Below are 57,467 nucleotides of genomic sequence, written 5' to 3' on the forward strand. Positions count from 1 at the left end.
CCGGAGGGCGGCGCGGGCGGGCCCGCGGGGGGCGTGGGTGCGCCGAACCCGCCCGGCGCCGGGGCGGCCGGGGGAGGATCCTGCGGCGCTCCGAAGCCGCCGGAGGGCGGCTGGCTGGGGGGCGGCGGGGTACTCATCGGTTGCTGTTGCCTCTCGGTGGACGGCTCGTCGGGCGGCCGGTGGGACGCGTTGTCGGCGTTGTCGGCGTTGTCACTTGCCGAAGACCATCAGGAGCTTCTCGTCGGTGTCCCGTGCGTTCAGGCGGGACGTGGAGATGAAGAAGCGCCCGTCCACGTAGTCGGCCTGCGGGGAGTAGAAGGAGCTCTCGATCGGCGCGGAGGCGCCCGACGGGTTGCGCAGCAGCGCCGTGGGGGTGCTGCCGTCGGCCGGGACGGACAGGATCTCGCCGCCCTGGGCGTTCTCCGCCTTGCGGTAGGCGATCAGCTGCCCATTGGCCGCCTTGAGCGGGGTGATGGTGCGCCCCTCGCCCGCCGGGACGCGCCATTTGGCCTTGCCGGTGCCGAGGTCGAAGGCGACGATCTCGTTGGCCTTGCCGATCTCCGCCTTGGTGGGCAGGTAGAGGGTGTTGCCGTCGGCGACGGCGGTGGCGCAGCCCTGGAGCGCGTCGTCGTAGCTGATGCCGCACTCGGTGGGGAAGCTGCCCTCGGCGGAGAGGGTGGCGCGCTGCTTGCCGTCGGGGCCGAGGACCACGATGGAGCGTTCCTTCGTGGTGGCGTTGCCGAGGTCGAGGACGACCGGGTCGACCGAGTAGACCCGGGTGACCTTCCAGCCCTTGGGGAGGCGGAAGGTCCAGGTCTTCTTGCCGGTGAGCGGGTCGGCGTCCTGCACCTCGACGGTGCTGTCCTGGTCGTAGCAGGTGGCGACGCCGATCATCTTGCCGTTGCCGGTGGCGTAGGCGCCGGGGACGCAGCCCTCGGAGGGGCTGGCGAAGAGCTTGTCGCCGGTGCTGATCCGGAAGGCGGTGGCGCGGGTGAGCCGGTTGACGGTGACGGTGTCACCGGTCATGGCCAGGCTCGGGTCGAGGAACATGTCGAAGGCGCTCTCCTTCGTCACCTCCTTCGACCAGCCCGCCGCGCCCGCCTTGAGGTCGATCATGCGGATCTGGTTGCAGCTGGCGGTGTCCGAGGGGCCGTCCTCGAAGAGGACCACGGTCTTGCCGTCCTCGGTGGTCCGGGGCGTGGTGCCGCAGACATCGGCGGGGAAGTCGATGGTCCACTTCTCCTTGCCGTCGGCGACCGCGTAGCCCTTGACGGTCTTTCCGACGACCTTGGCCACGGTGTCGCCCACGACCCACTGGCCCTTGGAGGCGATGCCCGCCCCGGGGCCGTCGAGCTTGGCGGTCTTGAGCCAGAGGACCTTGTCCTCGCCCTGCTTGCGGCCGGCGTTGAGGTCGGTGGCCTGCGCGCCGCCGTCGCCGTTGCCGTCGCCCTGGTCCACGGAGGGGGAGCCGGAGGGCTTGGCGTCGCCCGGCTCCTGGGCGACGGGCTCCTTGGTGTCCTCGCCGCCGGAGAGGGCCACGTAGCCGACACCGCCGAGGACGAGTACGGAGGCCACCGCGGCCGCGATGACCAGCGTGAGCTTCTTCTTCGGCGGCATGCCGGGGCCGCCGGGCCCGGGCGGCTGGAGGCCGTGCGGCGGGTACGCGGCGACGGTGGGCGGCTGCTGCGGGTACGGCGGCTGCTGGGCGTAGCCGGGGTGCGGGCCCTGGCCGGGGTGCGGGGCCGGGCCGGGCTGCTGCGCGTACGGGTTGTCGCCCTGCTGCGGATACCCGTAGCCCGGCTGCGGCGGGCCGGGGAGGTGTCCGTAACCGGAAGGAGTCGGCGGCTGGTTCGGCGGCTGGGGCGGCTCGGTCATCAGCGCACTTTCGGCTTCTGGGGGGCGGGGAGGATGACCTTTCTATCACTGACGGCGTTCATACAACGGACCGGTCCGTCCCCTGTTCCCAAGGGAGGACCGGCCCGTGACGCCCTCGTTATCCGGCCGGTCGCGCCCGGCGGCCCCGGCGGATCTACGCCTCCTCGGCCAGCTCCAGCCAGCGCATCTCCAATTCGTCGCGGTCCGCGAGAAGTTCGCGCAGCTCCGCGTCGAGCTTGGCCACCTTGTCGTAGTCGGTGGAGTGTTCGGCGATCTGGGCGTGCAGGGCGCTCTCGCGGTCGGAGAGCTTGTTCAGCTGCCGCTCGATCTTCTGGAGCTCCTTCTTCGCGGCCCGTGAGTCACCGGAGGGGCTGGACTTGGCGGCCGCGGCGGGCGCGGGCGCCGGGGCGGCGGCCTCGATCATCTTCTGGCGGCGCTCCAGGTACTCGTCCAGGCCGCGCGGCAGCATCCGCAGGCTGGCGTCACCGAGCAGCGCCATCACGGTGTCGGTGGTGCGCTCGATGAAGAAGCGGTCGTGGGAGATGACGATCATCGAGCCGGGCCAGCCGTCGAGCAGGTCCTCCAGCTGGGTCAGGGTCTCGATGTCGAGGTCGTTGGTGGGCTCGTCGAGGAAGAGGACGTTCGGCTCGTCCATCAGCAGGCGCAGGATCTGCAGCCGGCGCCGCTCACCACCGGAGAGGTCGCCGACGGGCGTCCACTGCTTCTCCTTGGTGAAGCCGAACTGCTCGCAGAGCTGGCCGGCCGTCATCTCGCGGCCCTTGCCGAGGTCGACGCGGTCGCGGACGCGCTGGACGGCCTCCAGCACGCGCAGCGAGGGGTCGAGCTCCCCGACCTCCTGGGAGAGGTAGGCCAGCTTGACGGTCTTGCCGACGATGACCTGGCCGGAGGCGGGCTGGGTCTCGCCCTGGCTGCGGGCGGCCTCCGCGAGGGCGCGCAGCAGGGAGGTCTTGCCGGCGCCGTTGACGCCGACGAGGCCGACGCGGTCGCCGGGGCCGAGGTGCCAGGTGAGGTGCTTGAGCAGGGTCTTGGGTCCGGCCTGCACGGTGACGTCTTCCAGGTCGAAGACGGTCTTGCCGAGGCGGGCGTTGGCGAAGCGCATCAGCTCGGACTTGTCGCGCGGCGGCGGGACGTCCGCGATGAGCTCGTTGGCCGCCTCGATGCGGTAGCGGGGCTTGGAGGTCCGGGCGGGGGCGCCGCGGCGCAGCCAGGCCAGCTCCTTGCGCATCAGGTTCTGCCGCTTGGTCTCCTCGGTGGCGGCGATGCGGTCGCGCTCGGCGCGGGCGAAGACGTAGTCGCTGTAGCCGCCCTCGTACTCGAAGACCTCGCCGCGCTGGACGTCCCACATGCGGGTGCAGACCTGGTCGAGGAACCAGCGGTCGTGGGTGACGCAGACGAGGGCGGAGCGGCGGGTCCGCAGGTGGCCGGCCAGCCAGGAGATGCCCTCGACGTCGAGGTGGTTGGTGGGCTCGTCGAGGATCAGGAGGTCCTGCTCCGCGATGAGCAGCTTGGCGAGCGCGATACGGCGCCGCTCGCCGCCGGAGAGCGGACCGATGACGGTGTCGAGGCCCTGGCCGAAGCCGGGCAGGTCCAGGCCGCCGAAGAGTCCGGTGAGGACGTCGCGGATCTTGGAGTTGCCGGCCCACTCGTGGTCGGCCATGTCCCCGATGATCTCGCGGCGGATGGTCGCGGAGGGGTCGAGGGAGTCGTGCTGGGTGAGGACGCCCATGCGCAGCCCGCCGGACTGGGTGACCCGGCCGGTGTCGGGCTCCTCCAGCTTGGCGAGCATGCGGATGAGGGTGGTCTTGCCGTCGCCGTTGCGGCCGACGACGCCGATCCGGTCTCCCTCGGACACGCCGAGGGAGATACCGTCCAGCAGGGTACGTGTGCCGTACACCTTGCTGACTGCCTCGACATTGACCAGATTGACGGCCATCAGACGCGCTCCAGGGAAGGGGTGTGGATCAGCCCCTCAGCCTAACCCTCCGGGCCGGGGCGGATCGTTCCACCAGCCAGGCGCCCGCCACGGCCATTCCGATGGCCGCCGGTGCGGTGACGGGGAAGGCGATCAGGGTGGCGCTGTGCCCGTCGAGCAGCCCGCCGAGGCCGGTCATGGACAGCCCGAGCACCCCGAGCAGGCAGAGCGTGATCCCGAGGGCGGCCCGGCCCCCGGCGCCGCCCCCGTCGGTGACGGCGGAGGCCGCCCCGGGTGCCTCGAACCGGCGGAACAGCGCCACGAACAGCGCGGTCACCCCCACCGCGGCCAGGACCCGTACGGGCACCTGCGCCCACCAGGCCGCGGTGGCGGGGGCCGGCAGCTCCAGGCCGAGGCCGAGCTGGGCCCCGTACACGGTGAGCATGGCGGTGAGGTGCCAGAGGAAGGCGGTCATGGCGACCCCGTTGGCGGCGACCACCGCGCGCCAGACGCGGGGGCGCTCCAGCCAGACGCCGGCGGGCCGGGCGGCGAGCTGCACGGCCCCGACGAGCCACAGGCCGTGGCAGAGCAGGGCGAGGGTGGGCGGGGCCATGTTGGAGACCTTCTCGCCGGGCATCCCGACCATCGACAGCGGGTACGGCCCCCAGGCCACCAGCAGCACGGCCCCGGCCAGCCCGCCCGCGGCGAGCAGGGCGGGCCGGCGGATACGCCCGTCGGCGCGCAGGAACCCCAGCTGATGGACCGCGAGCCAGACGAAGGCGAAGTTCAGGAACTCGACGTACGGCACCCCGCCCGCGAAGCGCAGTACGTCGACCAGCGCGGCCGCCCCGGCCAGCGCGGCGAAGGCGGCCCAGCCGTACCGCTCGTGCAGCCGCAGCAGGGGCGGGGTGAAGGCGACCATGGCGAGGTAGATCCCGATGAACCACAGCGGCTGCGTCACCAGCCGCAACGCGGCCCCGGCCAGCGCCCCCTCGCCCTTCCCGGCGAGCTGCACACCGAGCGCGACGACGCCCCACACGAGCACGAACACCAGGGTGGGCCGCAGCAGCCGCCGCAGCCGGGCCCGCAGGAAGAGGGCGTAGACGGGGCGGCCGTCGTGACGGCGGGCGAGGGAGCGGTAGGAGAGGGCGTGCGAGAACCCGCCGACGAAGAAGAAGACGGGCATGATCTGCAACACCCAGGTGAGCACCTGGAGCGGCGGCACGAGGGCGAGCAGATTCCCTATCCCGTCGCCGCTGACGGCGGCCATGAGCCAGTGCCCCCCGATGACGGCACCGAGCGACGCGACCCGCAACAGATCGACGTACCGGTCCCGCCCGGAGGGCGTGGCGGCGGCCATGTCCCGCACAGAAACACTCATCCCCCCACGCTGCCCGCACCCCCGAGGGGCCCGACAGGGCGCAGGTACTCAACTGGCGCCTGAGTACGCGAAGTCCGGGCGGGACCACATCCAGCCCCGCCGGCGTTCGAGGCGCGGGGTCCGGGGCGGCGCCCCGGGAACGCACCCGCGGGCTGCGACCGGCCGCGGCCCGCCCTCTCAGGCCGACAGCACCACGGCCCCCGGCACCGGCCCCACCGCCACCCGAGTGGCCCGGCACACCCCGGCCCCCTCCAGCGCGGCCACCACCTTCGCCGCGGCCACCTCGTCCGCCACCAGGAACGCGGTCGTCGGCCCGGACCCCGACACCAGCGCGGCCACCGCCCCACCGCCCAGCCCCGCGTCGAGCGTCGCCGCCAGCGAGGGCCGCAGCGAAACCGCCGCCGCCTGCAGGTCGTTCGTCAGGCTCGCGCCCAGCGCCCCCGCGTCCCCGGAGGCCAGCGCGGCCAGCAGCACCGGCGAAGCCACCGGCTCCGGCACGGCCCGCCCCTCGGCCTCCGCCAGCCGGTCGAACTCCCGGAAGACGGCCGGCGTGGACAGCCCCCCGTCCGCCACGGCGAACACCCAGTGGAAGGTCCCCGCCTCGACCGGCACGAGCAGTTCCCCGCGCCCCGTCCCGAGCGCGGCCCCGCCGACGAAGCTGAACGGCACGTCGCTGCCCAGCTCGGCGCAGATGTCCAGCAGCTCCTCCCGCGGGCTGTCCAGCCCCCAGAGCGTGTCGCAGGCGAGCAGCGCCGCCGCCCCGTCCGCGCTGCCGCCCGCCATGCCCCCGGCGACGGGGATGTTCTTCGCGATGTGCAGGTGAACGGCCGGTTCGATGCCGTGCCGCGCCGCCAGGAGCTCCGCGGCGCGCGCGGCGAGGTTGCTGCGGTCCAGGGGGACCTGGTCGGCGTCGGGCCCGGCGCAGCTCACGGTCAGCGCCTCGGCCGGGGTGGCGGTGACCTCGTCGAAGAGGGAGACGGCGAGGAACACGTTGGCCAGGTCGTGGAAGCCGTCGGGGCGCGCGGCGCCCACCGCCAGCTGCACGTTGACCTTCGCGGGCACCCGTACGGTCACGGCCCGCGTCGCGGGGGCGGTCACAGCGCGGCCCCCGCCTCGGGCCGGTGCTCGGCGATCGCGGCGAACTGCTCCACCGTCAGGGACTCCCCGCGGGCCTGCGGCGAGACCCCGGCGGCGACCAGCGCGGTCTCGGCGCCCGCCGCCGAACCGGCCCAGCCGGCCAGCGCGGCGCGCAGCGTCTTGCGGCGCTGCGCGAAGGCGGCGTCGACGACGGCGAAGACCTGCTCCTTGGTGGCGGTGGTCTTGATCGGCTCGGTGCGGCGCACGAGGGAGACGAGCCCGGAGTCGACGTTCGGCGCGGGCCAGAACACCTTGCGGCCGATGGCTCCGGCGCGCTTGACCTCGGCGTACCAGTTGGCCTTGACGGAGGGCACCCCGTACACCTTGTTGCCCGGTTCGGCGGCGAGCCGGTCGGCGACCTCCGCCTGCACCATGACCAGGGTGCGCTCGATGCTGGGGAAGCGGTCGAGCATGGTCAGCAGGACGGGCACGGCCACGTTGTACGGCAGGTTCGCGACGAGCGTGGTCGGCGCGGGCCCGGGCAGCTCGGTGACGAGCATCGCGTCGGAGTGGACCAGCGCGAAGCGGTCCTTCCTGGCGGGCATCCGGGCCTCGATGGTGGCGGGCAGGGCGGCGGCGAGGATGTCGTCGATCTCGACGGCGACGACCCGGTCGGCGGCCTCCAGCAGCGCGAGCGTCAGCGAGCCCAGCCCCGGCCCGACCTCGACGACGACATCGTCGGGCCGGACCCCGGCGGTGCGCACGATCCGGCGCACGGTGTTGGCGTCGATGACGAAGTTCTGCCCCTTCTGCTTCGTCGGCCGCACGCCGAGGGCGGCGGCCAGCTCCCGGACGTCGGCCGGTCCGAGAAGGGCGTCGGGGGTGTGGGGGGAGGTGCTGTCGGGCTGCTGCTCTGCGGTGCTCACCGGTAAAGCGTACGGCCGCAGTGCGGCCACGGGGTCGCGCCCCTTTGCACGTAGAGCTTCTTCGCCCGGTACGTCTGTTCCGCGCCCGGGGCGTCCTGGGGGCGGCCGGTGCCGCCGAGGCCCTGCCAGGTGCGGACGTCGAACTGGTACAGGCCGCCGTAGGTGCCGGAGGGGTCGGTGGCGGAGGGGCGGCCGCCGGATTCGCAGCGGGCGAGGGCGGCCCAGTCGAGGCCGTCGGCGCCGGAGACCGAGTCGGGCAGGCGCCGGGTGCCGATGCGGACCAGCTGGGTGACGGGCTCGCGGACCACCTCGTCGGCGACGGGGCGCGGCTTCTGGCGGACGCCGTTGACGGTGCGCAGGCTGTAGGTGACCCGGCGGGCGCCGGGGCGGCCCGCGCGTTCGACGACCTCGGTGCCGGTGAACAGGTCCGGGTCGCGGACCTCCTCGGTGGCGAAGGGGATGCGTTCCTCGCGGACCTCGTGGGTGCCGGTGATGCGCAGGACGGTGACGGTCTGGCCGTCGCGCGGGAAGTCGGCGGGCGGCACGGAGGTGGTGTCCTGGTCGCCGAGGGTGATGCCGGCCTGGTCGAGGGCTTCGAGGACGGTGGCGGCGTTGGTACGGATGGTGCGCTCGCGGCCGTCGGCCATGAAGGTGACGCTGCGCTCGGTGCGCACGCCGAGGGTCAGGCCGGAGCGCGGGACGGGTGCGGTGCGCGGGCTGGAGAGGTGGGCGCCTTCGGCGCGGATGCCGAGCTGGCGCAGGGCGCCGTCGACGGTGCGGGCGGTGGTCCACACCTGGCTCCGCCGGCCGTCGACGGTCAGGTTCAGGGGGCGGCCGTAGCGGACGACGACCTCCTCGCCGTCGTCGAGGACGTCGCCGGGGGCGGGGGCGACCAGGTCGTGGGGGCCGATGTCCAGGCCCTCGGCGGTGAGGAGGGCGTCGACGTCGCCCGCGAAGGTGTGCAGGGTCCGGGGGACGCCGTCCACGGTGAGCCGTACGGATTTGTCGGCGGCGACGAAGGCGGTGGTGCCGCCGGCGAGGAAGGCGACGACGAGCGCCTGCGGCACGATCCGCCGCCAGGTCCCGGCGCCCTGCCCGCCCGCCGCGCCCCCGGCCCGCCGCCGTCCGGGGCCGCCGGGTGCGGGCAGGACCGCGGTGGTGGCGGCGGCCGGCCGGCGGCGGCCGCGCCCCGCATCCTCGGGCGGAGTGGCCGGGTCCGGCGGGGCGGGCGCCCCGCGCCTGCGGCCGGGGCCCGGGACGGCCGGCGGGGGCGGACCGGGCGGGAGCCCGGCCCCCGGGCGGCCGCCGTGGCCCGGCCGGTCCGGGAGGGTCGCCGGGCCCGGGTGGGGGGCGCGACGGCGGCCGGGGCCGCGGGGGACGGGGACGGCCGGCATCGTGTCCTGGAGGGCCGGGTCGGGTTCCCCCCGGCTGCCCTGCGTTTCGCTCACGACGCTCGCTCCCCTGGTGGTCCGGCACCCGCTGGCCGGGGGCACGGCACCCTAGCGGAGCGGCCGTCACGCTTCAAAGTCGTACGACTACGCAGGGTGCGGGAGCGTTCAGTAGGCGAAGGCGCGCGCCGTGTTGGCCGCCAGGGCCGTGGCCATGGCGTCCTCGTCGATGCCGCGGACCGCCGCCATGGCCCGTACCGTCAGCGGAATGAGGTACGGGGCGTTGGGCCGTCCGCGGTACGGCGCCGGGGTGAGGTAGGGCGCGTCGGTCTCGACGAGGACCCGCTCCAGCGGGGCCACGGCCAGCGCCTCGCGCAGCGGCGCGGCGTTCTTGAAGGTGACGGTCCCGGCGAAGGAGAGGTAGTAGCCGGCGGCCGCGCATGTGCGGGCCATGTCGGCGTCGCCGGAGTAGCAGTGAAAGACGGTGCGCTCGGGCGCGCCCTCCTCGCGCAGGATGCGCAGGACGTCGGCGTGGGCGTCGCGGTCGTGGATGACGAGCGCCTTGCCCTGCCGCTTGGCGATCTCGATATGGGCCCGGAAGGACAGCTCCTGCGCGGCCACGCCCTCCGGTCCGGTACGGAAGTAGTCCAGCCCGGTCTCGCCGACCGCTTTGACGTGGGGCAGCGCGGCCAGGGCCTCGATCTCGGCGAGCGCGTCGTCGAGCGCGGCCCGCCCCCCGCCCGGCCGGGCCCCCTGCCTGGACCAGCCGTCGGGGTCCCCGTGCACGATGCGGGGCGCCTCGTTCGGGTGGAGGGCGACGGCCGCGTGCACGTTCTCGTACGCGGCCGCGGTCTCGGCGGCCCACCGGGAGCCCTTCACGTCGCAGCCCACCTGCACGACGGTGGTGACGCCCACCGAGGCGGCCTTGGCCAGGCCCTCCTCGACGGTGCCCGCCTGCATGTCCAGGTGGGTGTGCGAGTCCGCGACCGCCACCCGCAGGGGTTCGGGCAGCGGCGGCGGCGCGTCCTTGGAGGCGGCGGAGGAGGCGGGGGAAGGGCTCATGGAACCGATCTTATGACCGCCGGAAGAGCCCCTTCAGCCGGGCGCGGAGCCCCCGCCCCTCCTCGGCCCCGCCGGCGGCGGCCGCTCCGGGCGTCCCGCCGTGGCCGGGGTGGCGGCGCTGCTTCGGGGTGCGGGGGGTGTCGGCCCCGGCGGGGACGGGTCCGGCGATGCCGGGGGCGACGCGGTGGTGGTAGAGGTGGTCGATCATCCCGAGCACGGAGGAGACCTGGCCCGCGCGCATGATCCGTACGATGTGGCCGCCGCAGTTCAGGCAGGTGGGGTTGGACAGGGGTGAGGGCACCCGTTCGCCGTCGGCCTTGTACATGATGAACGGCTCGCCCTTGGCGTCGACGTGGTGCTCTATCTCGTACGCCTGCTCCCAGCCGTAGCCGCACTTCATGCAGGCGAAGGAGTACGCCTCGTGCACGGTGTGCAGGTCGGGGCCGGAGAACACGGCGGGGGCCGGGGCGGGGACGGGTAGCGGGGTGTCTGCGATCTCACTCATGCCAGCTCCTTTTGTTCCACTGGTGCCATTGCCAGTGGACGCCTCGGCGGGCGGGAGCGCATCAGGCCATGTCCAGTATTGGACGGTCTTTGGGCGGATCATTCCCAAAGTGCCCGGCGCCGGGTCCGGGCTTTGCCTTTCGGAGCAGCTCTTTACCGGTTTATGGCGCCTTTTGAGCCGCATTCTTTGCCGCCACCACCGCGTCGAACACCTCCCGCTTGGGTACGCCCGCCTCGGCCGCGACCGCCGCGATGGCTTCTTTGCGACGCTCCCCCGCCTCCTCGCGGACCTGCACCCGGCGCACCAGCTCCGCGTCGTCCACATCGCCGGGGCCGGCCGCCGGGGCGCCCTCCACCACGACGGTGATCTCCCCGCGCACCCCCTCGGCGGCCCAGGCGGCGAGCTCTCCGAGGCTGCCGCGCTTGACCTCCTCGTAGGTCTTGGTCAGCTCGCGGCAGACCGCGGCCCGCCGGCCCGCGCCGAAGACCTCGGCCATCGCGGCCAGGGTGTCGTCGAGCCGGTGCGGGGCCTCGAAGTAGACCAGGGTGCGCCGCTCGCCCTCGACCTCGCGCAGCCGGCCGAGGCGTTCCCCGGCCTTGCGCGGCAGGAAGCCCTCGAAGCAGAACCGGTCCACGGGCAGCCCGGACAGTGCCAGCGCGGTGAGCACGGCGGAGGGGCCGGGCACCGCGGTGACCTTGATGTCCCGCTCCACGGCGGCGGCGACCAGCCGGTAGCCCGGGTCGGACACCGAGGGCATGCCGGCGTCGGTGACCAGCAGCACGCGCGCGCCGCCGGCCAGCGCCTCGACCAGCTCCGGGGTGCGCGCGGACTCGTTGCCCTCGAAGTACGAGACCACGCGCCCGGTGGTGTGCACCCCGAGCCCCTGCGTAAGCCGGCGCAGCCGCCGGGTGTCCTCGGCGGCGACGACATCGGCCCGCTCCAGCTCGGCGGCCAGCCGCGGCGGGGCGTCGGCGAGGTCACCGATGGGGGTGCCGGCGAGCACGAGCGTGCCCGCCGGGCCGTCGGCCGGGGTGCCGGGGGAAGGGGTTCGGATACCGCGGGGCTGGTCAGTCGTCACCCGCCCATCCTCTCAGCCGCGCGGCCCGCCGCCCCCCCGCCACTGGGGCGCACACAGATCTCTTCCCTACGATGTGCCGGTGACCAGTACCGCGACGCCGCCGCCCAGCCCCGCGGGGGCCCCGCCCTCCGCGACGGCGGGCCGCGAAGAAGAGCCGCCCACCTGGCTGCGCCGCCTGCGCGGCTTCGGCTACGCGCCGGCCGCCGCGGCCTCGCCGCGCGCGGACGTCCGCGCCCGCCTGGTGCCCCCGTACACCAGGCCGTCCCGGCAGCTGTGGCTGACGCTGGGGCTGGGGCCCGAGGTGTGGGGGATGTGGCAGCGCGTCATGGCCTGGGCGGGGCCGGTGCTCGTGGCGCTGGTGGCCGGGGTGCTGCGGTTCGTGCACCTGGGCAGCCCGAAGGCGGTGATATTCGACGAGACGTACTACGCGAAGGACGCCTGGGCCACGATCAAGCAGGGCTACGAGGCGAACTGGCCGAAGGACATCGACAAGTCGATCCTTGCCAACCCGGACGGGGTCGCCCTCCCCGTGGACCCGGGCTATGTGGTGCACCCGCCCGTCGGGAAGTGGGTCATCGGGCTCGGCGAGTGGATGTTCGGCTTCACCCCCTTCGGCTGGCGGTTCATGACCGCCGTGCTCGGCACCCTGTCGGTGCTGATGCTGTGCCGGATCGGCCGCCGCTTGTTCCGCTCGACGTTCCTGGGCTGCCTGGCGGGCGCGCTGCTCGCGGTGGACGGGCTGCATCTGGTGATGAGCCGTACGGCGCTGCTGGACCTGGTGCTGATGTTCTTCGTCCTGGCCGCGTTCGGGGCGCTGCTCATCGACCGCGACCGGGCGCGGGCCCGGCTGGCGGACGCGCTGCCGGTGGACGAGGAGGGCCGGACCAGGCCCGACGCGAGGATCGCGGAGACGCTGCGGCTGGGCTGGCGCCCGTACCGGATCCTGGCCGGGGTATGCCTGGGGCTGGCGGCGGGGACGAAGTGGAACGGCTTCGTCGTACTGGCCTTCTTCGGGGTGCTCACCGTGCTGTGGGACGCGGCCGCGCGGCGCACGGCGGGCGCGGGTGCCCCGTACGCGGCGATGCTGCGGCGCGACGCGCTGCCGGCGTTCGTGTCGACGGTGCCGGTGGCGGTGCTGACGTACGTGGCCTCCTGGTCGGGCTGGATCTTCAGCCCGGACAACGGCAAGGGCGGCTACCTGCGCGACTGGGCGGCCAAGCACGACCAGGGAAGCTCGCTGTCGTTCCTGCCGGAGTGGGTGCGCAGCCTGTGGCACTACGAGACCGAGGTGTACAACTTCCACGTCGGGCTGACCTCGGGGCACACCTACGAGTCCAACCCGTGGAGCTGGCTGGTGCTGGGCCGGCCCGTCTCGTACTTCTACGAGTCCCCCGCGCCCGGCACCGACGGCTGCCCGGCGACGGAGGCGGGCAAGTGCGCCCGCGAGGTGCTGGCCCTGGGCACGCCGATGCTGTGGTGGGCGGGCTGCTTCGCGCTGCTGTACGTGCTGTGGCGCTGGCTGTTCCGCCGCGACTGGCGGGCGGGCGCGATCGCGTGCGCGCTGGGCGCGGGCCTGCTGCCCTGGTTCAACTACCAGGAGCGGACGATCTTCTACTTCTACGCGGTGGTCTTCGTCCCGTACCTGTGCCTGGCGGTGGCGATGATGATCGGCGCCCTGCTGGGCCCGGCGGGCTCGACGGAACGCCGCCGCGCCCTGGGCGCGATCGGCGCGGGCGTCCTGGTCCTGCTGATCGTGTGGAACTTCATCTACTTCTGGCCGATCTACACGGGCCAGACCTTGCCCATGGACTCCTGGCGCGGCCGCATGTGGCTGGACACCTGGGTCTAGCAAGCGCACGCGAGGGGCCCGGCACCGCTTGGCGCCGGGCCCTTTCGTGTGGGTGTCACGGGGCAGCCGCGTTGCAGGCCGAGGCGGCCACGTCCTTGCTGGCGCCGACCGCTGTGAGGCTGGCGGAGCAGCTGGGCTGGTTGCCGTTGTGGCCCTGGTAGCACGCCTCCGCGACGCCTTCCGTGGTCTTGGGGCTGTGCTGGGCGACGTACTGCTCGCACGCCTTCACGTCCGCCTGGGCGGACGGGGCGGCGAGGACGGTACCGCCGACGGCGAGGGCCAGGCCGGCGAGGATGCTCGGGATACGGGCCGACGGACGCATGCGGATGCACCTGCTCTCTCGGATCGGTGAGACGGGCCGCGCGCGGGTCGCCCTTCCGACGCTAGAACACGGCCCCGGCGCCTGCACGTTGGGGCGGGCGGGGCCCGGGGGGCGGGGCGGGAGAAGGTCCCGGTCCGGTAACAACAACACACCGTCCGACTCCGGCGAGTAAGGTCAGCCCCAGATATTCCTGAACGCGTTCAGGAATGCTGACTCATGGGGGATGACAGAAGTGAACGGAGCGGCAAGGGGCGCCCTGATCGGCGGGGTCTTCCTCGCGATGGTCGGGGGCGCCGGATACGGGGTGTACGCGCTGGTCGGTGACACCGGCAGCGGCGGGGAGGGGACCACCGCGCTCTCCGGGGGCAGCGGCCCCGTCAAGGAGAAGGAGGCCGCGGCGGCCGCGAAGGCGTTCCTCGACGCCTGGGCCTCCGGGGACGAGCGGGCCGCGGCCGATCTGACCAACAACCCGGCGGCCGCGCAGGGTGCCGTCGCGGACTTCCGGACCAAGGCGTACGTGTCCAGGGCCGTGATCACCCCCGGCCCGGTGAACGGCGCCCTCGTGCCCTTCACCGTCCAGGCGGAGATCACCTACGAGGGCGTGACCAAGCCCCTCGCCTACGACTCCCAGCTCACGGTGGTACGCGGCCTGACCAGCGGCAAGCCCCTCGTCGACTGGCAGCCCTCGGTGCTCCACCCGCAGCTGCAGAAGGACGAGAAGCTGCGGGCCGGCGCCCCGGCGAGCCCGCCCGTGAAGGCCGTCGACCGCAACGGCGAGGAGCTGACCCCGGAGAAGTACCCCTCGCTGCGCCCGGTGCTCGACCAGCTGCGCCAGACCTACGGGGGCCGGGCGGGCGGCAGCGCGGGCGCCGAGCTGTGGATCGAGCCGGCGGCCGCGGACGCGCCGAGGCGCAGCCTGCTGACCCTGGTCGCGGGCGAGCCGGCCACCCTGCGCACCTACCTCGACGCGAAGGTGCAGGCGGCCGCCGAGCAGGCGGTGACGAAGTTCCCGGAGGCTTCGGTGGTCGCGGTCATGCCGAGCACCGGGCATGTCCTGGCCGTCGCCAACCACCGCAAGGACGGCTTCAACGCGGCGATGACCGGCAACCGGGCCCCCGGCTCCACGATGAAGATCGTGACCGGCGAGATGCTGCTGGACCGCGGCCTGGTCGCCGCCGACAAGCAGGCCGAGTGCACCAAGGACGTGTCCTGGGGCGGCCGGACCTTCCACAACCTCAAGAACTTCGAGGACCCGGGCGCCACCTTCGCGACCAGCTTCGCCCGGTCCTGCAACACCGCCTTCATCAAGCCGATCAAGCACGTGAACGACGACGCGGCGCTGGCGGACGAGGCCCGGGAGGTCTTCGGCATCGGCCTGGACTGGAAGACGGGGGTCAAGTCCACCGACGGCAAGGTCCCGGTGGCGACGGGCGCCGAGGAGGCCGCCGGGTACATCGGGCAGGGGAGGATCACCATGAACCCGCTGAACGTCGCCTCCATCACCGCGACCGCCCGCACCGGCGTCTTCCGCCAGCCGCTGCTGGTGGCGCCGGATCTGGACGGCCGGCGGATCGCCACCGCCGAGCGGCGGATGAAGCCGGCGGTGCAGCAGCAGCTGGTCTCGATGATGCGGCTGACGGCGAAGAGCGGCACCGCGCGCGAGGCGATGGCCTCGGTGGGCGGCGACAAGGGCGCGAAGACCGGTTCCGCCGAGGTCGGCGGGGCGGGCGAGGCCCCCGACAGCTGGTTCACCGGGTTCAGCGACGACCTGGCCGCGGCGGCCATGGTCGAGGGCGGCGGGCACGGCGGCGAGGCCGCGGGCCCGATCGTCGCCCAGGTGCTGAACTCGCGCTGAACCTCTCGCTCCGGGCCCGGCCCGCCGGCGAACCCGTCAGAGGGCCGACTTGAGCGCCCGTACGAGCGCCTGCGCGCGCGGGTCCGCCGTCACCGACTTCGCCAGGGCGTTGGTGACGTAGCCGAAGGCGATCCCGGCCTCCGGGTCGGCGAAGCCCAGCGATCCGCCGCGCCCGGGGTGCCCGAAGGAGGCGGGCGAGAGCAGCGGCGAGGCCGGGCCGTGCAGCATGTAGCCGGCGCCGAAGCGGGTGTTCACCACCAGCACCCGGTCCGGGCCCGCCGCGTGCTCGCGGGCGGCGAGGGCGGTGCTGGCCGGGGTGAGGATCCGGGCGCCGTCCTCGACCACGCCGAGGGTGGCCGCGTAGAAGCGGGCCAGGCCGCGGGCGGTCCCGATGCCGTTGGAGGCGGGCAGCTCGGCGGCCCGGTAGGCGGGGTCGTTCTCGTCGGGCAGCGGGTCGATGGCGGCGAAGGCCCGGCGGGTGAGCGAAGCCGGGTCGGCGTACGCCTCGGAGACATTGCGGCGCGGCCGGGTCCGCAGCACCCCGGCGGTCTCCGGCGGGTCCACCGGGGCCACCCGGCCCACGCGGTGGGCCTCGGACTCCGGTATGCCGATCCAGAAGTCCAGGCCCAGCGGCTCGGCGATCTCCTCGGCCAGGACGGCGCCCAGCGTGCGGCCCGTCACCCGCAGCACCAGCTCGGACAGCAGCCAGCTGTAGGTCTGCGCGTGGTAGCCGTGCGCGCCGCCCGGCTCCCAGAAGGGGCGCTGGGCGGCGACCGCGGCGGCCCCCGACACCCCGTCCGCGGCTTCGGCGGCGCTCAGCCTGCGGTCCAGGGCCGGGACGCCGGCCCGGTGCGCGAGCAGGTCCCGTACGCGCACCCGCTCCTTGCCGCCCGCCTTGAACTCGGGCCAGTACGAGGCGACCGGCGCGTCCAGGTCGAGCAGTCCGCGCTGGTGCAGCAGCAGCGGCACGGCCGCGGCCACGCCCTTGGTGGCGGAGCGGACGATCTGCGCGGTGTCCTCGGTCCAGGGCGCGGTGCCGTCGGCGTCCTTGGTGCCGCCCCAGAGGTCGACGACCTTGCGGCCGTCGCGGTAGACGGAGACGGCCGCGCCCCGGTCCCCCAGCACCTCGAAGTTGCGTACGAACGCGTCCCTGACGGGCTCGAAGCCCTCCGCCACCACACCCTGGATGTCCACGTGCGGTGCAACACCGCCGGACCGGTGCTTATGCCACCGATACCGAGCGGGGGTCGAAGCCGAAGGGCAGCTCCAGCCGGTGGGCCCGCATCAGGTCCTCGTCGCACAGCAGGTCCTGGGTGCGGCCGTCCGCCGCGATGACCCCCTCGCTGAGGACCACCGCGCGCGGGCAGAGCTCCAGCGCGTAGGGCAGGTCGTGGGTGACCATCAGCACGGTCACGTCCAGGGAGCGCAGGATGTCCGCGAGCTCGCGGCGGGAGGCCGGGTCCAGGTTGGAGGAGGGCTCGTCCAGGACCAGGATCTCCGGCCGCATGGCGAGGACGGTGGCCACCGCGACCCGGCGGCGCTGCCCGAAGGACAGGTGGTGCGGCGGCCGGTCGGCGTAGGCGGCCATGCCGACCTGCTCCAGCGCGGCCCGGACCCGCTCCTCCAGCTCGGCGCCGCGCAGTCCGGAGGCGGCCGGGCCGAAGGCCACGTCCTCCCGTACGGTCGGCATGAACAGCTGGTCGTCGGGGTCCTGGAAGACGATGCCCACCCGGCGCCGGATCTCCGCGAAGTTCTTCTTCTCGACGGGCAGCCCGGCCACGGACACGGTGCCGACGCCGCCGCCGAGGATGCCGTTGAGGTGCAGGACGAGGGTGGTCTTGCCGGCGCCGTTGGGGCCGAGCAGGGCCACGCGCTCGCCGCGTCCGACGCTCAGGTCGACGCCGAAGAGGGCCTGGTGGCCGTCGGGGTAGGCGTAGGCGAGGCCGCTGACCTCCAGCGAGGGGACGCGGGGGGCGGGTGCGGCGGTCGGCTCAGGTGTCTCGGGGGTCACAGGGTCCATCCCATCAGACAGACGGCGAGCGCCGTCACGGGGAGCACGGCCGCGTACGCCCACTGGGCGCGGGTGGCCGCGACCTCGTCGATCACCGGCATGGAGCCGGTGTAGCCGCGGCTGACCATCGCGAGGTAGACCCGTTCGCCGCGCTCGTAGGAGCGGATGAACAGCGCCCCGGCCGTCTTGGCGAGCACCCCCCAGTGCCGGATCCCGCTCGCCTCGAAGCCGCGGGAGCGGCGGGCGACGGACATCCGCCGCAGCTCGTCCCCGATGACATCGCCGTACCGGATCATGAACGAGGCGATCTGTACGAGGAGGGGCGGCAGCCGGAGCCGTTGCAGGCCCAGCAGCAGCGCCCGCAGCTCGGTCGTGGAGGCGAGGACGACGGAGGCGGCGACGCCCAGGGTGCCCTTGGCCAGTACGTTCCAGGCGCCCCACAGGCCGGAGACGCTGAGGGACATGCCCAGCACCTCCACCCGCTCCCCCTCGGCGACGAAGGGCATGAGCACGGCGAAGGCGACGAAGGGGATCTCGATCAGCAGCCGCTTGAGCAGGTAGCGGGCCGGGATCCGGGCCGCGGCCGCGACCCCGGCGAGCAGGAGCGCGTACAGGCCGAAGGCCCACACCGCCTCCCGCGGTGTGGACACGACGACCAGCACGAAGGCGAAGGTCGCGGCGAGCTTGCAGTGCGGGGGCAGGGCGTGGACCGGCGACTGCCCCGGCCGGTAGAGCCTGTGGGCGTGGCCGGCACCCACGTCAGCCGACCGGGGTGGAGGCGGGCGTGGCGGCGGGCTCGTCGGCGCGGCGGCGGCGCACCACCCAGAAGATCCCGCTGCCGACGGCGACGGTGCCGGCGACGCCGATCACGCCCGCGAGGCCGGTGGAGAGGCTTTCGTTCTCGACGTCCTTGACGGCGTAGTCGGCGAGCGGGGAGCCGGCGGTGGCGTGCTCGTACTGGTCGGCCTTGGCGTCGATGCCCTTGTCGGCGGCGACCTTCTCCAGGCCGTCGGGGCTGGCGGAGGCGTAGGCGGAGACCAGGCCGGCGAGGACGAGGGCGGTGGCCAGGCCGGTGGCCCAGACCTTCTTCGTGGAGCGGGCGGCGGCCGGGGCGGGCGCGGCGGCCGGGGCGTCGACCAGCTCGCCGCCGACGCGCAGCTTGAGCGGGGAGGCGAGCCCGCGGGCCCCGTGCACCAGGTCGGGGCGGACGGCGATGACGGCGCCGACGGTCGCGGCGGTGATCACGGCCTCGCCGATCCCGATGAGGACGTGCACGCCGACCATGGCGGTGAGCACCTTGCCGATGGGGACGTCGGTGGTACCGCCGACGGCGTAGACGGCGGTGAAGGCGGCGGCCGCGGCGGGCACCGAGAGCAGGGCGCCGGCGAAGGCGGCCACGGTCACGGAGCGGCGGCTGCCCGGCAGGACCTTGAGCAGCCCGCGGAAGAGCAGGTGCGCGACGACGACGGTGACGACGCCCATGACGGTGATGTTCACGCCGAGCGCGGTGAGGCCGCCGTCGGCGAAGAGCACGCCCTGCATGAGGAGGACGACGGAGACGCACAGCACGCCGGTGTAGGGGCCGACGAGTATGGCGGCGAGCGCGCCGCCGAGGAGATGGCCGCTGGTGCCCGCGGCGACGGGGAAGTTCAGCATCTGGACGGCGAAGATGAAGGCGGCCACGAGGCCGGCGAGCGGCGCGGTGCGCTCGTCGAGCTCACGGCGGGCACCGCGCAGGCTCACCGCGACCGCGGCGGCGGCCACGACACCTGCGGCCACCGATACAGGTGCGTCGATGAATCCGTCGGGTACATGCATGGAAGTCACTCCGCTCTTCGCACCATCTTCAACCTTTCAAGAATGTGCTCAGTTGCGAACCGGTAGCAAGAGCGTCCGCATCACAAATAGGCGGTCGCGTTCTCGTGGGAATGTGCGAGGCTGGAGAACAAGCGGACCATATGTGCCGATTTGAGGAGTCTTGTCGATGTCTGCCACCGCCGAGAACCTCCCCCTGAACGCGACGACGGCCGGTCAGACGGCCGCAGCCCTCGTCGAGGAGCGGGTCCGCGCCCGTGTGATCACCGACGATCCCCTCTACCGGGCCATCCCGGTCGCCCTGCGCTTCACGCCGGACGAGCCGCTGGCCGTACGGATCGTCTTCCCGGCGGGGCTCTCCCCCGAGGGCACCGACAACGAGTGGGTCTTCCCCCGGGCCCTGCTCGAAGCGGGCCTCCAGGCGCCGACGGGCACCGGGGACGTCCGCGTATGGCCCTGCGGCCGGGTGCAGGCGGTGGTGGAGTTCCACTCCCCCGAGGGGGTCGCGGTGGTGCAGTTCGACATCGCGGCGCTGCGGCGTTTCCTGCGCCGCTGCTACGCCCCCGCCACCCGCCCGGCGTAAGCGGACGGCCCCGGCCCGCCCGACGGCCCGGCTCAGCGAGCGGCCCGGCCCCGTCCCCCACTGATCGGGGGGACGGGGCCGGGCCGTTGAGCAGGGCGGACCGGATCAGGCGTCGACCAGCTCGCGGTCCTTGTCCGGGCCCTCGGCGGACCGGGAGGACTCGGCGGCGAGGTGCTTGCGCAGGCTCTCGCCCTCCACGTCCACGTTCGGCAGCAGCCGGTCCAGCCACTTCGGCAGCCACCAGGCGCGGTGGCCGAGCAGGGCGAGTACCGCCGGGACGATCGCCATGCGGACCACGAAGGCGTCGAAGAAGACCGCGACGGCCAGACCGAAGCCGATCATCTTGACCATCTGGTCGCTGGCCCCGATGAAGCCCGCGAACACCGCGATCATGATGACGGCGGCGGCCACGACCACCCGCGCGCTGTACTGGAAGCCGGTGACGACGGCCTGGCCCGGGCGCTCGCCGTGCACGTACGCCTCACGCATCCGGGTGACGAGGAAGACTTCGTAGTCCATGGCGAGACCGAAGACCACGCCCACCATGAAGATCGGCATCATCGACATGATCGGACCGGTCTGCTCCACCCCGAAGACCGAGCCCAGCCAGCCCCACTGGAAGACCGCGACGACCGCGCCGAGGGCGGCGACCACGGAGAGCAGGAAGCCGAGGGCCGCCTTGAGCGGGACCAGGACGGACCGGAAGACGAGCATCAGCAGCAGGAAGGCCAGGCCGACCACGAGCGCCAGGTAGGGCAGCAGCGCGTCGTTCATCTTCTGCGAGAAGTCGATGTTCATCGCGGTGGCGCCGGTGACGAGGACCTCGCTGCCGCTGCTGTCGCGGATCTCGTGGACCAGTTCCTCGGTCTGCGTGGAGGAGGGGCGGTCCTTCGGGACCACCGTGATCACGGCGGCGTCGCCGGCCTCGTTGGGGGTGGGCGGGACGACCGCGGCCACGCCCTCCATGCCCTTGATCCGCTCGGCGGTGGAGTCGGCGAGCGCCTTGTCCCCGTCGACGACCACCATCAGCGGGCCGTTGAAGCCGGGGCCGAAGCCGTCGGAGAGCAGGTCGTACGCCTGGCGCTGGGTGGTGGAGACCGGCTGGGCGCCGTCGTCCGGCAGGCCCATCTCCAGCTTGCTCGCCGGTACGGCGATCACGCCGAGGCCGATCACACCGGCCAGCAGCACCATGACCGGGCGGCGCAGTACGAAGCGGGCCCAGCGGGTGCCGCCGTTGGCCTTGGGCTCGGCGCCGGCCGGCTTGGCCCGGCCGAGCAGGCGGCTCTTCTCGCCCGCGGGCAGCACCTTCCTGCCCGCGAAGCCGAGGATGGCCGGGACGAGGGTCAGCGCGACGAGCACGGCGATGACCACGGTGCCCGCGGCGGCGAAGCCCATCTTGGTGAGCATCGGGATGTTGACGACGGCCAGGCCCACGAGGGCGATGACCACGGTCAGGCCGGCGAAGACCACCGCGGATCCGGCGGTTCCGGCGGCGCGGCCCGCGGCCTCGTCGCGCGCCCGGCCCTCGGCGAGCTCCACGCGGTAGCGGGAGACGATGAAGAGGGCGTAGTCGATGCCGACCGCGAGGCCGATCATCGTCGCGAGGGTGGCGGTGGTGGAGCCGAGGTCGAGGACGTTGGCGAGGGCGGTGATGGAGGAGACGCCGATGCCCACGCCGATGATCGCCGTCAGCAGCGGCAGCCCGGCCGCGACCAGCGAGCCGAAGGTGATGACCAGGACGATCGCGGCGACCAGGATGCCGATGATCTCGCCGGAGCCCGTCTCGGGCGCCGCCATCAGCGCGTCGCCGCCGATCTGGACGTTCAGGCCGGTGGCCTTGGCGGCGTCACCGGACTCCTTGAGCGCGTCGCGGGTGGCGTCCTTCAGCTCCATCCCGCTGACCTTGTACTTCACGCTGGCATAGGCGGTGGAGCCGTCCTGGCTCACGGCCTGGGACTCGTAGGGGTCGGCGACGCTGGAGATCTCCGCCGCGCCCGGCCCGCTCCGCAGACCGGCGACGAGCTTCTGCACCTCGGCCTTGGGGCCGGGGTCGGTGACCTTGGCGCCCTCGGGGGCCTTGATGACGATCCGTGCGGTGGCGCCGTCGGCGGCCATGCCGGGGAAGCGCTCGTCCAGCAGGTCGAAGGCCCGCTGCGCCTCCGTACCGGGTATCGAGAAGGAGCCGGAGGTGGGGGCGGCGGCCGTGGCCGCGCCGAATCCGGCGGCGAACAGCAGCGCCACCCAGAGGAGGGCGACGAGCCCGCGGCGCCTGAAGGCGCCCCGGCCGAGTCGGTAGAGGAAGGTGGCCACGTCGGTGGTTCTCCCGTTCAGTCGTGGGATGGATCCGGAGGATCAGGGCATGGAGAGCCGGCCCGACGACGAGAGCGGCGTGTCAGGAGCAGCGGAGGGGACGGGGAGGCTCAGACGCCGAGGGCGGGGAAGACCACGGCGTCGATGAAGTCACCGAGGAACGACCGGTCCACCGGACGGTCCTCGATCAGCGGGAGCGCGATGAACGCCCCGATGAGCAGGTGCGGTACGAAATCCAGGGCCGGGCACCCCGGGTCGATCTCGCCCCGGTCCACCGCGCGCCGCAGCATCACCTGCAGCCCGGTGATCTCCGGGTCGACGAGCAGTTCCCGGAGGGCCTTGTGGAGCTCCGGGCTCTCGTGGACGGCATGGGCCAGACCGCGTATGAGCGCGCTGTCCTTGGCCATCTGCGCGTCGTCCGAGCACTCCACCATGCGCGCGAAGTCCCCGCGCAGGCTGCCCGTGTCGATCTCCCGCAGCGTGACGGGCTGCGTGCACCGCAGGGCCTTGGCGACCAGCTCCGGCTTGCTCCCCCACTGGCGGTAGAGGGTGGCCTTGCTGGACTTCGTACGGGCGGCGACCGCGTCCATGGTCAGCGCCTCGTAGCCGACGTCACGCAGGAGGTCGAGGACCGCCTCGTGCAGTTCGGCCTGCCGTTCGGGGGTGATCCGGCTGCGCCGGGCCGTGATCGCCTCGGTCATGTCCGCGCCTCCGTCCGAACGAAACTGTTCCGCACACCGGAGACGATACCCCCATCCCTCAGCGAAACGAAACCGTTCCGTTTCGCTTGTGGAGTGCTTTGGATCACCTGTACGGGTTGCCGCGCCCCCTCCCCGCGGAAAGCATTGGGGGGTGAGTCACGACGTCGCGTACCTCCGGTTCCCGCACCTGCACGACGATCTGCTGTGCTTCGTCACCGAGGACGACCTCTGGGTCGCCCCGCTCGTACCCGAGGGCCGGGACCCCGGACGGGCCTGGCGCATCACCGTCGACCGGACCCGGGTCGGGCACCCGCGGTTCTCCCCCGCCGGCCGGCACATCGCCTTCACCACCTGGCGCAGCCTCGATCCCGAGATCCACCTGGCCCCCGTCGACGGCGGACCCGCCCGGCAGCTCAGCCACTGGGGCGCCACCGACACCCGCGTCTGCGGCTGGGACCCGGACGGCAACGTCCTGGCCGTCTCCTCGCACGGGCAGCCCTTCTCCTACTACTCCTGGGCCTACAAGCTCCCCACCGACGGCAGCCCCGGCGGCCGCCTGCCCTGGGGCCCCGTCTCCGACATCCAGGTCACCGAGACCGGCGGCGAGCACCGCACCCTGCTGCTCACCGGCAAGCCCCCGCACGAACCGGCCTCGTGGAAGCGCTACCGCGGCGGCGCCACCGGCCGCCTCTGGCTGCACGGCACCCAGCTCCTGGAGGACCTGGAGGGCCACCTCGAAGCACCGATGTCCGTCGGCGGCCGGATCGCCTTCCTCTCCGACCACGAGGGCATCGGCAACCTCTACTCCTGCCTGCCCGACGGCACCGGCCTGCGCCGCCACACCGACCACGACGAGTTCTACGCCCGCCACGCCTCCAGCGACGGCTCCCGCGTGGTCTACCAGTGCGCCGGGGACCTGTGGATCGTCGACGCCCTGACCCCCGACTCCGTCCCGCGCAAGCTCCGGGTGCGGCTGGGCGGGCCGCGCGCGGGCCGGCGTACGTACCAGGTCTCGGCCGCCCACCACGTCGACTCGCTGTCCGTGGACACCACCGGGCGGGCCAGCGCGGTCGTCGTGCGCGGCAGCCTCTACTGGCTGACCCACCGCGACGGCCCGGCCCGGACCATCGCCGACACCCCCGGGGTCCGGGTCCGGCTGCCGGAGATGCTGGGCACCGGCGGGCAGGTCGCCTACGTCACCGACGCCGAGGGCGAGGACGCCATCGAGATCGCCTACCTCCCGCGGGCCTCCGGGGAACGGGCCCCGCGCCGGCTGGGCTCGGGCCGGCTGGGCCGCGTCACGGAACTGCTCGCGGACCCCGACGGGGAACGGCTCGCGGTGGCCTCCCACGACGGGCGGCTGCTGCTCGTCGACGCCACGGAGGACTCCGACGGCGAGGTCACCGAGCTGACCGCCTCCCTCAACGGGCCCGTCACCGACCTGGCCTTCTCCCCCGACGGCACCTGGCTGACCTGGTCCCACCCGGGCATCGGGCGCTCCCTGCGGCAGATCAAGATGGCCCGCATCGCCGGACCGGGCGCGCGCACCATCGTGGACGTCACCAACGGCCGCTTCGAGGACGAGAACCCGGTCTTCACCCGGGACGGGCGCTACCTGGCCTTCCTCTCCTGGCGCGGCTTCGACCCCGTCTACGACGTGCACACCGGCGACCTGTCCTTCCCGCTGGGCTGCCGCCCGTACCTGGTGCCGCTGTCCTCCGCCACGAACTCCCCCTTCGCCCTCTCCGCCGAGGGCCGCCCGGCCGCGGGCGGACTGGACCCGGAGGAGGGGGACTCGGGCGACGGCACCGTGACCGTCGAGGTGGAGGGGCTGGAGAGCCGGGTCACGCCCTTCCCCGTCTCCGCCTCCAAGTACTCGGCGCTCCACCCCGTCAGCGGCGGCGGGCTGGTCTGGCTGCGCTGGCCGATCTCGGGCGCGCTCGGCGAGACCTTCGCCAACCCCAACGACCTCAGCGGCAAGCCCACCCTGGAGCACTTCGACCTCACCAAGGCCCGCAAGACCGAACTGGCCTCGGGCCTGGACTGGTTCGCGGTCAGCGGCGACGGCAGCCGGCTCGTCGTCAACGACGACGGCGAGCTGCGCGCGGTCCCCGCGACCGAGTCCGGCGACGGGGACTCCACCGTCTACCTGGACCTGCGGCGCATCCTGCACGAGGTGGATCCGGCGGCCGAGTGGCGGCAGGCGTTCGAGGAGGCGGGCCGGATCATCCGCGCCTACTTCTGGGAGCCCCACCTCTGCGGCATCGACTGGGACGGCGTCCTCGCCCAGTACCGCCCGCTGGTCGAACGGGTCGCCTCCCCCGACGAGTTCGCCGACCTGATGCGCGAGGTCCTGGGCGAACTGGGCACCTCGCACGCCTACGTCTCCCCCGCCCGCCGCAACGAGGGCCCGCCGCACTACCAGCGCGCGATCGGCCTGCTCGGCGCCAACCTGGTCCCCCGCGAGGAGGGCTGGGTGGTCAAGCGGATCCTGCCCGGCGAGTCCTCCGACTCCAAGGCCCGCTCCCCGCTGGCCGGCACGGGCATCCGGGAGGGCGCGGTGCTCACCCACGTCGACGGCCGCCCCGTGGACCGGGTCGCGGGCCCCTACCCGCTGCTCGCCGGGGCCGGCGGGACCACCGTGGAGCTGACCTTCCGGCCCGCCGAGGGCGACGGCCCCTCCCGCCGGGTCGCCGTGGTCCCGCTGATCGACGAGCGGCCGCTGCGCTACCAGGACTGGGTCTCCAAGCGCCGCGCGGTCGTCCACGAGACCAGCGGCGGCCGGTGCGGCTACCTGCACATCCCCGACATGGGCGGCTCGGGCTGGGCGCAGTTCAACCGCGACCTGCGCATGGAGATGTCCCGGCCCGCGCTCATCGTGGACGTACGCGGCAACGCCGGCGGGCACATCAGCGAGCTGGTGGTGGAGAAGCTGACCCGCTCCATCCTCGGCTGGGACCTCACCCGCAACGCCCAGCCGGTCTCCTACGCCTCCAACGCGCCCCGCGGCCCCATCGTCGCGCTGGCCGATGAGGCCACCTCCTCCGACGGCGACATGATCACCGCGGCCTTCAAACTGCTGGGCCTGGGCCCGGTGGTGGGCCAGCGCACCTGGGGCGGCGTGGTCGGCATGACCGGCCGGCACACCCTCGGCGACGGCACGGTGATCACGGTCCCGATGAACGCCGCCTGGTTCCCGGAGTACGGCTGGTCGGTGGAGAACCACGGCGTGGAACCGGACCTGCCGATCCTGCGGACCCCGCTGGACTGGGCGGAGGGCCGGCACGCGCAGCTGGTCGACGCCGTGGAGCTGGCGCTGGAACTGCTCGAACAGGATCCGGCCGCGGTCCCGCCCGGCTACACCGACGTACCGGACCGGCGCCGTCCGAAGCTGCCGCCGCGGGAGTGAGCGGGGGCGGGGCGCGCTCCGTGCCGCCGGGAGCGCGCCCCGCCGTACGCCCTCGCCGCTCAGCGGCTGTGGCTGCGCTCCCGCTCGTCGGCAGCCCCGCCGGCGCCGACGAGCCCGGTGGAGACCTCGCCCAGCCTCGGCTCGAACCGCCTCATCTCGCGCCGGCCGCCCGTGGCGATGACGGCGGGCAGGTAGCCGCGGATGCCCTGCATGCCGCGCAGCCACCACTGCGCGTACACGTGCGCCGAGCGCCGCTCGATACCCGCCACGATCCGGTCGACGGCCGGGCCGAGCGGGTAGGTGCGGTTCGCGGGCCAGGGCAGGCGCCCGCGCAGCTCCCGCATGACGTCGTTCTCGTCGGCGCCGCGCACCATGTCCGTATCGGTCCAGGAGAGGTAGCCGACACCGACCTTGACGCCCTTGTACCCGACCTCCGCGCGCAGGCAGTGCGCGAACGCCTCGACCCCCGACTTGGAGGCGCAGTACGCCGTCATCATCGGCGCCGGGGTGATCGCGGCGAGCGAGGCGATCTGGAGGAAGTAGCCCCGGCTCTCGGTCAGTACGGGCAGGAAGGCGCGGGCGGTGACGGCCCCGCCGATGAGGTTGACCTCGATGACCCGCCGCCAGGCGTCCGGGTCCGAGAGCTCGAAGGGCCCGCCGGAGGCCACGCCCGCGTTGGCGACGACGATGTCCACCTTCCCGAAGCGTTCCTTGACCTCCCCCGCCACCCGGGCCATCGCCTCGTGGTCGGTGACGTCCGCGTACCAGTGGTCGCTGTCGGTGTGCAGGCGCTCGGACACCTCCTTGAGGGCGTCCGGCTCCAGCCCCACGAGCGCGATGCGCGCGCCGCGGGCCGACAGTTTGCGGGCGAGCAGTTCGCCGACCCCGCGCGCCGCCCCGGTGACGACGGCGACCTGGCCTTCCAGACTCCTGGCAGCGCTCACGGTGTCTTCTCCTTCTCGGTGGTGTGGAGAGGGGCGCCGGCCAGCTCGCGCAGGGCCCGGGTGACGGCCTCGGGGGCCTCGACGGGGGTCATGTGGCCCACGCCGGTGAGTTCGGTGAGGCCCACGCACTGCGGCAGCGCCGCGGCCAGCGCGCGGGCGTGCGCGATCGGCGTGAGCCGGTCGGCGGTGCCGCCGATCACGGCGGTGGGCAGGGCCAGCCGCGCCACATCGGCGTCGAGGTCCAGCCCGGCCAGTACGTGCGACCAGGCGCGCCGGGTCCCCGTGGGGCAGGCGTGCACGATCCGGGCGCACGCCTCGACCCGGTCGGGGGCGGAACCGGGCGCCATGGTGGCGTACTTGAGCACCGCGCGCGCGGCCGGCGTGACCGGCCCGAGCGGGGCGCGCGAGCCGAGGACCGCGCCGGTGATCCGGGTCCGCACGCGCCCGGCGCGGCCGGGTATCACCGTGGCCAGTTCGACCAGCCGGGAGCTGCCGGTGCTGCACAGCAGCGCGGCCGCGGCGTGCGCGGTGAACTCGGGGCGGGCGGCCGCCGCCATGATCGTCATCCCGCCCATGGAGTGCCCGGCGACCACGGCCCGCTCGCCCGGGGCGAGGGCCGCGCCGAGCACCGCGACGAGGTCGTCGGCGAGGGCGGTGGTGCTGTGGGTCCGGGCGGCCGGGCTGCGGCCGTGGCCGCGCTGGTCGTAGAGGATCACCCGGTGATCGGCGGACAGGGCCCGCACCTGCGCGGCCCAGAAGGCGGTGGAGCAGGTCCAGCCGTGCGCCAGCACCACGGCCGGGGCGCCCTCCTCGCCGTGCACCTCGACGTGCAGGCGGGCCCCGTCGGCGGAGACGGCGACGAGTTCGCGGCGGGCGGCGGGCGGGGCCCAGGGGCCGGTGGTGACGTGCGTCAGCCGGCTCACGCGGCGCCCTCGGCGGAGGCGGGGACATCCGCCGGGGCCTTCGCCTCGGCGACGGCCTTCGCCCGGGGCGCCGGGGCGGGCTCCGGGGCGGGAGCCGCCACGGCGGGGACGGGGGCCGCCACGGCCGGGGCCGCCACCGCCACCGCGGCCGCGCGCTCGCGGTCCCGGCCGCGTACCACCTCGTACTCCGCCAGGTCCACGCTGCGCGTCTCGCGGCGGAACTCGCCGGTCGTGCCGGGCCAGACGGTGGTGTTGCGGCCCTGGGCGTCCAGGTACCAGCTGGTGCAGCCGCCGGTGTTCCACACCGTCCGCTCCATCCGCGCCTGCACCTGCCGGTTCCACCGGTTCACGGCGGAGGGCCGGGCGGCGAGGGCGGTGCGGCCGCCGAGCGTGCCGAGCTGGCGCAGGTAGTCCGCCATGTAGTTGAGCTGCGACTCGATCATCAGGATCATCGAGCTGTTCCCGAGGCCGGTGTTCGGGCCGATGATCGTCATCCAGTTGGGGAAGCCGGCCGCGGTGGCCCCGCGCAGGGCCTGCATACCGTCCTTCCAGGCGTCCGCGAGGGTCAGGCCGTCCGCGCCCACCACCCGGTCGGCGATCGGCATGTCCGTGACGTGGAAGCCGGTGCCGAAGATGATCGCGTCGACCTCGGTCTCGGTCCCGTCGGCGGCGACCAGCACCGAGCCGCGGATCTCCTTGAGCCCGGAGGCGACGAGGTCCACATCGGGCCGGGCCAGCGCCGGGTAGTACTCGCTGGACAGCAGGATCCGCTTGCAGCCGATCCGGTACGACGGCGTCAGCCTGGCCCGCAGCGCCGGGTCCTTGATCGAGCGGGCCATGTTCGCCTTGGCCAGGGACTCGATCAGCCCGAGCTGGTTCGGCCGCTTGGTGAAGGCGCTGACCTGGAGCTCCCGGATCCCCCAGAGCAGCCCGCGGCGGGCCGCCCGGGTGAAGGGCAGCTGGCGGTGGAGCCAGCGCTCGACGGCGGTGATGGCCCGGTCGGTACGGGGCATCACCCACGGCGGGGTCCGCTGGAAGAGGGTCAGCCGCTCCACCTCGGGGGCGATGGCGGGCACGATCTGGATGGCGGAGGCGCCGGTGCCGATCATCGCGACCCGCTTGCCGCGCAGGTCGTAGTCGTGGTCCCAGCGCGCCGAGTGGAAGACCTTCCCGGGGAATCCGGCGAGCCCGGGGATCTCGGGCATTTTGGGGTCGGAGAGCGGCCCGGTGGCCGAGACCACCACGTCGGCGGTGAGGGTGCCGGCGGAGGTCTCGATCTCCCAGTGCAGCGCGTCGGCGTCCCAGCGCATCAGCAGCACCTCGGTGTCCAGCCGGATGTGGCGGCGCAGCCCGAAGGTGTCGGCGACGTGCTCCAGATAGGCGCGGATGGCGGGCTGGCCGGAGAAGGTGCGGGGCCAGTCCGGGTTCGGCGCGAAGGAGAAGGAGTACAGGTGGGAGGGCACGTCGCAGGCGCAGCCGGGGTAGCTGTTGTCCCGCCAGGTCCCGCCGACGGAACCGGCCCGCTCCAGTACGACGAAGTCGGTGATGCCCTCGCGGCGCAGCCGTACGGCGGCGCCCAGCCCGCCGAAGCCGGACCCGATCACCGCCACCCGTACGTGCTCATTCCGTAGATGCTCACGCTGTCCGTGCTCGCGCCCCGTGCCGTCCATGCTGCCCATGCCCGCCGCCTTCCGCTCTTCCGCAGTCCCAGCCACACAATCCGCACCGCACACGCCATCGAAACACTGCCAGTAATCACTGGCACAATCGGGAGGGTAGAGCAGTCGCGTACTCATGGGTAGGGGGCGGACCCGGAAAGTTACCTCGGGTACGCCATAGGCTGCGTCCGTGGCGGAGGAAGAAGAGATGCAGGCGAAGACAGGGCGCGAGTACCGCACCGGGGAACTGGCCGAGGCGGCCGGCATACCGGTCCGCACCCTGCGCTTCTACCGGGAGCGCAAACTCCTCCCGCCGCCGCGCCGTGAGGGCCGTATCGCCTGGTACGACGAGCACCACCTGGCCCGGCTGCGCACCATCGCCGCCCTGCTCGAACGCGGCCACACCCTCGGCGGCATCGCGGAGCTGACCGCCGCCTTCGAGCACGGCCGGGACGTGGGCCAGCTGGGCGAGCTGCTGGGCATCGGCTGGTCGGAGGAGACCCCGGTCCGGCTCACCCCGGAGGAACTGGCGGACTACTTCGAGGGCGAGGTCACCCCGGAGAACCTGGCGGCCTCCCTGGACCTCGGCTACCTCGCGGTGGACGGCGACACGATCGTGCACGTCAGCCGCCGCCTGCTGGACGTCTCCTCGGCCCTGGTCCGCGAGGGCGTCCCGCTGGCGGAGGTCCTGGAGACGGGCCGCCGGGTCCGCGCGCACGCGGACGCGATGGCCCGCCTCTTCACGGACCTGATCGCCTCCCACATCTCCCCGGAGGCCCTGCCCCGGCTGCGCCCGCTGGCGAAGAGCGTGGTCGAGGCGGAACTGACGATGGCGATGGACCGCCTGCTGGCCGCGGGCGGGGGGCCGGAAGCGGAACAGCCTCAGGGGCGGCGGGAACAGCCTCAGAGGCGGACGGGCTCGTAGACCACGGTCACGGGGGCGTGGTCGGACCACCGCTCGGGGTGCGTCCCGGCCCGCTCCACCACCGCCTTGACGGCCCGCGCCGCCAGCCCCGGGGTCGCCACCTGGAGGTCGATGCGCCACCCGGCGTCGTTGTCGAAGGCGCGGCCCCGGTAGGACCACCAGGAGTACGGCCCCTCGGTGTCCGGGTGCAGCGCGCGCACCACGTCCACGTACCCCGCCTCGTCGTAGACCCGGCCGAGCCATTCCCGCTCCTCGGGCAGGAAGCCGGCGTTCTTGCGGTTGGTCCGCCAGTTCTTGAGGTCGGCCTCGCGGTGGCAGATGTTCCAGTCCCCGCAGACCACGACCTCGCGCCCGTCGGCGGCCGCCTTCTCCTTGAGGGCGGCCAGGTAGGGCAGGAACTCGGCCATGAACCGGTACTTCTCGTCCTGCTTCACCGTGCCCGCCTCGCCGGAGGGCAGATACAGGCTGGCCACGGTCACACCCGGCAGATCCACTTCCAGGTACCGCCCGGACGTGTCGAACTCCTCACTCCCGAAGCCGACCCGCACCCCCTCCGGCGCCCGCCGTGAGTACACCGCGACCCCGGCCCGCCCCTTGGCGGCGGCGGGCGCGAACACGGTGTGCCAGCCCTCGGGAGCCCGCACCTCCTCCGGCACCTGCGCCTCCTCGGCCCGCACTTCCTGCAGGCAGACCACATCGGCCTCGGTCCCGGCCAGCCAGGCCCCGAACCCCTTCTTGGCAGCGGCCCGGATGCCGTTCACATTCACGGAGGTCACAATCAGCATCCCCGCACCATAGCCGGACGGTTCCGTACGATGTCCGGATGTCTCATGGGATCGACCTCCGCACCGTGCCGTACGACCACCCTGACGCGGTCCGGCTCAGCGCCGAGGTGCAGCTCGAATACCAGCAGCGCTACCAGGGCGAGGGCGACGCCACCCCCCTGGACCCGGCCATGTTCGCCCCGCCGCAGGGCCTGTACATCGTGGCGTACGACACGGACGGCCTCCCGGTCGCCACGGGCGGCTGGCGCAGCCAGGACCAGAACGACGAGGGCTACTCGAACGGCGACGCGGAACTGAAGCGCATGTACGTCATCCCCCGCGCCCGCGGCCTGGGCCTGGCCCGCCGCATCCTGAGCCACCTGGAACACGACGCCCGCACGGCGGGCCGCCTCCGCATGTGCCTGGAAACCGGCGACCAACAACCGGAAGCAATAGCCCTCTACCTCTCCTCGGGCTACGCAATGTCCCCCAAATTCGGCCACTACCGCCACTACAACTCAAGCCGCTGCATGTCCAAGCCCCTGTAACCGGCCCTGGCCCATCCAGCCCCGCCGGCGTTTGAGGCGCGGGGCCCGGGGCGGAGCCCCGATCTTTCCCCACCCGGGCTTCCAGCCCCCGACCCCCTCCAGCCCGGCCAGCACATGAGGCGGGCGCAGGATCACCGGCGCACCCCCAATCCAGCCCCGCCGGCGATTGAGGCGCGGGGGTCCGGGGGCAGCGCCCCCGAAACCGGAGCCGGCCCGCAGCCGGGCAACACCCCGGGCCCAGCCATACCCGCACCCCCGTAACGGGTAGACCGACCCAGAACCAGCCCTACCAACGGGGAAGGGGGGCGACGCCCCCCGAAGCCCGGCCAGGGACCCCGGACACCGCCACCCCACCCGCACGGCGAGAGGAAGGGGGCCTCCCGCCACACACCGGCCCACGGCGGCCACACCACGAACCCCCGCGCCCTCCCATGCTCAACCCCCCACCCCCCACAAGCCACCACCCCCACCCAGGAGGTTCGTGCAATGCGAGATCCAGCAGGATGGACACATGTGCACGGGAACAGAGAAAACGAGCCCCACCCCCACCGGCCCGCCCCGTGAGAACGAGATCTGCCCCGACGGCCTCGCCTACTACGCCGCCGCCCTCCGCGGCCACATCCCCAGCCCCGCCACCACCCCCTGCCCACCCTGCCTCCTGGACCTCGGCCTCATCCGCCGCCTCCCCGACGGCACCCTCACCCCCCTCCCGCCCCACCTCGCCGCCGGCACCCACATGGACGGCCTCGAACGCGCCATCGCCGAAAAGCGCCACGCCCTCGACACCCTCCGCACGTCGATCTCCCGCGCCCAGGAGGTGTACCTCGACAGCACCGGCCGCGAGGACACCCTCGCCATCCGCACCCTCCACGGCCCCGCCACCATCGCCACCACCGTCTCGGCGGCCGTCCGCGCCTGCCGCACGGAACTCCTCACCGCCCAGCCCGGCGGCGGCCGCCCCCAGGCGGTCCTGGACGCCGCCCTCCCCGTGGACCTCGCCGCCCTCAACCGCGGCGTCCACCAGCGCACCGTCTACGAACACACCGTCCGCACCCACCCCCCGACCCTGGACTACGCCGCCCAGATCACCCGCGCCGGCGGCGAAGTCCGCACCCTGGACGAGGTGTTCGACCGCCTGATCATCTGCGACCGCAGAATCGCCTTCGTCCCCGACCCGGCCGCGGAACGCAGCGAGATCGCCCTCGTCATCGAACACCCCGGCGTCGTCCGCTACCTCGCCGGCTTCTTCGACCACGCCTGGCAGCGCGCCACCCCACTGCGGGACGTCTCGGGCGGCCGCCTGCCGGCCCCCCTGACCGACGACATCCGCCGCACGATCCTGCGCCACATGGTCAACGGCCACACCGACGAAGCCATCGCCGCCCGCCTCGGCATGAGCACCCGCAGCGTCGCCAACCACATGCGCTGGGCAGCCGACCTCTTCGGCAGCCGCAGCCGAGCCCAACTGGCCTACCTCATAGCCCGCAACAACTTCCTGGATCCCTGAACCCGTGAACCCCCAAAAAGCCACCCCCAACACAGAGCCGCGCCGCCCGGTTCCCCGGACGGCGCGGCCTCGTACGCGATCGATGGCGACCTGGATCAGCCGGTGAAGTAGCCGTTCAGATCAGCGATCACGTCGACGTTCCCGGCATTGTTGAAGAAGGTCACCCGACCGTCCACCACCGGAACCACCACCAGGTTGGAGACGGTCTGCCCGGCCGTGAAGTTGAGGTTCGACACATTCGGCCGCCCCGTACCGTGCGGGTGCACGATGAGGTGGCTCGACTGGTCCGGGTTGGTGACGGTGACGTTCAGGACCACCGCGGTCACCCCGGTCAGCGGGACGCCCTCCACCCCGGCCACGTCCAGGCTGACGAGCCCGCCCGTGCCCACCCGCCCAGGTCGCGCGCCGACACCCTCGCGGGTGTCCAGCAGCCGCACCGGGGCGCCGGCGGAGAACGTGGAGCCGGTGGCCGAGTAGTAGCCCGTCACATCGGCGATCAGGTCGACCGAACCGGAGTTGTTGCGCAGGTCGACCTTGCCGTTGACCACCGGCACGGTGACCAGGTTCGGCACGATCTGCCCCGGCGTGAAGTTGAGGTTCGACACCCCGGGGGCCGCTTGGCCGTTCGGATAGACCGTCACGTGCCCCGCTTCCGTCGGAGCGACAGCCGTCACATTCATCACGACCGCGCTCACCCCAGTCGCCGGAACCCCCTTCACACCCGCCACCTGCAACGTCACCACACCACCGGCACCGACCCGCGCCTTCGGCGCACCCGTGCCGTCCCGCGTGTCCAGGAACCGCGAAGGCGTGACCGGCGTCAGCGCCGACCCGGTACCGGCCTTGTCGGTGTAGTAGCCGGTGACATCGGCGATCAGGTCCACGGACCCCGCGTTGTTGCGCAGGTCCACCTTGCCGTTGACCACCGGCACGGTGACCAGGTTCGGCACGATCTGCCCCGGCGTGAAATTGAGGTTCGACACCGCGGGCCTGGGCTGTCCGTTCGGGTACACCATCACGTGCCCCGCCTCGGTCGGAGCCACGGCCGTCACATTCATCACGACCGCGCTCACCCCAGTCGCCGGAACCCCCTTCACACCCGCCACCTGCAACGTCACCACACCACCGGCACCGACCCGCGCCTTCGGCGCACCCGTGCCGTCCCGCGTGTCCAGGAACCGCGAGGGCGTGACCGGCACGAACCGGCTCTTCGCGGGGGTCGCGGCAGCCGTCACCCGGTACGCGTTGGGGAGATAGCCCCGCGAGGGGACTCCCGTCTCGTAGCCGACTCCGTCGAGCACGACGTCGTAGGCGCCGGGCGTCAGCGCGTTCGTGTCGACGAGCACGGTCAGAGCCGTCCCGTCGGCGTTCACCGAGACCGGCCGCATGACCGGCTGCTGGCTGACGCCGCTGCGCGACAGCTTCACCTTTGTGCCCAGGTGGAGCCCAGTGCCGCTGATGACGGCCCGCGTCCGGGTCCCGGCGGCGCCGGTCGCGGGGCTGATCCCCGTCGGCACGTCTGACGACCGCTCGGCGCAGCCGTTCCGGCAGACGCCCTGGATGCTGTACTCGACGGGCGTGGCCGCCCGGCCCGCGCTCAGCATCAGAGCCGCCTGCCCGGCCTCCTCGCGGCCGCCGACACTGCAACGGGCCGCGAATCCGCCCCACTCACCGCCGCACTGGTAGCCCAGGTACGCGTTGTCCCAGTGGGTGCGGCTCAGCAGGCGCATGTCGGGCTTCCAGAATCCTGTCGCGCTGTTGGTGCCGTTGACGTCGAACGCCTGGCCCGGCTTCACGTCGATCACCGCGCAGTACGCGGTCGAGGACTCGGTGAGCACCCCGCTCCGCACCGGGAAGCCGTCGACGGAGATCTTGTTGGCGGCGCACTCGGGCGCCCATGCCGACGCCGTGGCGACCTTCCAGGTGTCCAGGCTGCCGGGAATGGGCTTGTCCTTGTACCCGGAGGCCATCACGACCACGACGTACGAGGCCGAGCCGGTCGCCTGGCATGCGGCGCCCGTCTGCCGGCAGGCGACTTCGCCGTCGGCACGGACGGCCATGAGCGACGCCGACGGCCCGTAGCGGGGGTCCTCGGCGCTGCGCGAGCCGAACCAGAATCGGTCCGTGGCAGCGCCGGTGACCCGGACGCACCGCGCGTCCAGAGCCGAGGTCAGCTCGAAGGCCAGGGACCGGCCGCCGACCGCCGTCGAGGCGGGCGCGGCGCACGTCGCGGTCGCCGAGATGTCACGCCGGGCCAGCTTGTACGTCTCCGTGCCGTATCCGGTGAAGACCACCATGGCGGTGTACGGCACGCCGGGGGCCAGACGGCAGGTCGTCGTCTGGTCGCCGGACGTCGAACACGCCGCGACGCCCTGCGGATCGACGAGGGTCACCGACCCGTTCAGCCGGGCCTGGAGCTGGCTGTGGCCGACCACCTCCGCGGTGGCGTGCTTGTCCGCGGGCAGGCTCAGGCACTGCTGCCTGTTCTCGCCGGAGAGGGTGACCTCCGCACCCCAGCTGCCGTCGAAGCCGGTCTGCGGCCACGCCGCACAGCCGGCCTGCTCGCCGGTGCGGTGGATCACCAGGCCATAGGGCTTGGACTCCGTGCTGCTCAGGACGGCGCGGAAGGGCGCGGTGCCGGTCAGCTTGCAGACGGCGTGGTGTGCGCCGTCGTACCCGCACTGCTTCACACCGGCCGCGTCGTAGACCGCCACGTCGGCGCGGACGCCGTCCGACGGCGGCCGGTTGAGCAGGTGGACGCCGTTGCCCTTGGCGGTCGGCAGCGTTAGGCACAGGCGCTGCCCGAGCCCGCCGAAGGTGCCCGTCACGGGCCCGGCCACCAGACCGTTGTCGTGGGTCGAGGTGCACCCGCGGGTCTCCTTGGCGGAGAGGAACATCATGCCGAACGCACCGGCGTCGGTGTACTCCGGCCGCACCGCCCAGATGTGGTCCCCGGGCGTCAGGTCGCAGCCGCCCTGCGAACATCCGGCGACGATCTCCTTGCCGTCGGGGGTGAACAGCCCGCCGTACACGGCCGTACCGGTCGTCACCGGCCCGAAGGTGTATCCGGCGGCTTCCCGGGCCCGCAGCGTGCGGCAGCGCGCCGTGGAACTCAGGCCGGGGGACGTGCCGAAGATCTGCGGCTCCACGACCTCACAGCCCTCGGGCCTGTTCAGCCGCGCCAGGGTGAGGTCGTAGCTCTCGGCCTGCCCGCTGTACCGCTGGACCATCACCCGGAAGGGCGCGGTCCCGGTGAGTGCGCAGTCGAGCCCGCCCAAGGAACTGTCCCTCGATGTACAGACCTCCTTGCCGGAGCCGTCGTAGACGGTCAGGAGCACCCGGGACGAGGGGCTGTGCATCCGCAGCACGTCGTTCGCCGCGAGGTCCAGGCCGTAGCAGTCGCCCGCGGACCCCAGCTCCAGGGAGCCGCGGAACACGGTCGGGGCGCCGAGCCGGCGATCGGCCGCGCCGACCGCCTTGCAGGCCGTGGAGGAGAGCAGCGGCACGTACGAGACCGAGATCCCGTTCTCCTGGCCGCTGCCGTCCGTGACGTCCAGCCGGTAGGTCCCGGCCCTGCTCGTGGGGCAGCGCAGCACCCCGTACGACAGACCGGAGCCGAGGATGTTCTCGCAGGCCACGTCCGTGCCGTCGGGCGCCACCAGCTTGGTGCGGGACTGACCCTGGGTCGACAGGGTCTGGACCTGGAGCAGATCCTTCTGCTGCGGCAGCGTGATCCCGAAGGAAACCGTCGCGTACGGACCGACCGCGCAGCTGACCACGGCGTACGGCTGCACATCAGCCGGGCACGCACCGGCGGGGCGGCTCTGCGCCAGCGCCCGCACGGCGTCGTCATGACCCCCCTTCGGATCCGCGGCCCCCGCGACGCGCGGCCCGGCCGTCGCCCCCGTACCGGCACTCGCCCGCACCTCACCCGCGCCGCTCCCGGGCGCCGCGACCGCGACCGGTCCCTGCCCCAGCGCCGAAGCCAGCACCGCGAACAGCACAGCCCCGGAGGCGAACACCCCGCGTCTCTTGCGCACTCGCACGCCGAACGCCATCAAACTCACGAACCCCCCATTTCAGACAGCCCGAACCCCACGACGATCAAACAAACTCCCGGTTCAGGAGCGCCCAGCGTGACGCACACCCCCACCACCCCCACAAGGACCCCACACCCATGCCCCAAATACACCGCAATGCCCCGCTTGGCGCCCCGGCTTGGTCACCGCCAGGAGGCGAGCAGTGCGGTGCCAACCCGACTCGCCCAGCGATCGACAACGCCCGGACGGAACAAGCCCAGCCCGACAACAAGAACACCCCACGACCGAGGACCCACCCATGACCAGCGGACCATAGGGCTGCGCCGCCGCCCCCATCACCGGAGCAGCCACACCGCCCTCGGAACCGCCCTCCTCGCAGCGGCCTTGCGCTCGTGCGACGCCGGCATCAACCCCCCAGCGAACGGCCTCGCCCTCACCCTGTACGGAGCCGTCCTGGCCGTCGCGGCCACGACATGGTGGGTCGCACTCCTCACCTACGCGGCCACCCTCCTGACCGCCACCACCGGCACCGCAGCCCTGCTGTGGACCTTCGTAGCCCTACTTGCACCACCAGCACCAGCCGAAGCCCCACCCAGGCTGCCCAGCCCGCCCGCTCAGTCGGCGGCGATGAGATAGACGCGACTCGTGCGGTCGTCGATCCGGGCCACCGCGACCTTCAGCCAGTCGAGTTCGTCCGCGCACGGCGCACACACCTGCCCCTCGCGCACCCCCGCCAGCAGATCAGGTTCCGGCAGCCCGAGGTGCGAGAACGGCGTCGACGGGTTCGTATGGTGCGCCAGCGGCTGCTCCCGCAGCCTGAGCGGCTGCTCCGGCTTGAGCCACGCCACGAACTGGTCCACCTCGGCCGTGGGCAGGGCGAACGCCATGATCAGGCCGTCGTCCTGCAACCCCTCCATGCGCGCCGCCTTCGCCTCGCTCGCCGCGGCAGGCACCTCCACGTGCAAGGTCTCGGCCACCGACTCGACGGTGACTCCCTCCGCCCAGTGCGACACCTGCCCCGATGACCGCTCCGCCGCCCGCGAGCCGTCCCCCGTCACCCCCGAGCACCCGGCCACCACCCCCACGAGAACAACCACCCCACCCACCACCACCGGACGCCACCCACTCACCGCGCATCCCCGTTCCGGCCGATGTCCGTCCGTGTTCCGTCCCGTCCCGGTTCCTTCGGATCGGGCCACGCGGCACCCGGACTCATGTCGTGCCGCAGCACCGAACTGCTCCCCCGCATGTCGAATTCCCTGGCTTGTCCCGTCGTGTGCATCCGGGCCATGTCGGCGTCGGTCACCGTGGTCGGGCCGATGGGCGTGGCCTTCCCCGGGTCCCAGTTGTACCGGTCCCACACATTGACCTGATAGTCGATGCTGACCTGCGGTTTGCCGTCCGGGCCCGGCACCGCCGTCACTACGCCTGTGGCGTTGGTCATGGCGCTGCCCACGGCCAAGTACCAATTCGCCGTGCCGTCCGGCCCCTTGTCGTGGGTGTAGCCCTGCCCCGCGGTCTCCACGGGGATGGCGACCGGCTTGCCGCCCGACTGTGTGAAGGCGTCCAGCGCCTGGCGGCGCCATTCCTCTTCCTGCCTGGCGCGCGTCGCCACCGACACGTCACGCAGGACCGTGTCGTCCTCGTCGCTCAGCATCCTGTCGACATCGAGGTCGAGAGCCTTGCCGGTCCCGTTCAGATAGTGGTCCATATGCCGGGCCGCATCCGTCTTGCCGATGAAGTCACCACTGTTCGAGATCCCGTTGGCCTGGAACTCCTTCCAGTAGTCCCCGAAGCCCGGTGAATCGACGTCGTACGGTCCGGCCCCGTCGTCAGCGGCCACCCGCTTGACCGATGGGGTCAACAGGCCCGCTGCCAAAAGCTCATCCTTCTGCTGGGTCCACAGCTGCGCCCGGGCCTCGGGGCTCAGGGACTGCCACAGCCGCCGCAGCTCGGCCCGCTGCTTGTCGTCGGCGTCTTCCCCCAGACGGGCGAGTTTCAGGGCGCGGGGCAGCATGTCCTGGTCGAGCGACGTGTACGAGGCATGACCGGCATCGGTCGGATCACCACCGTGGCTTGCGCGCAGCGCCCGTACTGTGGCTGCGTCCACCTCGGTGGCGTGGCTCACGATCCCGGTCAGCGTGTCGGCGTACCACTGCATCATGTCGCGTTTTCTCTGCCCGGGCCCGTCCACTTCGCACATGAGAGCGTCCGCGATCACGACGCTTCCGTCCTTGCCTCCGGAGACGGTGAAGCCGGCTTCCCTGGCGTCGGCGGTCACGCTCCTCGCCTGCTCCTGGATGCGCTTGAGCTCGCTGTGTGCGTCGTCAAGGACACTGAAAATGCCCGTTGCCTCCTTGTGGAGGTCCTCGAACTCCTTCACCGCCTTGCCGACGAAGTCCCGGGTCACACCCGCGTTGACGCCCTCCCAGCGGGCCTTGTCCGCCGTCGCCTTCATACCGTCGCGGGCCTCACCGCCGAGTCGCTGCGTCTCCTCGGCCACGCGCTTCCAGTCGGCTACCGCCGTCGCCAGTTTGCCGAGGTCGGCTTCGATGAGTTCGGTGTAGTTCATGACGTGCTTTCCCTACGTGAAGTACTCGGCGATGCGGGAGACGGGCACAGCCGAGCCATCCCGGTTGCGGAGGGACGCGGCGATCGCGGCGTCGTCCGCGGCGTGTGCCTTCTTCGAGTAGTCCAGGTGATTCGAGATATGCGCACATGCCTGGAGGACGCTCTTGACCTGCGAGGTCCATACGGACACCGTCGTCTGCAGCTCATCACCCAGGGCGAAGCCGCTGCGTTTCAAGGCTGCTGCCGCCTGCATCGTGGAGCCGGCCCCCTCTTTGTCGGCACCGGCGCCGGCGATGTCGGCCCCCTGCTGCAATCGGCTGTGCAGGATGAATGCCTCATGGCCGACAGCGCCGAGGTCGTCCTGGTACACGACAAGGTCGGCCTGTCCGCTGCCCCCTGGGCCGCCCGGGAGTTGGTCGAGTCGCATCGTGGCCTGCCGTTGGGCGGTCACGTCCGCCTTCGCGCTGTCCCATTCATCCCATGCCATCAGGCCATTGGACCATGTCCCTGTGACAGACCGATCGGCATACAGCGAAAGGCGGTTGGGCGCCGGGCCCCTGCTGACACGAGGCTCTCGGCTCGCCCACACCCGCGGACCCCACCGCTCCGAGCCCGAACAGGGACCGCCGCTCCCGAAGCGGCCACCGCCAATACCCGGCTTTCCCGGCAGCCCCCTAAACGCCAAGATCCCGCCCCACCTTTCGGCGGAGCGGGATTTTGTGACGTTCGCGAGAGCTACTCGCGGACTGTCGTCTGTGGACCTGTGGGGATTTGAACCCCAGACCCCCTCGATGCGAACGAGGTGCGCTACCAGACTGCGCCACAGGCCCTTGCGACGTGTGAAACATTAGCATCCCCGCGCTGGTGCTCCAAAACGCGTATCCCGGAGGGTCCGCGCAGGTCACCGATCCCCGGTCACTCGTTCGCGGCGCGCGGGCGGTCCTCGGCCTCGTACTGGTCGAACAGCGGGGTGCGGCCGCGGCCCTGGCCGCGGGGGCGGGGCGGGGTCTGGGGGCGCTGGTCCTCCGCGGGCGCGGCCGGGGCCGGGACCGCGGGGGGTGCCGGCTGGGCGCGGAGGCGGGGTTCCGTGGGCTCCGCGGTGCTGGAGCGGGTCGCGCTCCAGCCGTCCGGGGAGACCGGGCCCGTGGCGCGGGGGGCGACCGGGGCCGTCACGTACGTCGGCAGCGGGACCGGGACCGGCTCCCAGCTGTCACCGCGGGCGGGGCCGCGTTCGCGCTCGCGCTGCTGGTCCACCCACTCCGCGTGGTCGGTCTGCTCGACCAGCGCGCGGCGCCCGGCCTCCTGCGGGGAGACCGGTGGAGAAGGGTCCGGTTCGCTCTCACCCGCCGCACCCTCCTCGGAGTGGCGCCGGCGCGGGCGGTCCTCGCGCAGCTGCCGCGCGGCCGCCTCGGCGCGCCGCCGGTCCATGGTGAACTCGTAGCGCCGCCGTTCCTGGACCCGCAGGTGCCCGATGTACGCGCTCAGCAGCAGGGCGGGCACGGCCGGGGCCCACAGGTAGCGCAGGCCGCCCACCGCGGCCACCACGGCGCCCGCGGTGAAGACGAGGAAGAGGAGCGCGGTGGTGCGCCTGCGGCGCGCGAGGACGCGCAGGCGCTTCTCGCGCCGGGCCCGCTCCGCCCGCTGCTCCCGTTCGGCGACGGCCGCGCGCGGCTCCGCCCTGGTCGGGGGCACGCCGAAGGCCCGGGCGTCGGCTTCGACGGAATTCACCGTTTCCGTCGCGACGTCCGGGTCCGCGTGGGGCTGGGGCTCCGCTTCCTCGGTACCGCGCTCACGCAGCCCCTTGGCGTAACGGCGCTCCATTCCCGCCCGGCCGGAAAGCAGCCGAATGGCAGTGGAGAAGCGTTCCGTCGGACGGGCTTCGTTCAGCTCGTCCTGCCTCCGGAGCCACATGGGCACCAAGTAGGCGGCCCAGGCCCCGACAATGACTGCGTAGATGAGGCCGCTGCTGCTCACACCTCACACCGTAGAGGGACGCGGCCGAGGGGATCGGCCAATTGGGCCGGTGTGTCGCGCGATCTCGCTGATATCACGGACTTTTTTTGTGATTCTTCGGATCAGATTATGGGCGAATCGGTTCACCGCGATCGATAATTCGAACAGATATTCGCTTATTCGGTCGGAAGAGGAACCGAAGCCCGGCCGCCCCCGGCCGCCCCCGGCCGCCGCCTATTTCGGCGACGACCCCGCCTGCCGCGCCCGGTGCCACCGGTTCAGCAGCCCCTCCGGGACCTCCTCCGCCGTCACCGCGTAGACGAGGTGGTCGCGCCAGGCGCCGTCGATGTGCAGATAGCGCGGCCGCAGCCCCTCCTCCCGCAGGCCCAGCTTCTCCACCACCCGCCGGCTCGGCCCGTTCTCCGGCCGGATGCACACCTCGATGCGGTGCAGGCCCACCTTCCCGAAGCAGTGGTCCACCGCCAGGGCCACCGCCGTCGGCATCACGCCGCGGCCCGCCACCTCGCGGTCCACCCAGTAGCCCACATGGGCGGCGCACATCGAGCCCCAGGTGATCCCGGCGACCGTCAGCTGGCCCACCAGCCGCCCCTGGTACTCGATGACGAAGGGCAGCATCCGGCCCGCGTTCGCCTCGGCCCGCAGGTGGCGGACCATCTGCCGGTACGTCGGCCGCTGGACCACCGGCCCCCACGGCGCGGGCGGCGGGATGGTGGCCTCCCACGGCCGGAGCCAGTCGCGGTTGCGGCGGTTGACCTCGCGCCAAGCCTTCTGGTCGCGGAGCTTTATCGGCCGGAGCGAGATCTCGCCGTCCGTCAGGACCACCGGCCAGGTGGGGCCGTTCAGCTGGGGCTCCCGGGGGCCTGCGCCGGCCGGGGATGGTCGCCGCCGCGGAGCTGGTCCACCGCGTGCGGCAGGATCCGGGACAGTACGGCCAGGCCGTCGCGCACCCCGCCCGTGGAGCCCGGCAGGTTCACGACGAGGGTGCTCCCGGCGACGCCCGCCAGCCCCCGGGAGAGGGCCGCGGTCGGCACCTTCGCCAGGCCCTCCGCGCGGATCGCCTGCGGGATGCCCGGGATCTCGTAGTCCAGTACGCGGGCGGTGGCGTCCGGGGTGCGGTCGGTGGGCGAGATGCCCGTGCCGCCGGTGGTCAGGATGACGTCGTACGCGGCGGCCACGCCCTCGCGCAGCGCCTCCTCGACCGGATCGCCGTCCGGGACCACGCGCGGGCCGTCCACCGTGAAGCCGAGCCGTTCCAGGGCCTCCGCGAGCAGCGGGCCGCCCTTGTCGGCGTACACGCCCTGCGAGGCCCTGTTCGAGGCGGTGACGACCAGCGCCCGCCCGGCGGAACCGGGGGCGGCCGGAGGCGCCGCGTCCTCCGCCGCCCGGTGGCCGCGCACCTCGCCGCCCCGCGGGGCGTTCACGAGCGGGCCCAGTCGCCGGACTTGCCGCCGGTCTTCTCCTCCACCCGGACGTCCGTGATGACGGCGCCCTTGTCGACGGCCTTCACCATGTCGATCACGGTGAGCCCGGCCACCGCCACGGCGGTCAGCGCCTCCATCTCGACGCCCGTCCGGTCCGTCGTCCTGACCGTCGCCAGGATCTCCACCGCGTCGTCGGCGACCGACAGGTCGACCTTCACGCCCGAGACCGCCAGCGGGTGGCACAGCGGGATCAGCTCGGGGGTCTTCTTCGCCCCCATGATCCCGGCGATCCGCGCGGTGGCGAGGGCGTCGCCCTTGGGTACGCCCTCGCCGCGCAGCAGCTCGATCACCCGGGGGGCGACGAGTACGCGCCCGCTCGCCCGCGCCGTGCGGGTGGTGACGTCCTTCGCGGAGACGTCGACCATCCGGGCCGCTCCGGCCTCGTCGATGTGGGTGAGCCTGCTCTCGGTACTCATTGCTGCGCCGCTCCGCTCTGGGCCCCTGACGGAGCCTGTGTGGTGCGACACACGCTACCCGCACCCGCCCCTGTTCAGCCGAGCAGGACCACTTCCAGCTCGGCGCCGGGCTCCACCGAGGTGACGTCCTCCGGTACGACCATCAGCGAGTCGGCATGGGCCAGCGCGGCGATCAGGTGGGAGCCCGATCCGCCGACCGGGCTGACCGTGCCGCTCTCGGCGTCGTAGGCACCGCGCAGGAACTGCCGGCGGCCCGCCGGGGAGCCGAGTGCCGTGTCGGCCTTGAGGACGGCGCGCACGCTCGGCCGCCGGACCTGGGACTCCGGGAGCCCCATGAGGGTACGGATCGCGGGGCGCACGAACAGCTCGAAGGAGACGTAGGAGGAGACCGGGTTGCCGGGCAGGGCCAGCAGCGGGGTGTGGTCGGGGCCGATGGTGCCGAAGCCCTGGGGCTTGCCGGGCTGCATGGCGAGCTTGCGGAAGTCGACCTTCCCGCCGTCGACGTCCTCGGCGTCCGCGTCCCCGGAGCCGACGGCGGACAGCGCCTCCTTGACCACGTCGTACGCGCCGACGCTGACCCCGCCCGTGGTGACCAGCAGGTCGGCGCGGATCAGCTGGTCCTCGATGGTGGAGCGCAGGGTGTCGGCGTCGTCCGCGACGGCCCCGACGCGGTAGGCGATGGCCCCGGCGTCCCGGGCGGCCGCCGCCAGCGCGAAGCTGTTGGAGTCGTAGATGGTGCCGGCGGTCAGCGGTTCGCCGGGCTGGACCAGCTCGCTGCCGGTGGACAGCACCACCACGCGCGGCCGGGGCCGCACCCGGACGGTGCCGCGGCCGATGGCGGCCAGCAGGGCGATCTGCGGGGGCCCGAGGACCGTGCCGGCCGCGAGGGCGAGGTCGCCGGCCTGGACGTCGCTGCCGCGCGAGCGGACGTGGGCCCGCGCCTCGGCGGCGCGGTGCACGCGGACCTCGCCGGAGGCCCGCTCGGGGGCGGCGCTGGCCGGGCTCATCCCGGTCGCGGCGCCCCCTCCCGTACCGCCGTCGGTCCACTCCACCGGTACGACGGCCTCCGCGCCCGGGGGCAGCGGGGCGCCGGTCATGATCCGGGCGGCCTGGCCGGGGCCCACGGCGGGCAGCTCACCGCTGCCCGCCGCGACGTCCCCGACCACCGCCAGCACCGCGGGGAACTCCTCGCTCGCACCCTGGACGTCGGCCGTGCGGACGGCGTAGCCGTCCATGGAGCTGTTGTCGAAGGGCGGGAGGGCGACGGGCACGGTGACGTCCTCGACCAGGACGCAGCCCTGGGCGTCGAGGAGCTGGAGCTCGATCGGCTCCAGGGGCCGGACGGCCGCGAGGACGTCCGCGAGGTGCTCGTCCACGGACCACAGACGGTGGCCGGTGCCCTGCGGTGCGGAACTGCTCAAGGTCCTACATCTCCTCCGTGACGTAACGGCGAAGCCAGGTGCGGAACTCCGGGCCCAGGTCCTCGCGCTCGCACGCGAGGCGGACGATGGCCCGCAGGTAGTCGCCGCGGTCCCCGGTGTCGTAGCGACGGCCCCGGAAGACCACGCCGTGCACCGGACCGCCCACGGTCTCGTCGGCGGCCAGCTTCTGCAGGGCGTCGGTGAGCTGGATCTCCCCACCGCGGCCCGGCTCGGTCTCCCGCAGTATGTCGAAGATCGCGGGGTTGAGGACGTAGCGTCCGATGACCGCGTAGTTGCTGGGGGCGTCCTGGGGGTCCGGCTTCTCGACGAGACCGGTGATGCGGACGACGTCCTCCTCGTCCGTGGCCTCGACGGCGGCGCAGCCGTAGAGGTGGACGTTGGCCGGGTCGACCTCCATCAGCGCGATGACGGTGCCGCCGGTGCGGGCGTGGATGTCGGCCATCTGACGCAGCAGCGGGTCGCGGGGGTCGATGAGGTCGTCGCCGAGGAGGACGGCGAAGGGCTCGCGGCCCACGTGCGGCTCGGCGCACAGCACCGCGTGGCCGAGGCCGCGCGGGTCGCCCTGGCGGACGTAGTGCATGGTGGCCAGGTCGCTGGACTCCTGGACCTTCTTCAGGCGGTCGTCGTCGCCCTTGGCGGTGAGGGCCGACTCCAGCTCGTAGTTGCGGTCGAAATGGTCTTCCAGGGCGCGCTTGTTACGCCCCGTGATCATGAGGACATCGTCGAGTCCGGCGGCCACGGCCTCCTCGACCACGTACTGGATGGCCGGCTTGTCCACAACCGGGAGCATTTCCTTCGGGGTCGCCTTGGTCGCCGGAAGGAACCGCGTACCGAGGCCAGCAGCCGGAATGACGGCCTTCTTGATCACGGGGTGCAACATAGTCATGGCCCGAACGATAGTGGGTCCTACCGAACACCCGTCGAATCGGTGGTGGGTAGGTCCATGTATGCCCTAATTCGAAGGATATTTGATTTTCCGTGGCAGAGAACCCGCTCCCCGCGTCGGCGAAGTCGGCCCTGCGCCGGGAACTCCTCGCCGCCCGCCGCGCCTTGACCCCCGAGACCTGCCGCGCGGCCGCCGAGGCCCTGGCCGTCCGGGCGCTGGAGCTGCCCGAACTGGCCGGGGCGGACACGGTGGCCGCGTACGTCTCCGTGGGCACCGAGCCGGGCACCCGCGCCCTCCTGGACGCGCTGCGGGCCGCGGGGAAGCGGGTGCTGCTGCCCCTGCTGCTGCCCGACAACGACCTGGACTGGGCGGCGTACGAGGGCCCCGCGAGCCTCGCCGAGGCCGCGCACCCGGGACGGATGCGGCTGCTGGAGCCGACCGGGCCGGCGCTGGGACCGGGGGCGGTGGCGGAGGCGGACGCCGTGCTGCTGCCGGGGCTCGCGGTGGACGGGCGCGGGATGCGGCTGGGCCGGGGCGGGGGCTCGTACGACCGGGTGCTGGAGCGGCTGGAGCGGGCCGGGGCGCATCCGGCTCTGGTCGTGCTCCTCTACGACGACGAGGTGGTCGCGCGGGTCCCGGAGGAACCGCACGACCACCCCGTGCGGGCGGTGGCCACCCCGTCGGGGGTGCGCCGCTTCGGCGTCTGAGGCCGGAGGGGAATCCCCGGCCGGAGGGGCCTACGAGCCCCCGGGCTTGAGGGTCAGGGTGTCGACCGTGGCCTTGTCGACGGCCTCCTTGCCGAAGGGCCAGTCCAGCAGCTCGCCCTTGGCCCACAGCTGCGTCTGGTCCGTGTAGTGGCCGTTGTACGCGTGCCCCGAGGCGCCCGTCAGGTTGATCCAGCGGGACTTGTCGAGGTCGTTGAGGTTCACGACCATGCGCATCGACGGCACCCAGGTGACCCCGTAGCCGCTGGAGGCGTTCCAGCCGGTGGCGTTGACGGTCGCCTCGCCGCCGCCCAGGTTCCACGGGCCGCGGTTGAGCAGCCACTTCATGAAGCCGGGGCCCTCGGTGCCGATGGTCTGGTTCTTGAGGTTCAGCTGGTGCAGGCGGCCCCAGCTCCAGGTGGACTGGTCCTTGCCGAGCTTGGCGGTCAGCTCCCAGCGGGCGTCCGTCATGGCGCGGGCGAAGAGCTCGTCGCGGGAGGTGGTGGCCGGCTGGTTGAGGGTGCGCGGGGCGGTCCACCAGGCCGACTTCTCGTCCTTGACCAGGCGGCGGACCACCTCGAACCAGCGGTCGCCGCCGTCGGGCTGGGCCGAGTCGGAGCCGCGGGTGCCGCATTCGCGGACGGTCTTGGCGAGGTCGTCGGCGGGGCCGGTGGCGTCGCCGAGGACGTTCATGCAGGTGCCCTCGATGCGCAGCTCCTTGGGCATCTTGTCGCCGAAGGCCAGCTTGAGGACGTTGCGCCAGACGGCGTTGAAGTAGGCGGCGGCGGCCGAGTCGGCCTCCTGCGTGTAGTTCCAGCCGTCCAGCAGCTTCTGCGCGGCCCGTACGCCCGGGTCCGAGACCTGGATCTTCGACAGCATCGGGGTCAGCAGCGCGGCGATCTCGCTGCTGTTGTCCATCTGCATGGTGCGCATGTCGTCGGTCGAGATCTTGCCGCCGTCCTTGATCTTCGCCTCGATGAGGTCGTTGATCCGCTGGCTGCGGGCGCCGTAGCCCCAGTCGGTGGTCAGCAGGTGCGGGTACTTGCCCGCGCCGGTGCCGTTCTCGACGACGGCCTGGTTGGCGGTGACGATGTAGCCGCGGGCGGGGTTCTGCTCCCAGGGCAGCTCGTTCTGCGGGAGGTAGCCGGCGTTGCCGTCCGTGCCGCCCTTCCAGGCGTACTTGGAGTCCCAGCCCGGGGCGGGCATCCGGCCGTCGCCCTGGCCGCGGACGGGGATGCGGCCCGGGGCCTGGTAACCGATGTTGCCGCTGTCGCCCTTGTTGTCGGCGTAGATCAGGTTCTGCGAGGGCACCTCGAAGTCGGCGGCGGCCTTGCGGAACTCGTCGAAGGTCTTGGCGCGGTCGAGCTTGAAGACGGCGTCCATGGACTTGCCCGGGTCCAGCGCGGTCCAGCGCAGGGCCACGGCGTAGCCGTCGCCGCGGTCGGGCGCGGCGCTGTCCACGGGGGCGGCGGCGCCGACCCTGCTCAGCTCCTCGCTGCGGTCGGAGACGAGCGGGCCGTTGTTGGTCACGCGGACGGTGATCTTCTTGCTGTCGCCGCCCGCGATCTTGATGACCTCTTCGCGGGTCTTGAAGGGCAGCACCTTGTTGTCGTAGACGTAGCCGTCGGGCCGGACCTGCTCCAGGTAGAGGTCGGTGACGTCGGCGCCGAGGTTGGTCATGCCCCAGGCGATGTCGGCGTTGTGGCCGATGACCACGCCGGGCATCCCGGAGAAGGTGTAGCCGGCCACGTCGTACTGGCACTGGGCCGAGACGGTGCGGCAGTGCAGGCCCATCTGGTACCAGACCGATGGCAGTTGCGGGGACAGGTGCGGGTCGTTCGCGAGCAGCGGCTTGCCGGTGGTCGTGTACTTGCCGGAGATGACCCAGGAGTTCGAGCCGATGCCGCTGCCGTTGGGGCCGAGGATCGCGGGGACCTTGTCCAGGGTGTCGGCGAGCGCGCTCAGCTGCGTCCGCAGGCCGACGGTCGCGCCCTGGGCGGTGGCGTCGCCGGCGAGGCCGGCGGTGCCGGCGGTCTGGGTGCCGGCGGCGTTGCCGGAACCGGTGCCGGTGCCTCCGCTGCCGGTGCCGTTGCCGCGGCCGGGGCCCGTACCGGTGCCGCCGGAGCCGGGGCCCGTGCCCGTGCCGCCGGACGTGCCCTGGGGGACGTACTTGCCGCCCTCGACCTTGCCGCCCTCGACGACGGGCTTGTTCCGGTCGAAGGGGTACGGCGGGTACAGCTCGTCGATCTGCGCCTTGGACAGCTTGCCCGCCATCAGCGCCCGGTCGATCTCGTCCTGCATGTTGCCGCGCAGGTCCCAGGCCATCGCCTTGAGCCAGGCCACCGAGTCCACCGGCGACCACTGCTCGGGCCGGTAGTCGCCAGTCAGCTTGAGGGCGGCGTGCTCGACGGAGAGGTCCTTGCCGGACTTGCCCTTGAGGTAGGCGTTGACCCCGTCGGAGTACGCCTGCAGATACTTCTTGGTCTCGGGCGAGAGCTTCTTGTCGAACTCCTCCTGCGCGACCTGGCGCCAGCCCAGCGTGCGCAGGAAGGCGTCGGTCTCGACCTGTCCGGCGCCGAACATCTCCGAGAGCCGCCCGGAGGTCATGTGGCGGCGGACGTCCATCTCCCAGAAGCGGTCCTGCGCGTGGACGAAGCCCTGCGCGCGGAAGAGGTCGTCGTCGTTGTCGGCGTAGAGCTGCGGGATGCCGTGGGAGTCGCGCTTGACCTCCACGGTCCCGGTCAGCCCCGGCACCTCCAGGGAGCCGGTCGTCTGGGGGAAGGAGGCGCGCACGCCGTCCACGCTCCAGTACGCCCCGTAGCCGAGGCCCGCGAAGAGCGCCAGGACCAGAACGAGCACGATCAGACGCGCGCGTCGTCCCTTCTTCTTGACGGGAGGAGCGGTTTCGTTGGCGGGCATCGCTGTCCTTCGAGGGGCAGGGTGGTCCTGGCAGTGCTGGGAGCAACCATAGGCGCAGGACCGGGTTCGTTGATCCGTCAGGGGTCGGGGGTCCCGAGGACAAGGGGCTACGGCCGATTCACAATGTGGGTATCGCGTAAAGGGCGCGTCAAAGATTAGGTAAGGTAACGAACTACTTGCCGAAACTTGTCGCCGGGCGGAGCCGCTCCGCCGGGCGCGTGGAGGAGGGCCGCCCGCTGACTGTCCACACGCTCAACGAGCTCCTGCTGGTCTGCTCGCTCGTGCTGCTCGTCGCCGTCGCGGCGGTGCGCGTCTCGTCCCGCAGCGGCCTGCCCAGCCTGCTCATCTACCTCGGCATAGGCGTCGCGATAGGCCAGGACGGCATCGGCAATGTCGTGTTCGACAACGCCGAGCTGACGCAGGTCATCGGCTACGCGGCGCTGGTCGTGATCCTCGCCGAGGGCGGTCTGGGCACCAAGTGGAAGGAGATCAGGCCGGCGCTGCCGGCCGCGATCGTGCTCTCCACGGTCGGTGTGGCGGTGAGCGTGGGCGTGACGGCGGCGGGGGCGCACTACCTGGTCGGACTGGACTGGCGGCAGGCCCTGCTGATCGGCGCGGTCGTCTCCTCGACCGACGCGGCGGCCGTGTTCTCGGTGCTGCGCAAGGTGCCGCTGCCCTCCCGGATCACGGGTGTGCTGGAGGCGGAGTCCGGGTTCAACGACGCGCCCGTCGTGATCCTCGTCGTGGCCTTCTCCACCGTCGGTCCGGCCGACTCCTGGTACCTGCTGATCGGCAAGATCGCCCTGGAGCTGGCGATCGGCGCCGCGATCGGCCTGGCGGTCGGCTTCCTCGGCGCCTACGGGCTGCGGCACGTGGCCCTGCCCGCCTCCGGCCTCTACCCGATCGCCGTGATGGCCATCGCCATCGTGGCGTACGCGGCCGGCGCCATGGCGCACGGCTCGGGCTTCCTCGCGGTCTACCTGGCGGCGATGGTGCTGGGCAACGCCAAGCTCCCGCACTGGCCGGCCACGCGGGGCTTCGCCGACGGGCTCGGCTGGATCGCCCAGATCGGCATGTTCGTGCTGCTGGGGCTGCTGGTGACCCCGCACGAGCTGGTCAACGACTTCTGGCCGGCCGTGGTGATCGGCCTGGTGCTGACGATGATCGCCCGGCCGCTGGAGGTGTTCGTCAGCCTGCTGCCCTTCCGTATCCCGTGGCAGGAGCAGGTGCTGATGTCGTGGGCGGGGCTGCGCGGCGCGGTGCCCATCATCCTGGCGACCATCCCGATGGTGTCCGGCATCGAGGGCAGCGACCGCGTCTTCAACATCGTCTTCGTCCTGGTCGTCGTCTACACCCTGGTGCAGGGCCCGACCCTGCCCTGGCTGGCCCGCAAGCTCAGCCTGGGCAAGGGCGAGGAGACCGCGGCCGACCTCGGCATCGAGTCGGCGCCGCTGGAGAAGCTGCGCGGGCACCTGCTGTCCTTCGCCATCCCGCCCGCCTCGCGGATGCACGGCGTCGAGGTGAGCGAGCTGCGGCTGCCCGCGGGGGCCTCGGTGACGCTGGTGGTCCGGGACGCGCGGAGCTTCGTACCGGCGCCGTCCACGGTGCTGCGGCGGGGTGACGAGCTGCTGGTGGTGGCCACCGACCCGGTCCGGGACGCGGCCGAGGCGCGGCTGCGGGCCGTGGCCCGGGGCGGCAAGCTGGCCGGCTGGCTGGGGACGGGCAACGGCGGGGCGCGGCCCGGCTCGCATCCGAGAGGCCACGGGCGCGTTTGAGCGGCGTTCTCAGAGGCGGGGGCACGGTTTGTCGGCGCAATCACAGGGTGTGATAGAGCGCTTCCCTGTACTATGAAGGCACAACAGATCGAACCAACTCTGCCTGACGCAGAGCTGGCGCGACCGCAAAGCGGCCGTGGCACCCTCCCGCAGTGGGCGCCCAGGTATCACTCGGTTCTGCGCAAGAGGACAGCTCTCGGGGCTCCCCATACGTACGGGTGCGACCGCTCACGAAGCACGGCACCGTCCGCAGACGGGGGCGCTCTACCAGGCAGCGGAAAGGCAAGGCCGTGACATCCGCGGTCACGACCGATACGTCCGCCCGCCCCGGATACGGACAGCTGCTGCGCACACCCGGCGCCCTCGGCTTCGTACTTCCCGGCTTCGCCGCCCGTCTTCCCTTCGGCATGCTGACGATCAGCATCCTGCTGCTGGTGCAGCACACCACCGGTTCCTACGGCAGCGCCGGCATCGTCGCCGCCGTCACCGGTATCTCGATGGCCCTGTCGGCCCCGCTGATGGGCGCCTTCACCGACCGCTTCGGCCAGAGCGCCGTGCTGGTCCCCGTGGTGCTCGCGCACGGCGCGGCCGTCAGCGGTCTGGCCGCGCTGGCACTGGCGGGCGCCCCCGTCTGGGCGCTGGCGCTGGCCGCCGTGCCCACCGGTGCCTCGGTGCCGCAGGTCGGCCCGATGGTGCGGGCGCGCTGGGCGGCCCGGCTGGAGGGCTCGCCGCTGCTGCCCACCGCCGCCGCCTTCGAGTCCGTCACCGACGAGTTCACCTTCGTCGTCGGCCCGGTCCTCGCGACCGCCCTGTGCACCGGTGTGCACCCGGCGGCCGGCCTGGTCACCGAGGCCACGCTGACGCTGATCGGCGGCCTGGTCTTCGCGGCCCGCCGCTCCGGCCAGCCCGCCACGCACGCCCCGTCGGCCGCCGACGGCAAGCGCGCCTTCGCGCTGTCCTCGCCGGGCCTGCGCGTCCTGGTCTTCGCCTTCCTCGGGATCGGCGCCGTCTTCGGCGGCATGCAGGTCTCGCTCGCCGCCTTCTCCGCCGAGATCGGCAACCCGGGCGCCAACGGCCTGCTCTACGGGGTCTTCGCGGCCGGCAACATGATCGCGGGCATCGCCATGGGCGCCATCGCCTGGAAGATCGGCCCGCGCCGCCGCCTGATCCTCGGCTACATCGGCCTCACCGCGGCCGCCTCCGTCCTGTGGACGGCGGACTCGGCGATCCTGCTGGGCGCGCTCGGCCTGGTCGTCGGACTGTTCATCGCCCCGGCGCTGATCACCGGCTACACGATGGTCGAGCAGCTGGTCCCGGCGAACGCGCGCACCGAGGCGTTCACCTGGCTCACCGGCTCCATCGCCTTCGGGCAGGCCCTCGCGGTCATCCTGGCCGGCCGTCTGACGGACGCGCACGGGTCCTCGTACGGCTTCCTGGTGCCGATGGCGGCCACCGCGCTGGCGCTGGCCTCCCTGCTGGCGCTGCGCGCGCGGCTGGCGCCGAAGGCGCCGAGCCGGATCGTGAGCGCTTCGGCCACGGGGGACGAGCGTGAGGCTCCTGCGGCTGCTGCGGCTGCCGCGTCCGCTGAGGCCGTTGCGGCTCCCGAGGCCGGTGTGGCGGGTGCCCCGGCGGGGTCCCGTAACCGGGTGAACGAGCGTGGAATGGGTCACCGAGTGCCGGTGACGGTGGACTGATCCGCCGGAATACGTCACCATGGAGCGTCGTTAGCACTCATTGAGTGAGAGTGCCAGGAGGAAATTCGTGCCGACCTACCAGTACCAGTGCACCGAGTGCGGTGAGGGCCTTGAGGCCGTGCAGAAGTTCACCGATGACGCGCTGACCGTGTGCCCGAGCTGCGACGGACGCCTCAAGAAGGTGTTCTCCGCGGTCGGCATCGTCTTCAAGGGTTCCGGTTTCTACCGGAACGACAGCCGCGGCGCCTCGTCGAGCAGCACTCCCGCCTCGAAGCCGGCCTCGTCCTCGGCGTCCTCGACGCCGGCGTCTTCCGCCGCCCCCGCAGCCTCGTCGTCCTCGTCCTCGTCGAGCACGAGCAGCAGCTCCACGTCGGCCGCCTGATCCTTCCGTCCCGAGGCCCCGCCCGCCCCTCACCGGGCAGCGGGGCCTCCGGCATGCCCGGATAGGGTGGCCGCATGGTGAACGCAGAGATCGGTGTCATCGGCGGCTCGGGCTTCTACTCCTTCCTGGAGGACGTCTCCGAGATCCAGGTGGACACCCCCTACGGGCCCCCCAGCGACTCCCTGTACCTGGGCGAGCTGGCCGGCCGTACCGTCGCCTTCCTCCCCCGGCACGGCCGCGGGCACACGGTCCCGCCGCACCGCATCAACTACCGCGCGAACCTCTGGGCGCTGCGCTCGGTCGGTGTCCGCCAGGTGCTCGGCCCGTGCGCGGTGGGCGGGCTGCGGCCCGAGTACGGACCGGGCACGCTGCTCGTCCCCGACCAGCTGGTGGACCGTACGCAGAGCCGGGCGCAGACCTACTTCGACGGGATGCCGCTGCCGGACGGCTCGGTCCCGAACGTCGTGCACACCACCTTCGCCGACCCGTACTGCCCCGTGGGCCGCTCGGTGGCCGTGGCGGCGGCGCGCGGGCAGGACTGGGAGCCGGTGGACGGCGGCACCATGGTCGTCATCGAAGGGCCGCGTTTCTCCACGCGCGCCGAGTCCCGCTGGTACGCCTCGGCGGGCTGGTCCGTGATCGGCATGACGGGGCACCCGGAGGCGATCCTCGCCCGCGAGCTGGGCCTCTGCTACACCTCGATGGCGCTGGTCACGGACCTGGACGCGGGTGCGGAGACCGGTGAGGGCGTCTCGCACACCGAGGTGCTCAAGGTCTTCGGCGAGAACGTCGGCCGGCTGCGCACGGTCCTCTTCGACGCGGTGGCGGGGCTGCCGGCGACGGAGTCGCGCGCCTGCCTGTGCACGCACGCCCACGACGGCTGGGACCTGGGCATCGAACTTCCCTGAGGCTCCGGGGGGTGGGCTCGCCGCCCGGCGGTAGGGGAGGCCGGGCGGGCGGGGGCGTCCATTCCGGCGGAGGTGTCACATCCGGCGGGGCTGTCCGGTCCTTCTGTGTGAAGGGCCGATCAGGGCAGTCCTGCCAAGGGAGTTGACCACCATGCCGCGTATCCCGCTCACCCCGCCCCGCACCCTCCTGACGCGCCTCGGCGCCTGGTACTCGCGCCGCACCTACGGCAAGGTGCTGGACCCGGGCCAGGCGTACGGGCACAACCCGCGCGTGCTCCTCTCGTACGTACGCCTGGAGCGGCGCGCGGCGAAGTGGAACGCGCTGGACGGGGACCTCAAGCACCTGGCGGTGATGGCCTCGGCGGCGCGCATCAACTGCTCGTGGTGCATGGACTTCGGCCACTGGGAGGGGCGGCGGCAGGGCATGCCGGTGGAGAAGATCGAGCGGGTGCCGCGGTGGCGGGAGTCCCGCGAGGTGTTCACCGCGCTGGAGCTGCTGGTCATGGAGTACGCCGAGGCCATGACGGAGACCGAGCCGACGGTGACGGACGAACTGGCGGCGGAGCTGATCGGGCGGCTGGGCGAGGCGGCGTTCGTCGAGCTCACGGCGGTGGTGGCGCTGGAGAACTGGCGCTCGCGGGCCAATATCGCCTTCGGGCTGACCAGCCAGGGGTTCTCGGAGGCGTGCGAGGTGCCGGGGCGGGGCTGAGGGCTGAGCGGGGGCCGCCGTGGTGGGGGCGCTCGCTCGTGTGGGTGACGAAGTTTTCCACAGGCTGGGGATTGTCCACAGGCGTCAGCGGGATTCCGGCGGAGGCCGGATCGTGAGGGGTGTCCGGGCGCCGTGTCCGGACGGCACGACTCACTCCGATCACTCCGTCTGGTGGTGTTCCCCATGTCCAGGACCTGCGTTCCTCCGACGTTCTCCACGACCCCTTCCACGACCTCTTCCGCGATCTCTTCCGTGACCCCTTTCGCCGCCTCCTCCGCGTCCCCCTGTCCGCCGGGGCGGCCTGTCCCGCCCTTTCCGCCGCTGCGGGTGGGCCGGAGCGGCTACCGGCTGCGCCGGGCCGTCCGGCGGCGCAGGCGGGCCCTCTCGGCGGTGCTGGCGGTCGTCGCGGCGGGTCTGGCCGTGGGCGGGGCCGAGGCGCGGGCCTCGCGGGGGACCGCGCCGCCGGCGGTGAAGGCCCCGCCCCCGGTGGTGCGTACGGTGTCCGCGCCGGTGCGCATCGCGGACGCGGCGACGGTGCGGCTGCTGCGGCCCGGGGACCGGGTCGACGTGGTCGCGGCGGAGCGGGCCGGGCCGCCCCGGGTGGTGGCGGCGGGGGCCAGGGTCGCCGAAGTACCCGTGCCGGACGAGGCAGTTGGGGACAGTGGTGCGCTGGTGGTGCTGTCCGTACCCCGGGACACCGCACGGGAACTGGTCGGAGCGGGTGCTCTGACGCGACTGGCGGTGACACTGTGCTGAATCGTACGCACGGTCAGTCAATTCACCTCAAGGTGGCGGCCGATTGGACACGACACGCCCGGACTGCCGTAACTTTCGGAACCGTTGGCTCCGTGTTCGGCACTTGTGAAGAAAGGCTCAGTGGTGGGCGAGAAGAAGAAGGAGAGCGTACTGGCGGGCTTCAAAGCCTTCCTGATGCGCGGCAACGTGGTCGACCTCGCGGTGGCCGTGGTGATCGGCGCCGCGTTCACGAACATCGTGAACTCGGTGGTCAAGGGGATCATCAGCCCGGTGGTGGGCGCCGTGGGCACGAAGAGCCTGGAGGGCTACAAGTCCTGCCTCAAGGCCCCGTGCGCCGTCGGCCCGGACGGTCAGCCGACCGGTGTCGAGATCCTCTGGGGCTCGGTGCTGAACGCCACGCTGACCTTCGTGATCACGGCGGCGGTGGTCTACTTCCTGATGGTGCTGCCGATGGCGAAGTACCTCGCACGGCAGGAGGCCCGCCGCAAGGCGCGCGAGGGGGTCCACGAGATCGTGGAGATCACCGAGCTGGAGGTCCTCAAGGAGATCCGCAACGAGCTGGTGTCCCAGCGTTCGGGCGGCAGCGGCCCGGTGAGGGCGCGCGACGGCGTCTGATCGTACGGACGGCCCGCGCGGCGGGTCAGATGTGGTGCGGGGGCTTCTCGTCGAGGAAGCGGGCCAGATCGGCCGCGCTCCCTCCGGCGGCAGGCCGCTCGCCCCAGCCCCGGTCGGTGTCGTCCGAGGACTGCTGGTCCAGCGGGTCGTCGAAGTCGATCCTCGGCTTCGGCCGGGGCCGGCGGTCCTCGGAGGCGGGGCGCGGGGTCTGCGGGCCGGAGGCGGGGGTGCTGCTCATACCTCCAGGGTACGGCGGCCCCCGGCCCTCCCCCGGTCCCGGTCCCGGGCGCGGGCACCGGTCCCGCGGTGGTCAGCGGTCCCGCGGTGGTCAGCGGTCCCGCGGTGGTCAGCCGTCCCGCGGTGGTCAGCGGTCCTTCGGGTCGAGGGACCACAGCGCGAGCACGACGAGGAAGGACAGGACGAGGAATCCCGCACCCCACCAGGCGGTGGCGGTATGGCCCTCCATCCACTCGTTGACGGTGACGGTCAGCGCCCACAGCTGTCCGATCACGACGGTGAGGGACAGGGCCAGACGGGCGTTGAGCTTCGAGGACCGCTCCGGTTCCTGCTCGGTGCCCGCTCCCGGGCCGGGGCCGGTGTGCCGGATCCGCGGGTCCCCGTAGCCGCTGGTGGGCCGGATCTGCGGATAGCGCTCGCGCACCGGCCGGTTCAGCCGGGGCTGGGCACTGCCCGGCAGGTACTCCGGGCGCGGGGGGACACGGTCCTCGCTCATGTCGCTCCCCTCTCGGTGGGCGCGGCTTTCCTCTCGGTGGACGCGGCCCGGTCGGCGCCGGGGCAGCCCAGCCGGCGGGCCGTCTCGGGGCGGGCGCCGCCGAGCTGGCGGCA

At 72.8% G+C, this 57,467-nt stretch carries 49 protein-coding genes and 1 tRNA gene (1 of these 50 running past the window's edge); 15 read left to right on the top strand and 35 right to left on the bottom strand.

Annotated elements, in window-relative coordinates:
• Positions 1-210: 210 nt before the first annotated feature.
• The 9 genes from ABZ873_RS02525 to rsmI form a co-directional block, all read right to left on the bottom strand.
• Positions 211-1,875 (bottom strand): hypothetical protein, encoded by a 1,665-nt coding sequence (locus tag ABZ873_RS02525; protein ID WP_360864106.1) that lies wholly within the window; start codon positions 1,873-1,875, stop codon positions 211-213.
• 154 nt (positions 1,876-2,029) lie between these two features.
• Positions 2,030-3,829, bottom strand: coding sequence for an ABC-F family ATP-binding cassette domain-containing protein (locus ABZ873_RS02530; protein WP_360864108.1), 1,800 nt, complete (start codon positions 3,827-3,829; stop codon positions 2,030-2,032).
• Positions 3,830-3,857: 28 nt separating this feature from the next.
• Positions 3,858-5,189, bottom strand: coding sequence for an acyltransferase (locus ABZ873_RS02535; RefSeq protein ID WP_360864110.1), 1,332 nt, complete (start codon positions 5,187-5,189; stop codon positions 3,858-3,860).
• Between the two features lie 177 nt (positions 5,190-5,366).
• Positions 5,367-6,287, bottom strand: coding sequence for a 4-(cytidine 5'-diphospho)-2-C-methyl-D-erythritol kinase (locus ABZ873_RS02540; RefSeq protein ID WP_360864112.1), 921 nt, complete (start codon positions 6,285-6,287; stop codon positions 5,367-5,369).
• A complete protein-coding gene (rsmA, locus tag ABZ873_RS02545) occupies positions 6,284-7,192 on the bottom strand; it encodes a 16S rRNA (adenine(1518)-N(6)/adenine(1519)-N(6))-dimethyltransferase RsmA (RefSeq protein WP_360864114.1) in 909 nt (302 codons plus the stop codon). Before rsmA ends, ABZ873_RS02540 begins: the two co-directional genes overlap by 4 nt.
• Positions 7,189-8,640: a ubiquitin-like domain-containing protein gene (locus ABZ873_RS02550; RefSeq protein ID WP_360864115.1), complete on the bottom strand. Its 1,452-nt coding sequence runs from the start codon at positions 8,638-8,640 to the stop codon at positions 7,189-7,191. The genes rsmA and ABZ873_RS02550 overlap by 4 nt, the downstream gene beginning before the upstream one ends.
• 108 nt (positions 8,641-8,748) lie before the next feature.
• On the bottom strand, positions 8,749-9,642 hold the full coding sequence (locus ABZ873_RS02555) for a TatD family hydrolase (RefSeq protein ID WP_360864117.1): 894 nt from the start codon (positions 9,640-9,642) through the stop codon (positions 8,749-8,751).
• A gap of 10 nt (positions 9,643-9,652) precedes the next feature.
• Complete coding sequence (locus ABZ873_RS02560) at positions 9,653-10,042, bottom strand: hypothetical protein (protein ID WP_360864497.1); 390 nt, start codon at positions 10,040-10,042, stop codon at positions 9,653-9,655.
• 265 nt (positions 10,043-10,307) lie between these two features.
• Positions 10,308-11,201, bottom strand: coding sequence for a 16S rRNA (cytidine(1402)-2'-O)-methyltransferase (gene rsmI, locus ABZ873_RS02565; protein ID WP_360864499.1), 894 nt, complete (start codon positions 11,199-11,201; stop codon positions 10,308-10,310).
• A gap of 190 nt (positions 11,202-11,391) precedes the next feature.
• Here rsmI and ABZ873_RS02570 point away from each other — a divergent pair, with 190 nt between their 5' ends.
• Positions 11,392-13,074, top strand: a complete 1,683-nt coding sequence (locus tag ABZ873_RS02570) for a phospholipid carrier-dependent glycosyltransferase (protein ID WP_360864501.1) — start codon at positions 11,392-11,394, stop codon at positions 13,072-13,074.
• 55 nt (positions 13,075-13,129) lie between these two features.
• Here the strand turns inward: ABZ873_RS02570 and ABZ873_RS02575 are convergent, their stop codons facing one another.
• Positions 13,130-13,396: a hypothetical protein gene (locus tag ABZ873_RS02575; RefSeq protein ID WP_360864119.1), complete on the bottom strand. Its 267-nt coding sequence runs from the start codon at positions 13,394-13,396 to the stop codon at positions 13,130-13,132.
• A gap of 232 nt (positions 13,397-13,628) precedes the next feature.
• On the opposite strand from ABZ873_RS02575, the gene ABZ873_RS02580 reads away from it, so the two are divergent.
• Entirely contained in the window at positions 13,629-15,251 is a 1,623-nt protein-coding gene (locus ABZ873_RS02580; RefSeq protein WP_360864503.1) for a penicillin-binding transpeptidase domain-containing protein, read from the top strand.
• A gap of 36 nt (positions 15,252-15,287) precedes the next feature.
• On the opposite strand, the gene ABZ873_RS02585 is transcribed toward ABZ873_RS02580, so the two are convergent.
• The 4 genes from ABZ873_RS02585 to ABZ873_RS02600 are packed head-to-tail and all read right to left on the bottom strand — an operon-like array spanning position 15,288 to position 19,080.
• Positions 15,288-16,445 carry a serine hydrolase domain-containing protein gene (locus ABZ873_RS02585; RefSeq protein WP_360864121.1) on the bottom strand — a complete coding sequence of 386 codons (1,158 nt, stop codon included), beginning with the start codon at positions 16,443-16,445 and terminating at the stop codon, positions 15,288-15,290.
• A 28-nt stretch (positions 16,446-16,473) separates the two neighbouring features.
• A complete protein-coding gene (locus ABZ873_RS02590) occupies positions 16,474-17,271 on the bottom strand; it encodes an ABC transporter ATP-binding protein (protein ID WP_360864123.1) in 798 nt (265 codons plus the stop codon).
• Complete coding sequence (cbiQ, locus tag ABZ873_RS02595; RefSeq protein ID WP_360864125.1) at positions 17,259-18,020, bottom strand: cobalt ECF transporter T component CbiQ; 762 nt, start codon at positions 18,018-18,020, stop codon at positions 17,259-17,261. The genes ABZ873_RS02590 and cbiQ overlap by 13 nt, the downstream gene beginning before the upstream one ends.
• A gap of 1 nt (position 18,021) precedes the next feature.
• Positions 18,022-19,080 (bottom strand): energy-coupling factor ABC transporter permease, encoded by a 1,059-nt coding sequence (locus ABZ873_RS02600; protein ID WP_360864127.1) that lies wholly within the window; start codon positions 19,078-19,080, stop codon positions 18,022-18,024.
• Positions 19,081-19,246: 166 nt separating this feature from the next.
• Here ABZ873_RS02600 and ABZ873_RS02605 point away from each other — a divergent pair, with 166 nt between their 5' ends.
• On the top strand, positions 19,247-19,660 hold the full coding sequence (locus ABZ873_RS02605; RefSeq protein WP_360864129.1) for an SsgA family sporulation/cell division regulator: 414 nt from the start codon (positions 19,247-19,249) through the stop codon (positions 19,658-19,660).
• A 105-nt stretch (positions 19,661-19,765) separates the two neighbouring features.
• On the opposite strand, the gene ABZ873_RS02610 is transcribed toward ABZ873_RS02605, so the two are convergent.
• Together ABZ873_RS02610 and ABZ873_RS02615 are read right to left on the bottom strand one after the other, a co-directional pair.
• Complete coding sequence (locus ABZ873_RS02610; protein WP_360864131.1) at positions 19,766-21,970, bottom strand: MMPL family transporter; 2,205 nt, start codon at positions 21,968-21,970, stop codon at positions 19,766-19,768.
• Between the two features lie 110 nt (positions 21,971-22,080).
• Positions 22,081-22,671, bottom strand: coding sequence for a TetR/AcrR family transcriptional regulator (locus tag ABZ873_RS02615; protein WP_360864133.1), 591 nt, complete (start codon positions 22,669-22,671; stop codon positions 22,081-22,083).
• 151 nt (positions 22,672-22,822) lie between these two features.
• Between ABZ873_RS02615 and ABZ873_RS02620 the strand changes: the two genes are divergently transcribed.
• Positions 22,823-26,080 (top strand): S41 family peptidase, encoded by a 3,258-nt coding sequence (locus ABZ873_RS02620; protein ID WP_360864135.1) that lies wholly within the window; start codon positions 22,823-22,825, stop codon positions 26,078-26,080.
• Positions 26,081-26,139: 59 nt separating this feature from the next.
• On the opposite strand, the gene ABZ873_RS02625 is transcribed toward ABZ873_RS02620, so the two are convergent.
• From ABZ873_RS02625 to ABZ873_RS02635, 3 genes are read right to left on the bottom strand one after another with little or no spacing between them, the layout of a single operon-like run.
• Complete coding sequence (locus ABZ873_RS02625) at positions 26,140-27,024, bottom strand: SDR family oxidoreductase (RefSeq protein ID WP_360864137.1); 885 nt, start codon at positions 27,022-27,024, stop codon at positions 26,140-26,142.
• Positions 27,021-27,947 carry an alpha/beta hydrolase gene (locus tag ABZ873_RS02630; RefSeq protein WP_360864139.1) on the bottom strand — a complete coding sequence of 309 codons (927 nt, stop codon included), beginning with the start codon at positions 27,945-27,947 and terminating at the stop codon, positions 27,021-27,023. The genes ABZ873_RS02625 and ABZ873_RS02630 overlap by 4 nt, the downstream gene beginning before the upstream one ends.
• On the bottom strand, positions 27,944-29,617 hold the full coding sequence (locus ABZ873_RS02635) for an NAD(P)/FAD-dependent oxidoreductase (RefSeq protein WP_360864504.1): 1,674 nt from the start codon (positions 29,615-29,617) through the stop codon (positions 27,944-27,946). The genes ABZ873_RS02630 and ABZ873_RS02635 overlap by 4 nt, the downstream gene beginning before the upstream one ends.
• Before the next feature lie 196 nt (positions 29,618-29,813).
• Here ABZ873_RS02635 and ABZ873_RS02640 point away from each other — a divergent pair, with 196 nt between their 5' ends.
• Positions 29,814-30,530: a MerR family transcriptional regulator gene (locus ABZ873_RS02640; RefSeq protein WP_360864506.1), complete on the top strand. Its 717-nt coding sequence runs from the start codon at positions 29,814-29,816 to the stop codon at positions 30,528-30,530.
• Here ABZ873_RS02640 and ABZ873_RS02645 read toward each other — a convergent pair.
• Positions 30,509-31,315, bottom strand: coding sequence for an exodeoxyribonuclease III (locus ABZ873_RS02645; RefSeq protein ID WP_360864141.1), 807 nt, complete (start codon positions 31,313-31,315; stop codon positions 30,509-30,511). The two genes, ABZ873_RS02640 and ABZ873_RS02645, sit on opposite strands and share 22 nt — an antisense overlap.
• 38 nt (positions 31,316-31,353) lie before the next feature.
• On the opposite strand from ABZ873_RS02645, the gene ABZ873_RS02650 reads away from it, so the two are divergent.
• Together ABZ873_RS02650 and ABZ873_RS02655 are read left to right on the top strand one after the other, a co-directional pair.
• Positions 31,354-31,842, top strand: coding sequence for a GNAT family N-acetyltransferase (locus ABZ873_RS02650; protein WP_360864143.1), 489 nt, complete (start codon positions 31,354-31,356; stop codon positions 31,840-31,842).
• Between the two features lie 511 nt (positions 31,843-32,353).
• Complete coding sequence (locus ABZ873_RS02655) at positions 32,354-33,349, top strand: LuxR C-terminal-related transcriptional regulator (protein ID WP_360864145.1); 996 nt, start codon at positions 32,354-32,356, stop codon at positions 33,347-33,349.
• 95 nt (positions 33,350-33,444) lie between these two features.
• On the opposite strand, the gene ABZ873_RS02660 is transcribed toward ABZ873_RS02655, so the two are convergent.
• From ABZ873_RS02660 to galU, 11 genes are all read right to left on the bottom strand, one after another.
• Positions 33,445-37,395 carry a hypothetical protein gene (locus tag ABZ873_RS02660; protein ID WP_360864147.1) on the bottom strand — a complete coding sequence of 1,317 codons (3,951 nt, stop codon included), beginning with the start codon at positions 37,393-37,395 and terminating at the stop codon, positions 33,445-33,447.
• Positions 37,396-38,003: 608 nt separating this feature from the next.
• Positions 38,004-38,486: a hypothetical protein gene (locus tag ABZ873_RS02665; protein ID WP_360864149.1), complete on the bottom strand. Its 483-nt coding sequence runs from the start codon at positions 38,484-38,486 to the stop codon at positions 38,004-38,006.
• Between the two features lie 29 nt (positions 38,487-38,515).
• Complete coding sequence (locus tag ABZ873_RS02670) at positions 38,516-39,961, bottom strand: hypothetical protein (RefSeq protein WP_360864151.1); 1,446 nt, start codon at positions 39,959-39,961, stop codon at positions 38,516-38,518.
• Positions 39,962-39,973: 12 nt separating this feature from the next.
• Positions 39,974-40,447 (bottom strand): hypothetical protein, encoded by a 474-nt coding sequence (locus ABZ873_RS02675; protein WP_360864153.1) that lies wholly within the window; start codon positions 40,445-40,447, stop codon positions 39,974-39,976.
• 269 nt (positions 40,448-40,716) lie between these two features.
• Positions 40,717-40,790, bottom strand: a tRNA-Ala gene (locus ABZ873_RS02680).
• 85 nt (positions 40,791-40,875) lie between these two features.
• The gene (locus ABZ873_RS02685; protein WP_360864155.1) at positions 40,876-41,934 is read right to left on the bottom strand and encodes a hypothetical protein; all 1,059 of its coding nucleotides are present in this window, start codon (positions 41,932-41,934) and stop codon (positions 40,876-40,878) included.
• Between the two features lie 213 nt (positions 41,935-42,147).
• Positions 42,148-42,756, bottom strand: a complete 609-nt coding sequence (locus ABZ873_RS02690) for a GNAT family protein (protein WP_360864157.1) — start codon at positions 42,754-42,756, stop codon at positions 42,148-42,150.
• A 17-nt stretch (positions 42,757-42,773) separates the two neighbouring features.
• Positions 42,774-43,331: a MogA/MoaB family molybdenum cofactor biosynthesis protein gene (locus ABZ873_RS02695; RefSeq protein ID WP_360864508.1), complete on the bottom strand. Its 558-nt coding sequence runs from the start codon at positions 43,329-43,331 to the stop codon at positions 42,774-42,776.
• A gap of 20 nt (positions 43,332-43,351) precedes the next feature.
• Positions 43,352-43,831, bottom strand: a complete 480-nt coding sequence (gene moaC, locus ABZ873_RS02700) for a cyclic pyranopterin monophosphate synthase MoaC (RefSeq protein WP_360864159.1) — start codon at positions 43,829-43,831, stop codon at positions 43,352-43,354.
• Positions 43,832-43,905: 74 nt separating this feature from the next.
• Entirely contained in the window at positions 43,906-45,252 is a 1,347-nt protein-coding gene (gene glp / locus ABZ873_RS02705; protein WP_360864161.1) for a gephyrin-like molybdotransferase Glp, read from the bottom strand.
• A gap of 4 nt (positions 45,253-45,256) precedes the next feature.
• Positions 45,257-46,159: a UTP--glucose-1-phosphate uridylyltransferase GalU gene (galU, locus tag ABZ873_RS02710; RefSeq protein WP_360864163.1), complete on the bottom strand. Its 903-nt coding sequence runs from the start codon at positions 46,157-46,159 to the stop codon at positions 45,257-45,259.
• 92 nt (positions 46,160-46,251) lie between these two features.
• On the opposite strand from galU, the gene ABZ873_RS02715 reads away from it, so the two are divergent.
• Entirely contained in the window at positions 46,252-46,866 is a 615-nt protein-coding gene (locus ABZ873_RS02715; protein ID WP_360864165.1) for a 5-formyltetrahydrofolate cyclo-ligase, read from the top strand.
• A gap of 30 nt (positions 46,867-46,896) precedes the next feature.
• On the opposite strand, the gene ABZ873_RS02720 is transcribed toward ABZ873_RS02715, so the two are convergent.
• On the bottom strand, positions 46,897-49,782 hold the full coding sequence (locus ABZ873_RS02720; protein ID WP_360864167.1) for a penicillin acylase family protein: 2,886 nt from the start codon (positions 49,780-49,782) through the stop codon (positions 46,897-46,899).
• Positions 49,783-49,958: 176 nt separating this feature from the next.
• On the opposite strand from ABZ873_RS02720, the gene ABZ873_RS02725 reads away from it, so the two are divergent.
• The 7 genes from ABZ873_RS02725 to mscL all read left to right on the top strand — a co-directional run bounded on the left by ABZ873_RS02725 (position 49,959) and on the right by mscL (position 56,621).
• A complete protein-coding gene (locus tag ABZ873_RS02725) occupies positions 49,959-51,557 on the top strand; it encodes a potassium/proton antiporter (RefSeq protein WP_360864169.1) in 1,599 nt (532 codons plus the stop codon).
• Positions 51,558-51,847: 290 nt separating this feature from the next.
• Entirely contained in the window at positions 51,848-53,251 is a 1,404-nt protein-coding gene (locus ABZ873_RS02730; RefSeq protein ID WP_360864170.1) for an MFS transporter, read from the top strand.
• Positions 53,252-53,318: 67 nt separating this feature from the next.
• The gene (locus tag ABZ873_RS02735; protein WP_360864172.1) at positions 53,319-53,633 is read left to right on the top strand and encodes an FmdB family zinc ribbon protein; all 315 of its coding nucleotides are present in this window, start codon (positions 53,319-53,321) and stop codon (positions 53,631-53,633) included.
• A gap of 74 nt (positions 53,634-53,707) precedes the next feature.
• A complete protein-coding gene (locus ABZ873_RS02740; protein WP_360864174.1) occupies positions 53,708-54,541 on the top strand; it encodes an S-methyl-5'-thioadenosine phosphorylase in 834 nt (277 codons plus the stop codon).
• A 151-nt stretch (positions 54,542-54,692) separates the two neighbouring features.
• Entirely contained in the window at positions 54,693-55,250 is a 558-nt protein-coding gene (locus tag ABZ873_RS02745; protein ID WP_360864176.1) for a carboxymuconolactone decarboxylase family protein, read from the top strand.
• 252 nt (positions 55,251-55,502) lie between these two features.
• Positions 55,503-56,006 carry a hypothetical protein gene (locus ABZ873_RS02750; RefSeq protein ID WP_360864178.1) on the top strand — a complete coding sequence of 168 codons (504 nt, stop codon included), beginning with the start codon at positions 55,503-55,505 and terminating at the stop codon, positions 56,004-56,006.
• 120 nt (positions 56,007-56,126) lie between these two features.
• The gene (mscL, locus tag ABZ873_RS02755; RefSeq protein ID WP_360864180.1) at positions 56,127-56,621 is read left to right on the top strand and encodes a large conductance mechanosensitive channel protein MscL; all 495 of its coding nucleotides are present in this window, start codon (positions 56,127-56,129) and stop codon (positions 56,619-56,621) included.
• Positions 56,622-56,646: 25 nt separating this feature from the next.
• On the opposite strand, the gene ABZ873_RS02760 is transcribed toward mscL, so the two are convergent.
• The 3 genes from ABZ873_RS02760 to ABZ873_RS02770 form a co-directional block, all read right to left on the bottom strand.
• Positions 56,647-56,859 carry a hypothetical protein gene (locus tag ABZ873_RS02760; protein ID WP_360864182.1) on the bottom strand — a complete coding sequence of 71 codons (213 nt, stop codon included), beginning with the start codon at positions 56,857-56,859 and terminating at the stop codon, positions 56,647-56,649.
• A gap of 126 nt (positions 56,860-56,985) precedes the next feature.
• On the bottom strand, positions 56,986-57,354 hold the full coding sequence (locus ABZ873_RS02765) for a hypothetical protein (RefSeq protein ID WP_360864184.1): 369 nt from the start codon (positions 57,352-57,354) through the stop codon (positions 56,986-56,988).
• Positions 57,351-57,467 carry the final stretch of a Rieske (2Fe-2S) protein gene (locus tag ABZ873_RS02770; protein ID WP_360864186.1) on the bottom strand. 567 nt of this gene lie beyond the right edge of the window, so 117 of the gene's 684 nt are visible here — the last part of the coding sequence; its start codon lies beyond the right edge, outside the window; it ends in the stop codon at positions 57,351-57,353. Before ABZ873_RS02770 ends, ABZ873_RS02765 begins: the two co-directional genes overlap by 4 nt.

The organism is Streptomyces sp. NPDC047014, from assembly GCF_040644195.1.
GTDB lineage: Bacteria > Actinomycetota > Actinomycetes > Streptomycetales > Streptomycetaceae > Streptomyces.

What these genes read in the sequence shown, in the direction of transcription:
- ABZ873_RS02525 (WP_360864106.1), bottom strand. Translation starts at nt 1,875, where the DNA reads ATGACCGAGCCGCCCCAGCCGCCGAACCAGCCGCCGACTCCTTCCGGT.
- ABZ873_RS02530 (WP_360864108.1), bottom strand. Translation starts at nt 3,829, where the DNA reads ATGGCCGTCAATCTGGTCAATGTCGAGGCAGTCAGCAAGGTGTACGGC.
- ABZ873_RS02535 (WP_360864110.1), bottom strand. Translation starts at nt 5,189, where the DNA reads ATGAGTGTTTCTGTGCGGGACATGGCCGCCGCCACGCCCTCCGGGCGG.
- ABZ873_RS02555 (WP_360864117.1), bottom strand. Translation starts at nt 9,642, where the DNA reads ATGAGCCCTTCCCCCGCCTCCTCCGCCGCCTCCAAGGACGCGCCGCCG.
- ABZ873_RS02560 (WP_360864497.1), bottom strand. Translation starts at nt 10,042, where the DNA reads ATGAAGTGCGGCTACGGCTGGGAGCAGGCGTACGAGATAGAGCACCAC.
- ABZ873_RS02575 (WP_360864119.1), bottom strand. Translation starts at nt 13,396, where the DNA reads ATGCGTCCGTCGGCCCGTATCCCGAGCATCCTCGCCGGCCTGGCCCTC.
- ABZ873_RS02590 (WP_360864123.1), bottom strand. Translation starts at nt 17,271, where the DNA reads ATGGACCCTGTGACCCCCGAGACACCTGAGCCGACCGCCGCACCCGCC.
- ABZ873_RS02600 (WP_360864127.1), bottom strand. Translation starts at nt 19,080, where the DNA reads ATGCATGTACCCGACGGATTCATCGACGCACCTGTATCGGTGGCCGCA.
- ABZ873_RS02605 (WP_360864129.1), top strand. Translation starts at nt 19,247, where the DNA reads ATGTCTGCCACCGCCGAGAACCTCCCCCTGAACGCGACGACGGCCGGT.
- ABZ873_RS02615 (WP_360864133.1), bottom strand. Translation starts at nt 22,671, where the DNA reads ATGACCGAGGCGATCACGGCCCGGCGCAGCCGGATCACCCCCGAACGG.
- ABZ873_RS02635 (WP_360864504.1), bottom strand. Translation starts at nt 29,617, where the DNA reads ATGGACGGCACGGGGCGCGAGCACGGACAGCGTGAGCATCTACGGAAT.
- ABZ873_RS02640 (WP_360864506.1), top strand. Translation starts at nt 29,814, where the DNA reads ATGCAGGCGAAGACAGGGCGCGAGTACCGCACCGGGGAACTGGCCGAG.
- ABZ873_RS02645 (WP_360864141.1), bottom strand. Translation starts at nt 31,315, where the DNA reads ATGCTGATTGTGACCTCCGTGAATGTGAACGGCATCCGGGCCGCTGCC.
- ABZ873_RS02650 (WP_360864143.1), top strand. Translation starts at nt 31,354, where the DNA reads ATGTCTCATGGGATCGACCTCCGCACCGTGCCGTACGACCACCCTGAC.
- ABZ873_RS02655 (WP_360864145.1), top strand. Translation starts at nt 32,354, where the DNA reads ATGTGCACGGGAACAGAGAAAACGAGCCCCACCCCCACCGGCCCGCCC.
- ABZ873_RS02670 (WP_360864151.1), bottom strand. Translation starts at nt 39,961, where the DNA reads ATGAACTACACCGAACTCATCGAAGCCGACCTCGGCAAACTGGCGACG.
- ABZ873_RS02675 (WP_360864153.1), bottom strand. Translation starts at nt 40,447, where the DNA reads ATGGCATGGGATGAATGGGACAGCGCGAAGGCGGACGTGACCGCCCAA.
- moaC (WP_360864159.1), bottom strand. Translation starts at nt 43,831, where the DNA reads ATGAGTACCGAGAGCAGGCTCACCCACATCGACGAGGCCGGAGCGGCC.
- galU (WP_360864163.1), bottom strand. Translation starts at nt 46,159, where the DNA reads ATGACTATGTTGCACCCCGTGATCAAGAAGGCCGTCATTCCGGCTGCT.
- ABZ873_RS02720 (WP_360864167.1), bottom strand. Translation starts at nt 49,782, where the DNA reads ATGCCCGCCAACGAAACCGCTCCTCCCGTCAAGAAGAAGGGACGACGC.
- ABZ873_RS02740 (WP_360864174.1), top strand. Translation starts at nt 53,708, where the DNA reads ATGGTGAACGCAGAGATCGGTGTCATCGGCGGCTCGGGCTTCTACTCC.
- ABZ873_RS02745 (WP_360864176.1), top strand. Translation starts at nt 54,693, where the DNA reads ATGCCGCGTATCCCGCTCACCCCGCCCCGCACCCTCCTGACGCGCCTC.
- ABZ873_RS02760 (WP_360864182.1), bottom strand. Translation starts at nt 56,859, where the DNA reads ATGAGCAGCACCCCCGCCTCCGGCCCGCAGACCCCGCGCCCCGCCTCC.
- ABZ873_RS02765 (WP_360864184.1), bottom strand. Translation starts at nt 57,354, where the DNA reads ATGAGCGAGGACCGTGTCCCCCCGCGCCCGGAGTACCTGCCGGGCAGT.